We start from the raw sequence: 51,769 nt of genomic DNA on the forward strand, positions 1-51,769 counted from the left end.
CCGCCCCCGGCGGCACCCCGCGGCCCTTCGTGACCCTCGGGGAACCCGAGGGATACGACGACGAGCGCGCCCGGCCCCGTCCGCTCGGGCGGCGGCCGCGTTCCCAGGTCGTCGCCGCGGCCGTCTGTCTCGTACTCGGCGTGGGCCTGCTCACCGGTGCCGTCACCGGCAGCTGGCTCGCGGACGACTCCGGGGACGGTGCCCACCAGAACACCTACGACGCCGCCGGCGACCTGTGGCACAACGCGCCGGTCGACGACCTCTTCCCGCCCACCGTGCGGGGCCAGGGCGCCGGCCCCGGCGGTGCCGACCGCACCTGGACCCGCGTCGCCGTCGCCCCCGACAGCGGCTGCGGGCACGCCTTCGACCCCCTCCTGCGCAAGGCGCTCGCCCCGGTCGGCTGCGCGCGCCTGCTGCGCGCCACCTACACCGACGCCACCCGCAGCCACGTCACCACCGTCGGACTCCTGTTCACCAAGGGCGACGCCGCCGCGATGACCTCGCTGGCCGCCCGGTTCGAGGAAGAGGGCCTGGACCGCCGTACCGACCTGATGCCGCTGCCGTACGCCGCGAAGAACACCGCCGCCGCCGGCTTCGGCGCGGCCCAGCGGGCCTCCTGGACGGTCTCCGTCCTCACCGACGCCCCGGTCGTCGTCTACGCCGTCTCCGGCTGGGCCGACGGCCGCGCGGTCGACGACCCGCAGCCCGCCGAGGTGGCCATGGAGACCGGCGCCACCAGCGCCCCGGCGCAGGCGGGCCTCGGCCACGAGGCGCGGGGCCTCGCCGACCGCGTCGAACGCCGCCTGCGCAAGAACGTCGGACCGGCCACGGAGCAGCCCTCGTGACGCACGCCGTGATGAACGCCCGCCGCCGCACCGCCGCCCTCGGCGTCCTCCTCGCGGCCTCCCTGGCCCTGGTGCCCTCCACCGCCGCCCACGCCGACGGCATACGGGCCAAGCAGTGGTCCCTGGACGCCCTGCACCTGGACGAGGTGTGGCGGACCACCAAGGGCGCCGGCGTCACCGTCGCCGTCCTGGACACCGGCGTCGAGGCCGACCACCCCGACCTGGCCGGCAACGTCCTGACCGGCGCGGACCTCGTCGGCTTCGGGGCCGAGGACGGCGACCGGGCCTGGGCCCGGCACGGCACCGCCATGGCCGGGATCATCGCCGGGCACGGACACGGCACCGGCAACGGGGACGGCGTCATGGGCGTCGCCCCCGAGGCCAAGGTGCTGCCCGTCCGCGTCATCCTGGAGGACGGCGACCCGGCCCGCGCCAAGGCCCGCAAGTCCCGCGGCGGCGCCCTCGCCGAGGGCATCCGCTGGGCCGCCGACCACGGCGCCGACGTCATCAACCTCTCCCTCGGCGACGACTCCTCCTCCGCCCACCCGGAACCCGCCGAGGACGAGGCCATCCAGTACGCCCTGAAGAAGAACGTCGTCGTCGTCGCCTCGGCCGGCAACGGCGGCGAGAAGGGCGACCACATCTCCTACCCGGCCGCCTACCCCGGCGTGATCGCCGCGACCGCCGTCGACCGCTACGGCACCCGCGCCTCCTTCTCCACCCGCCGCTGGTACGCCACGGTCGCCGCCCCCGGCGTCGACGTGATCATCGCCGACCCCGACCACCAGTACTACGAGGGCTGGGGCACCAGCGCCGCCGCCGCCTTCGTCTCCGGCTCCGTCGCCCTGATCCGGGCCGCCCACCCCGGCCTGAGTCCGGCACAGATCAAGAGCCTCCTGGAGGACACCGCCGACAACGCCCCCGCCGACGGCCGCGACGACTCCCGCGGCTACGGCTTCATCGACCCGGCCGCCGCGATCGAGGCCGCCGGCCGGCTGAAGGCCCAGAGCCTGGAACCGGCGGCGTACGGCGAGAAGTACTTCGGCGACGGTCCCGACGACGAGACCTCACCCGGCTCCACCTCCGCCTGGGTGGCTCCGCTCGCGGGCGGCGCCGGCGGGGTGCTGCTGGTCGCGGCGGTGGTGCTGTGGCGGGGCCGCCGCACCCGCTACGACGAATTCTGAGCGAGCTCCGGTTCGGCGGAGGCGGTCGCGCCGTCCGCACCGCACACCGACACCGCCGCCTTCGCCGCCGCCTCGACCAGCGAGATCCCCGCCGCCTTGGTGGTGTTGCCCTGCGACAGCGCGGCCACCAGGAGGTCACGGCCGTCGACCGTCACCCGCCCGATGCTGTTGATCACCCACAGCCCCGTCGTACTCCGTGGCAGCCAGCCGTTCTTCAGCGCCGACGACGAGCCCGCCGCCGACACCCCCCAGTCCTGGTCGTCCGCTATCTGTTCCATCAGCCCCTGGAGATACGTCCGGGACGCCGGCGTCAGTACCGAGTCGCTCCCGAACACCTGCTGGAGCAGGACCAGTTGGTCCGCCGCCGTGGTCGTGGTCAGCCCCCACAGGTCGCCGTCCCCGCCCTCGGTCCCGGTGAGCCCGAAGCGCTCGTTCGCGGCGTCCAGCCCGTCGGCCCCGCCGATCGTGCGCCACAGTGCCGTCGCGGAGGCGTTGTCGCTGTTCTCGATCATGGCGGTGGCGTACGTACGCTCCGCCGAGGTCAGCGAACGCCCCGCGTCCTGGGCCTGGAGCAGCAGCGTCGCCAGGATGTCGACCTTGACGATGCTCGCGGTGGCGAAGGTGCCGTCGCCGTACGCGGCGCTCTCGCCGGTCTCCGGGTCCAGCACCGCCACCGACATGAGTGTGCCGTCCGCCACGGACACCGCCGTCATGGCCTTCGCCAGCAGCGCGTCCCGGTCCACGGCGGGTTCCGCCGAAGGTTCCACCGATGCCTCCCCGTCCCCGTCCGTCGGTGCCGAGGCCGACGCCGCCCCCGACGCGGGCGACGATACGGCGGCCGTGCTCGCGTGCGCGCGCAGGTACACCGTCCCCGCCGTCGTACCGCCGCCGACGACGGCACAGGCGAGGGCCGCGTACAGCAGCCTGGATCTGAAGGAGGCCATGACCGCGATGGTCGCGGCGGCACCTGAGCGCCCCGTATGACGCGCGTTAAATGTGGGTCAGGGATTCCTGAGAAGTCCGTGAGGGGTGTGACGAGCGCGTTTCACGGCCCCCGATAGGGTCGGGGACCGTGGCGAACAAGAACATTCCCGACCCCGGCTACTCCGACGACGACGGCTCCGCCGACCCCCGGCTGAGCGCGGCGCTCGCCGCCTGGGCCGAGGACCGCACCGCCCTCGCACCGGTCCTGGCGGCGCTCAAGGGCGCCCGGCTGCTGGTCCCCGTCGTGGCCGTCCTCGGGGAGGTCGAGGAGGACGGTCAAGAAGGGGGCGAAGCTCCCTGGAAGGGCGGTGGTGGGCGACGGGAGGGCGGGCTGCGCCGCGAGAAGACCAGCGACATGGCCGTACCGACGCTGAAGGCCGGCGGCCGGACCGCGCTGCCCGCGTTCACCTCCACCGACTCGCTCGCCCGCTGGGACCCGGCGGCCCGCCCCGTCGCCGTACCCCTGCACCAGGCGCTCCAGGCCGCCGCGCACGAGAAGGCGGACACCGTCGTGCTGGACCTGGCCGGACCGGTGCCGTTCGAGCTGACCGGCCCGGCGCTGCTGGCCCTCGCGGAGGGACGTACGACCACGGACCCGCTGGCCGACCCCGCGGTCGTGGAAGCGGTGCGTGGCGCCGTGGCCGCCGTGGGCGCGGTGGAACGGGCCTACCTCGGACCCGGGCAGGGCGACGGCACGCTCGCTCTGGTCCTCCACCCCGGCATGCCGAACGACGTCAGTGTCCACGCGGTCGCCCGGCGGCTGGCCGCCGACGAGACACTGCGGGCCCGCCTGGTGCGCGGCCTCGACCTGGCACTGCTGCCGGCCGGGGCGACGCCGCCGGGCGAGCCCTTGTACGTCCGTACGGCGGCGGGTCAGCCGTAGACCGCTCCCGTGTACTTCTCGCCCGGGCCCTGGCCCGGGTCGTCGGGCACGAGCGACGCCTCGCGGAACGCCAGCTGCAGCGACTTCAGGCCGTCGCGCAGCGGGGCGGCGTGGAAGGAACTGATCTCCGTCGCGCTCGCGTCCAGCAGACCGGCCAGCGCGTGCACCAGCTTGCGGGCCTCGTCCAGGTCCTTGTGCGCGTCGCCGTCCTCCGTCAGCCCCAGCTTCACGGCCGCGGCGCTCATCAGGTTGACGGCGACCGTGACGATCACCTCGACCGCCGGGACCTCGGCGATGTCGCGGGTCATGGCGTCGAAGTCGGGATTCACGGAAGAACCGGCAGGCGTGTCACTCATGCCGCACACGATAGGCGCAGGACGGCAGGGGTCCCCACCCGGTCTCGGTTGGCACGTTTCGAGCGAAAGCTGCTAACCTTGTGTAACGACCGGTCGGACACGTATGCCTCACGGCGACGCGACCGACCTCAAGTGGAGGCCATTCGAACTCCCACCTGACCGTCCCCCGGGACGGCGGGTCACCGGTCAGGCGGTCCCGTCCACGACGGGGACCAGCCCGAAAGCGCGCCCCGCGATCATCGCGACGGTGCTCCGGTAGCAGTTCGAGGAGCCCCGCCTGTGATCGTCCGGGGCATTTTTCATGTCTCGGCGCGGTTAGGTCTATCGAAACAGACGTAACGCGGCTGTCCGCCAGACGGTCGCGTGGTGCTACCGAGGAGGATCCATCAGCGCCGAGCCCCGCATCAACGACCGGATTCGCGTTCCCGAGGTGCGACTTGTCGGTCCCAGCGGCGAGCAGGTCGGGATTGTCCCGCTTGCCAAGGCCCTGGAGCTTGCGCAGGAGTACGACCTCGATCTCGTCGAGGTCGCGGCGAACGCCCGTCCGCCCGTGTGCAAGCTCATGGACTACGGGAAGTTCAAGTACGAGTCGGCCATGAAGGCCCGTGAGGCGCGCAAGAACCAGGCGCACACGGTCATCAAGGAGATGAAGCTCCGGCCGAAGATCGACCCGCACGACTATGACACCAAGAAGGGTCACGTCGTCCGGTTCCTCAAGCAGGGCGACAAGGTCAAGATCACGATCATGTTCCGCGGTCGCGAGCAGTCCCGGCCCGAGCTGGGCTACCGGCTGCTGCAGCGCCTCGCGGAGGACGTGGCCGACCTCGGGTTCGTGGAGTCGAACCCGAAGCAGGACGGCCGCAACATGATCATGGTCCTCGGTCCGCACAAGAAGAAGACCGAGGCGATGGCCGAGGCCCGCCAGGCGCAGGAAGCCCGCAAGGCCGAGGCGAAGGCCAACCCCGGCCGTTCGATGAACGCCGCGGACCCCGACGCCGCCAACGCCGAGGCCCAGGCCGAGGCATCCGCCGAGGCGTGACCTCCCGGGACGCGAGTCCCAGGACGTAACCGATACACGAGCGACGCTCCACCGTGCCCGGTTTCCACGACCGGGCATCGGAGCGCCACCCACGAGGAGATAACGGCGCTATGCCGAAGAACAAGTCGCACAGCGGTGCCAGCAAGCGCTTCAAGATCACCGGCTCCGGCAAGGTGCTCCGCGAGCGTGCCGGCAAGCGCCACCTGCTCGAGCACAAGTCGTCCCGTGTGACGCGTCGCCTCACCGGCAACGCCGAGATGGCCCCGGGCGACGCCGCGAAGATCAAGAAGCTTCTCGGCAAGTGACGTACGGGCGCCACTGAGCGCCGTACGGCAGGACCGGGACCCAATCGATACCGGGCCGTGTGCGGACCACCGCGGCCCCGCTACAAGGAGTTAAAAAGTGGCACGCGTCAAGCGGGCAGTCAACGCCCACAAGAAGCGCCGGGCGATCCTCGAGCAGGCCTCCGGCTACCGCGGTCAGCGTTCGCGCCTGTACCGCAAGGCCAAGGAGCAGGTCACCCACTCGCTGGTCTACAACTACAACGACCGCAAGAAGCGCAAGGGTGACTTCCGCCAGCTGTGGATCCAGCGCATCAACGCCGCTGCCCGCGCCAACGGCATCACGTACAACCGCTTCATCCAGGGTCTGAAGGCCGCCAACGTCGAGGTGGACCGCAAGATCCTCGCCGAGCTGGCCGTCAACGACGCGAACGCGTTCGCCGCGCTCGTCGAGGTCGCCCAGAAGGCGCTGCCGAGCGACGTCAACGCGCCGAAGGCCGCGTGACGCTGCGCCGGCTTTAGGCCGACGTGACCGCAGGGGCCCGCAGGCTACGGCTTGCGGGTCCTGTGCTTTGTAATCCGCGGGCCGTCGGGGGCTGGTCGCGCCCACGCGGCGGAGCCGCACATCGATACCGCCCCGCGCCCCTAGGTGTCTCTCCCTGAAGGTCGTTGCATGGTTGCCGCTCCTGAGCTGATCTCTCCTCGTTCGCCCCGCGTCTCGGCTGCCCGGCGGCTGGCCAAGCGGAACTTCCGGAGCAAGGAGCGGCTGTTCCTCGCCGAGGGGCCGCAGGCCGTGCGGGAGGCGGCGGGGTTCGGGGAGACGCTCACGGAGCTGTTCGCCACCGTCGAGGCCGCCGAGCGGTACGCCGACATCGTCGGGGAGGCCCGCGCCGCCGGGGCCCGCGTCCACCTCGCCGACGAGCAGGTGATCGCCGACATCTCCACCACCGTCACCCCGCAGGGCCTGGTCGGGGTCTGCCGGTTCGTGGACACCCCCTTCGACGACATACTCGCCGCCCGCCCCAAGCTGGTCGCCGTCCTCGCCCACGTCCGCGACCCCGGCAACGCCGGCACCGTGCTGCGGTGCGCCGACGCCGCCGGCGCCGAGGCCGTCGTCCTCACCGACGCCTCCGTCGACCTGTACAACCCCAAGGCCGTGCGGGCCTCCGTCGGCTCCCTGTTCCACCTGCCGGTCGCCGTCGGCGTCCCCGTCGAGCGCGCCGTCGCCGGGCTGCGCGAGACCGGCGTGCGGGTGCTCGCCGCCGACGGGGCGGGGGAGGACGACCTCGACGCCGAGCTGGACGCCGGCACCATGGGCGGGCCCACCGCCTGGGTGTTCGGCAACGAGGCGTGGGGACTTCCGGAGGAGACCCGCGCCCTCACGGACGCCGTCGTGCGCGTCCCCATCCACGGAAAGGCCGAGAGCCTGAACCTCGCCACCGCCGCCGCCGTATGTCTCTACGCGTCGGCGCGTGCACAGCGCGCCGCCGGAGGGTGCCGTTCCGTCACCGAGAGCTAGTAGGGTGACCAACTCGGGACCCCGGCGTGGCGGAGAGGTGGGGTACGGAGATGGTCGGCACGAGCAGCGCACCGGAAGCATGTCGGGCCGGGCGCCCGCCCGCGCCCCGGCCCGGTGAACCCGCCGGCACCGGCCTCGATACCGGCCTCGACCCCGACGAACTGCCCGACGGCCTCGTCGTCGCCGACGAGCACGGACGGGTGATCCGCTTCAACGCCGCCGCCGAGCGCGTCACCGCCCGCCGCGCCGCCGAGGCACTCGGCGAGAGCCTGGAGAAGGCCCTCCCCTTAGAGGACCTCGAAGGCCGCCGCTGGTGGCAGCTGACCGACCCCTACGGCGGCCTCGCCATCCGCAACCGCCAGCCCGAGCGCAACCTGCTGCTGCCCGGCGGCCGGGAGGTCCTGGTCTCCGCCCGGTACGTGCGCACCCGCCCCACCGGCCCCGTCCGCCGTGTCGTCGTCACCCTGCGCGACACGGAGGCCCGCCGCCGCACCGAGCGCAGCCACGCCGAGCTGATCGCCACCGTCGCCCACGAACTGCGCTCCCCGCTCACCTCGGTGAAGGGCTTCACGGCCACGCTGCTCGCCAAATGGGAACGGTTCACCGACGACCAGAAACGGCTGATGCTGGAGACCGTCGACGCCGACGCCGACCGCGTCACCCGGCTCATCGCCGAACTGCTCGACATCTCCCGCATCGACTCCGGCCGCCTGGAGCTGCGCCGCCAGCCCGTCGACATCGGCGCCGCCGTCGGCCGCCACATCCAGGCGTACGTCGCCGCCGGGCAGAGCGCCGACCGGTTCCTGCTCCGGCTCGCGCAGCCGCTGCCCGACCTGTGGGCCGACCCCGACAAGGTCGACCAGGTGCTCAGCAACCTCATCGAAAATGCCGTGCGCCACGGCGACGGAACCGTCACCATCGACATCACGCCCGCGCCGTCCCCCCGCGAAGGGGAGGGCACCGGCACGTCGGTCACGGTGAGCGACGAGGGGCCCGGCATCCCGGAGGAGTCCATGAACCGCGTCTTCACCCGCTTCTGGCGGGGCAGCAAGCGCGGCGGCACCGGCCTCGGGCTCTACATCGTCAAGGGCATCGTGGAGGCCCACGGCGGCACCATCACCGTCGGCCGGGGTCCGCGGGGCGGCGCCGAGTTCCGATTTACGCTGCCCGTGAGCGCTCCGGCCTATCTGGCCTGAGCCGCCCGCGGGCGCCATCGCGTTCCTCCACCCCGTTAGACTCGGCCTTTGGCACCTTTGTGTCCCCGTTCCAGGGACGACACGTCCCCCGAGTCGGGACGGGGACCATCCGCCTGGGGGCACCTCCCAGCGTTAGCTGGGGGACAATCGGAAGCACGGGAAGAGATGTCGGCACCGAATAAGTCGTACGACCCTGTCGAGGTCGAGGCGTTGAAACCGGAAGAGATCGAGCGCATGCGGGACGAGGCGCTCGCCGCCTTCGCAGCCGCGGACTCCCTCGACGCGCTCCAGGAGGCGAAGGTCGCGCACACCGGCGGCACCTCGCCGCTGGCGCTCGCCAACCGCGAGATCGGCGCCCTGCCCCCGCACGCCAAGGCCGCCGCCGGAAAGCTGGTCGGCCAGGCCCGCGGTGCCGTGAACAAGGGCCTCGCCGCCCGCCAGGCCGAACTGGAGGCCGAGCGCGACGCCCGGGTGCTGGTCGAGGAGGCGGTCGACGTCACGCTGCCGTACGACCGCGTACCGGCCGGCGCCCGCCACCCGCTCACCACGCTCTCGGAGCGCATCGAGGACATCTTCGTCGCCATGGGCTACGAGGTCGCCGAGGGCCCCGAGGCCGAGGCCGAGTGGTTCAACTTCGACGCCCTCAACATCGGCCCGGACCACCCGGCCCGCGGCGAGGCCGACACCTTCTTCGTGCGGGGTCCCCAGGGCGGCACCGAGTCCGGCGTCGTGCTGCGCACCCACACCTCGCCCGTGCAGGTCCGCTCCCTGCTCGGCCGCGGCACCCCGGTCTACGTGATCTGCCCCGGCCGCGTGTACCGCACCGACGAGCTGGACGCCACCCACACCCCGGTCTTCCACCAGGTCGAGCTGCTCGCCGTCGACGAGGGCCTGACCATGGCGGACCTCAAGGGCACCCTCGACCACATGGTGCAGTCGCTGTTCGGCGCGGAGATGAAGACCCGGCTGCGGCCCAACTTCTTCCCCTTCACCGAGCCGTCCGCCGAGATGGACATGGTCTGCTACGTCTGCAAGGGCGAGTCCGTCGGCAACCCCGACCGCCCCTGCCGCACCTGCTCCAGCGAGGGCTGGATCGAGCTGGGCGGCTGCGGCATGGTCAACCCCCGGGTGCTGACCGCCTGCGGCGTGGACCCGGAGAAGTACAGCGGCTTCGCCTTCGGGTTCGGTATCGAGCGCCTGGCGATGTTCCGCCACAACGTCGAAGACATGCGAGACATGGTCGAGGGTGACGTCCGGTTCACCCGGCCGTTCGGGATGGAGATCTGATGCGGGTCCCGCTTTCCTGGCTGCGGGAGTACGTCGACCTGCCGGCCACCGAGACCGGCCGCGACGTGCAGGCCAAGCTGATTTCGGTCGGCCTGGAGGTCGAGACCGTCGAGCACCTCGGCGCCGACCTCAAGGGCCCGCTGGTGGTCGGCCAGGTGCTGACCATCGAGGAGCTGGAGGGCTTCAAGAAGCCGATCCGCTTCTGCACCGTCGACGTGGGGCAGGCCAACGGCACCGGTGAGCCCCAGGAGATCGTCTGCGGCGCCCGGAACTTCACCGTCGGCGACAAGGTCGTCGTGGTCCTCCCCGGCGCCACCCTGCCCGGCGGCTTCTCGATCGCCGCCCGCAAGACCTACGGCAAGGTCTCGCACGGCATGATCTGCTCCGGCGACGAGCTGGGCATGGGCGACGACGGCAGCCACGGCATCATCGTGCTGCCCCCGGAGACCGAGGTCGGCCGCGACGCCATCGAGCTGCTGGAACTGGTCGACGAGGTCCTCGACATCGCCGTCACCGCCAACCGCGGCGACTGCCTGTCCATCCGCGGCGTCGCCCGCGAGGCCGCCATCGCCTACGGCCTGCCGCTGCGCGACCCGGCCCTGCTCGACGTACCCGGGCCGAACGCCTACGGCTACCCGGTGAAGATCGCCGACCCCGCCGGCTGCGACCGCTTCACCGCCCGCACGGTCACCGGCCTCAGCCCCGAGGCGCGCTCCCCGATCTGGCTCCAGCGCCGGCTCCAGAAGGTCGGCATGCGCCCGATCTCGCTCGCCGTCGACGTCACCAACTACGTGATGATGGAGCTGGGCCAGCCCCTGCACGCCTACGACCGTTCCCTGATCCAGGGCACCATCGGCGTGCGCCGGGCCGCGGAGGGTGAGAAGATCGTCACCCTCGACGGCACCGAGCGCGTCCTGCACGCCGAGGACCTGGTCATCACCGACGACCGCGGCCCGATCGGCCTCGCCGGTGTCATGGGCGGCGCCAACACCGAGATCGCCGACCACGGCGCCGACTCGAACGCGACGAGTGACGTGGTCATCGAGGCCGCCCACTTCGACGCGGTGGCCATCGCGCGCACCGCCCGCCGCCACAAGCTCTCCTCCGAGGCGTCCCGCCGCTTCGAGCGCGGCGTCGACCCACAGGCCGCCGCCGCTGCCGCGCAGCGCACCGTCGACCTGCTAGTGCTGCTCGCGGGCGGCACCGCCGAGGCCGGCGTCACCGAGATCAGCGCCCCGCACGCGCCGCGCACCATCACCCTCCCGGCCGACCACCCCGACAAGGTCGCGGGCGTCACCTACGGCCGCGAGACCGTCGTACGCCGCCTCCAGGAGGTCGGCTGCGACGTGTACGGACAGGACGAGCTGCTGGTCACGGTGCCGTCCTGGCGGCCCGACCTCACCGACCCCAACGACCTGGCCGAAGAGGTCATCCGCCTGGAGGGCTACGAGAACCTGCCCTCCACGCTGCCCAAGCCGCCCGCCGGGCGCGGTCTGACCCCCCGGCAGCGGCTGCACCGCCGCGTCGGCCGGGCGCTGGCCGGCGCCGGCTACGTCGAGGCGCTCAGCTACCCGTTCGTCAGCGAGAAGGTCTTCGACCAGCTCGCCCTGGACGCCGACGACCCGGCCCGCCGGGTCGTGAAGCTGGTCAACCCGCTCAGCGACGAGGAGCCCGCGCTGCGGACCACGCTGCTGCCGGGCCTGCTCGGCGCGCTGCGCCGCAACGACGGCCGGGGCACGCACGACCTCGCGCTGTACGAGACCGGCCTGGTCTTCCAGCCGCGCCAGGAGCAGCGCACCGCCGCCGCCCTGCCCGTCGACCGGCGGCCCTCCGACGAGGACCTCGCCGCGCTGAACGCCGCGCTGCCCGACCAGCCGCGGCACGTCGCCGTCGTGCTCGCCGGCGCCCGTGAGCAGGCCGGCTGGTGGGGCGCGGGCCGCCCGGCCGAGTGGGCCGACGCCGTCGAGGCCGCCCGGACCGTCGCCCGGGAGGCGGGCGCCGAGCTGATCGTCCGCAAGGGGCAGTACGGGCCGTGGCACCCGGGCCGCTGCGCCGAACTGGCGGTGAGCCTGGACGGCACCGAGCGGGTCATCGGCCACGCGGGCGAGCTGCACCCGCGGGTGGTGAAGGCGCTCGGGCTGCCCGCGCGCACCTGCGCGATGGAGCTGGACCTCGACGTCCTGCAGCGGGCCGGGGACGACACACCGCAGGCGCCGGGCATCTCCACGTTCCCGGTGGCCACGCAGGACGTCGCCCTCGTCGTCGACACGGCGGTCCCGGCGGCCGACGTCGAGGCGGCGCTGCGCGAGGGCGCGGGCGAACTGCTGGAGTCCATCCGGCTGTTCGACGTTTACGACAACGCGGAGCAGCTCGGCGAGGGACGGCGGTCGCTGGCGTACGCGCTGCGCTTCCGGGCGGCGGACCGGACGCTGACGGTCGACGAGGCGTCGGCGGCCAGGGACGCGGCGGTCGCCCTCGCCGGGGAGCGGACCGGGGCGGTGCTGCGCGGCTAGTCGCCGTGGCGGGACCGGCAGCCGGACAGGACAGCCGGGCCGGGCCGGGCACGCGCCCGGTCCGGCTTGTCGCGCGTTTCCCGCGTTGTTCTCCGCGTTGTTCCCCGCCCTCTGACCGGGGCAATTTCAGCCCCGTCACTCATATGGGTGATGAACCCGGATGATATGGCCCTTCTCGGCCATGTCGTCGACAGAATCGGACCGGTCCTTCGGGGCCGGTCCGCGCTGTCTGGGCCTGACTGGGGGACCCACGGCATGATCTGCATCCGGACCTTGACCGGTCCGTCCGTCCGCCCGCGCCGAAGCCCGTTACGCCGGGTGCTCGCGCTGGGGCTGCCCACCGCGTGGGGCGCCACCGCCATCACGTACAAGCTGGCCTGCCCGCTCGCCCAACAGGACGGGCTCGGCGCCCGGCTCGTCTCCAGCGCCGTCTTCTTCGCCGTCGGCACCGGGCTCGTCCTGCACGTCCGGCGGACCCTGCTGCGCGAGCTGCGGCAGGCCCGCCGGATCGCGGGCGTCGCACAGAGCGCGCTGCTGCGCCCGCTGCCTCCGAGGGTCGGCGGGCTGAACGTGGCCGCCGCCCAGCTCTCCGCCGAACGCGGCGCCGCGATCGGCGGCGACCTGTACGAGGTGGTCGGCACCGAGCACGGGGTGCGGGTGGTGATGGGAGACGCCCGGGGGCACGGCCTCGCCGCCGTCGGGACGGCCGCCGCCGTTCTCGGCAGCTTCCGCGAGGCGGTGCACGACGAGGACGACCTCGGCGACGTCCTGCGCCGCCTGGACCGCGCCCTCGCCCGGCACGTGCGCGAGCGGTCCCGCGACGGCACGGCGGGCGAGGAGTTCGTCACCGTCCTGCTGCTGGAGATCGGGCCCGACGGCGAGGTGCGGACGCTGAACTGCGGGCATCCCTGGCCCTGCCTGATCACCGGCACCGAGATCGAGCCGCTCGCCCGGACCGCCCCCCTGCCGCCGCTCGGCCTCTTCCCGCTCCCCGACGAGCTGCCGGCCGAGCGGCACGGGCGGCTGCTGCCGGGCCAGGCGCTGCTGCTCCACACGGACGGTGCCGAGGACGCCCGGGACGGCCGCGGCCGGTTCTTCCCCCTGCGGCAGACCCTGACCGACGCGGTGCGCGAACAGCCGCTGTGCCCCCGGGCCGTACTGCACCGGGTCCTCACCGCGCTGCTGCGCCACACCCACAACAGCCCGTCCGACGACGTCGCCCTGCTGATGCTGCACCACGACGGCACTCGCGCCCTCGACGACATGTCCCTGGCCGGTCATGGCGCCGACTCGCTCCCCTGAGCCGGCGCCCGCCGCCCGCCCCGCCACGGAATGTCGGGCAGACGGCCGGGCGGGCGGCGCGGCAACGGGCCACCGCACTGTACGAGGGGGAGCCGGCGGCCCGACCGGCCTCTGTTACGAGGTGTTCCAGTCAAGCGGGCGAGAACTCTCCGCGACAGCGCGCACACGGTGCGGATTCGCGTACTCGGTTCACACCCCGTGTGAAGACAGACCCACTACTCTCTACGGCACCGAGCCACCGGGGGCCCGACATGCAGCCCAACACTCTGCTCGACGCGATCCTGGACGAGGCGGGCATCTCGCACGCCGGTCTGGCCGCGCACGTCAACCAGGCGGGACGAAGCCGCGGACTCGCCCTGCGGTACGAACACACCGCCGTGGCGCGGTGGCTGAAGGGACAGCGCCCGCGTGGCCAGGTGCCCGACCTGATCTGCGAGGTGCTCGCGGCCCGGCTGCGGCGCCCCGTCACCCTCGACGACATCGGCCTCGGCGTGCCCGGCGAGCCGGCCGCCCCGCACACCGGCTCGCTGTCCGGGTTCGTCGAGCGCGCCACCGCGCTGTGGCGCTCGGACCAGCAGCAGCGCCCGCACATCCTCGGCGCGCCCGCGCTCACCGGCACCCCCGCCGTGATGCCCGTGTGGGAGTGGGAGAACCCGCCCGAGGACGTGGACGTCTCCCGCGGCGGCCGGCACCCGGTCACCTCGGCCGACCTGGACATGCTGCGCTCGGCCCGGGCCCACTACGAGCAGCTGTACCGCAAGGCCGGCGGCGTGGCGACCCGCGCGCGGATCGTCGGTTTCCTGAACGCCGAGGCCGCCCCGCTGCTGCGCGGCAGCTACACCGACGCCACCGGCCGGCAGCTGCACCGCGCCACCGGCGGCCTGGTCGCGGTGGCCGGCATCTGCGCCTACGACTCCGACGCGCACGGCCTGGCCCAGCGCTACTTCCACCAGGCCCTCAGGCTCGCCAAGGCCAGCGGCGACCGGGGCCTGGGCGCGTACATCATCGCGCTCCTCGTCAACCAGGCGCTCTACCTGCGGGAGTACCGCCAGGCCGTCGCCTTCGCCGAGGCCGCGCTGCGCACCGCGGGGCGGCACATCACCCCGGCGCTCGCCTCCGACCTCTACGCGATGCAGGCCAAGGCGTACGCCCACCTCGGCGACGGCACCAGCGCCCTGTCCTGCATCCGGCGGGCCGAGCAGGCAGCCGACCGCATCCGGCGCGGGCGCGAGCCCGACGAGACCGGCTATGTGCAGCCGGGGCTGGTCAACGTGCAGGTGGCCGAGGCACTCCTCAGCCTCGGCGAGGTCGCCGCGGCCGCCGAGCACGCCACGGCGGCCGTCGACACCCCGGCGCACGACCGGGGCCGGGTGCACCGGCTGGCGATGCTCAGCACGATCGAGCTGCGGCAGGGCAACGCCGACAAGGCGGTGGTGACGGCCGTGCAGATGACCGAACAGGCCCGGGGGATGGAGTCCCAGCGGCTGCGCGACAGACTCCGCGCGGTGCGCGAGCACCTGGTGCGCAGCGGCGGCGCGGGCACCGCCGAGGCCGCCGAACTCATCGACGGGGCACTGCGCGTACCGCTGTGATCCCGGTGCCCCGAGTGCACCCCGGAACGGCACCGAGTGCCCGCCGTCGCCCCGCGCACGGCGGGCGTGCGCCTCCTGCAGCACAGAGTCGGCTGCCATATTGCCACCTACTCAATGAAAGGTGGCATAACCGTGCAGTGGACGAAACGGAACGAGCAGGTTGTGTACTCAAATCGCTGGTTCAGCGTCAATCTCGCGGACGTCGAGCTGCCGGACGGCCGGCATCTCGACCACTTCCTCATACGGATGCGCCCGGTGGCCGTGGCCACGGTGGTCAACGAGGCCAACGAGGTGCTGCTGCTGTGGCGGCACCGCTTCATCACCGACAGCTGGGGCTGGGAGCTGGCGGCCGGTGTCGTCGAGGACGGCGAGGACCTCGCCGCCGCGGCGGCCCGGGAGCTGGAGGAGGAGACGGGCTGGCGGCCGGGACCCCTGCGCCACCTGATGAGCGTGGAGCCGTCCAACGGCCTCACCGACGCCCGGCACCACATCTACTGGGCCGACGAGGGCGAGTACGTCGGGCACCCCGTGGACGACTTCGAGTCCGACCGCCGGGAGTGGGTGCCCCTCAAGCTGGTTCCCGACATGGTCGCGCGCGGGGAGGTGCCGGCCGCCAACATGGCGGCCGCGTTACTGCTGCTGCACCACCTCAGGCTCGGGCAGGACGCGATGCCCTGACCCGCCCGGCGGCACCGGTCCCGCGGGACCGTCAGCGGCCGAACGCCTGCCAGACGGCCACGATGAGCGCGCCCACGGCCGTGATCGCCGCGATCGAGGGCAGTGGCCAGCGGGCGTGTTCCAGGGTGGTGAGGCGGGTGCTCAGTTCGTCCACCGTCTTGGCGGTCTCCTCGGTGCGGTGGTTGAGCAGCGTCAGTCCGCCCTCGACGCGGGCGTAGGCGACGTCGAGCCGGCGCCGTAGGTCGGCCAGTTCTCCGTTCACGACGGGCTGCTCGGAATCGGCGGTCACGAAACCGCTCCTTTCCGTGATCGGACGAGCGCGCACGCATCCCTTGCGTGCGCGTGAAGAGTCAACCGTCCGGCGGAGCGCGCGGGGAGAGTGTGCGCGGGGCATATGCGAGCCCGGCGTACACACGGTGTGTGAAAGCGATGGGCCCGGCACCCCTGCCGGGTGCCGGGCCCACTCGGAGCGAGTGCTCCGTCAGCCGTACGAGGTCAGCTGTACGAGTAGAACCCCGAGCCGCTCTTGCGGCCCAGCCGCCCCGCGTCGACCATCCGCTGGAGCAGCGGCGGAGCGGCGTACAGCGGCTCCTTGTACTCGTCGTACATCGACGAGGCCACCGAGGCGACGGTGTCCAGGCCGATCAGGTCGGACAGCTTCAGCGGGCCCATCGGGTGGGCGCAGCCCAGCTCCATGCCGTTGTCGATGTCCTCGCGGCTGGCGATGCCCGACTCGAACATCCGGATCGCGGAGAGCAGGTACGGGATCAGCAGCGCGTTGACCACGAAGCCGGAGCGGTCCTGGGCCCGGATCGCGTGCTTGCCGAGCACCTTCTCGGTGAACAGCTGGGCCCGGCTGAGCGTGCCCTCGGAGGTGGTCAGCGCCGGGATCAGCTCGACGAGCTGCTGCACCGGGGCCGGGTTGAAGAAGTGGATGCCGATCACGTGGTCGGGCCGCGAGGTGGCGACCGCGAGGCGGACCAGCGGGATCGAGGAGGTGTTGGAGGCGAGGATCGCGTCCGGGCGGGTGACGACCTGGTCGAGGACCTGGAAGATCTCCGTCTTGACCTGCTCGTTCTCGACGACCGCCTCGATCACCAGATCACGGTCGGCGAACTCGCCGAGGTCGGTGGTGAAGCCGAGCCGGGCCTGCGTGGCCTCCCGCTCCTCCTCGGTGATCTTCCCGCGCTCGGCGGCCTTGGCCAGCGAGTTGAACAGCCGGGTGCGGCCTATCTCCAGGGCCTCTCCGGTGGTCTCGGCGACCATCACCTCCAGACCGGCACGGGCGCACACCTCGGCGATGCCCGCACCCATCTGACCGCAGCCGACCACGCCGACGCGCGCGATATCTCCCGAGAAGACGGTCACATCGTCCCTTTCGCTGTCCTACGGCACCGGCAGCGCGCCGGGGGTCCCGGCGTCTGCTCCGATCGTGCACGTTACCCTCGCCGTGACGTCGATCGGTCCTCCGGGTCGGGCATGCTGTGCCCCTGGGACGATCCGTGACCGAGCGGATCCGGAGCGTTTTGGGGTCTTTCATGAGTCTTCCCGTGCGCCGGCTGTCACGCCGGGCGTTCGCGGTGGCGGCGGTGTCCGCACTCACGATGGCGCCGCGTGCCTCGTCGGCACCGGGCAGCCGGGGCACCGGCACGGCGGAGGGGACCGCCGGGGCCGGCGGCGGGGCCGCCGGCACGACCGGGATGCGGGGCATGTGGCTGGCCACCGTCGCCAACCGGGACTGGCCCTCCCGGCCGGGGCTGTCCGGCGCCGAGCAGCGCGAGGACCTGGTCGAGTACCTCGACACCGCGGTGAAGTACGGCCTGAACACGGTCTTCTTCCAGGTACGCCCCGCCGCCGACGCGCTGTGGCCCTCCGTGTACGAGCCGTGGTCGGAGTGCCTGACCGGCGTCCAGGGCCGCGACCCCGGCTGGGACCCGCTGGGCACGGCCGTGGCCGAGGCGCACGCGCGCGGCCTGGAACTGCACGCCTGGTTCAACCCCTACCGGGTCGCCAACCACACCGACCGGTCCAGGCTGGCCGCCTCCCACCCCGCCCGCAAGCACCCCGGCTGGGTGGTGCCGTACGGCGGGAAGCTGTACTACAACCCCGGGCTGCCCGAGGTCCGGGCCTTCGTGCAGGACGCGATGTTCGACGCGGTGGGAAAGTACGACGTGGACGGCGTCCACTTCGACGACTACTTCTACCCGTACCCGGTGGCCGGGCAGAGCTTCGGTGACGCGAAGACCTACGCCGCCTTCGGCGGGGGCTTCGGGTCCAAGGCCGCGTGGCGGCGGGACAACATCGACCGGCTGGTGCGGGAGACGGCGGCCCGGGTCAAGAAGGTCCGCCCCGCCGCGCGGTTCGGCATCAGCCCCTTCGGCGTGTGGCGCAACTCCACCACCGACCCCCGCGGCTCGCGCACCCAGGGCGGCGTCCAGACCTACGACGACCTGTACGCGGACACCCGCACATGGGTCCGGGAGGGCTGGATCGACTACATCGTGCCGCAGCTGTACTGGCACATCGGCATGGCCGCCGCCGACTACGCCGAGTTGCTGTCCTGGTGGTCCGCGACCGCCGCGGGCAGCCGGACCGAGTTGTACATCGGCGAGGCGCTCTACAAGGCCGGCGACAAGGCGCAGCCCGCGGCCTGGCAGAAGCCGGGCGAACTCTCCCGCCACCTGACGCTGGCCAAGGACCACCCGCAGGTGCGCGGGCACGTCTTCTTCGGCGCGCGGGACGTGGCCGCCGACCCCATCGGGGCGATGACGCGGGTGGCCGCCGACCACTACGGGCAGCCGGCGCGCACCACCCGCTGATCGCTCCTACAGCTGGGTCTCCCGGTGCCGGATCTCGGTGTCCGGGCCGGGTGAGCACACGGCCTCGTGCCCGTCCTCGAAACGGACGCGGTACGGGGGAGTGCCCGCCCGGCCCAGCACCTCGACGATCTCGGCCTTCTTGTCCTGCTGTCCGACCACCCTGCCGTGCTGGACAAGCTGGTCACCGACGTTCGCACGCATGGGCGCGGCCTCCTCACCGTCGCGGGGCAGCGGTCCGTGCTGTCGAGTCTACGGCGATGCGCTCCGGGTGGAGACCCGGTCAGCCCCGCGCCCGCTGGGTGACGGCGATGCACACCAGTACCGCCACGGCCGTGACCGGCGCGGCCACCGGCAGGTGCTCGCCCAGCAGCACCGACCACACCAGGGTCAGCAGCGGCTGCGCCAGCTGCAACTGGCTGGCCTTGGGGATGCCGATGGCGGCCATGCCCCGGTACCAGACGACCAGACCGAGGAACTGGGAGCCGACCGCGACCCACAGCAGCCCGGTCACACTGTGCGCGGTCAGCTCCACGGGCTCCAGGGACAGCGCCACCGCCGTCGCGGGCACCGTCAGCGGCAGACACAGCACCAGCGCCCAGCCGATCACCTGCCAGCCCGGCATGACCCGGGCCAGCCGGCCGCCCTCGGTGTACCCGGCCGCGCAGACCAGCAGGGCCGCGAACAGATACGCGTCGGCCGCCGTCAGCGCCCCGCCGCTCTGCTGCACGGTGAAGGCGACCACGGCCGCCGCGCCCACCAGCGCCGCGACCCAGAACGTGCGCGAGGGGCGGGTCCCCATGCGCAGGGCGGACAGCAGGGCGGTGGTCAGCGGCAGCAGGCCGACCACGACGGCGGCGTGCGCGGTGGTCGAGGTCCGCAGCGCGAGCGTGGTCAGGAGCGGGAAGCCGAGGACGACGCCCGCGCCGACGACCGCCAGCCCCGCCCAGTGCCGCCGGTCCGGCAGCGGTACGCGCAGCCCCAGCAGACAGCTCCCCGCGATCGCGGCCGCGAGGACGCTGCGCACGGCGACCAGGGTCCAGGTACCGAACCCTTCCAGGCCCCAGGCGGTGGCGGGGAAGGTGAGGGAGAAGGCGACGACGCCGAGCGCGGCCTGAAGGGTGCCCGCCGCCGCGGAGACCTTGGCCGGGTCCCCGACCGCTATCGCCGCTGTACCGGTAGCGCTACTCTGTGCTCTCATGCAAGAGCGTAGCAGCGTGGACGAACTGGCGAAACTGCTGCGGCAGGAGCTGAACCGCTACTCGCCTGGTGGAAAGCTGCCGTCGAGCCGGGCCCTCGTCGAACGGTTCCGGGTGAGCCCGGTGACCGTCTCGCGGGCCCTGGCGCGGCTGGCCGCCGAGGGGCTGGTGATCACCCGGCCGGGCGCCGGCGCCTTCCGCGCCGAGCGGCACGCACCGGCCCCGTCCGCCGGGGACACCTCCTGGCAGGAGGTCGCGCTCAGCGCGGACGGCGCCACCGACCTCGTACCGCGCTCGGTGGACGCCTCGGGGGTCCTGGCGTCGCTGGCCGCCCCGCCGCCCGGTGTCATCGAGTTCAACGGCGGCTATCTGCACCCCTCGCTCCAGCCGGAACGGGCGCTGGCCGCCGCCCTGTCCCGGGCCGGCCGGCGGCCCGGTGCGTGGGGCCGGCCGCCGATGGAGGGGCTGTGGGAACTGCGCGAGTGGTTCGCGCGTGCCATCGGAGGACCCGGCGGCACCGTCACGGCCGCCGAGGTCCTGGTCACCGCCGGCGGCCAGTCCGGGCTGACCACGGCGTTGCGCGCGCTCGCCCCGCCCGGGGCGCCGGTCCTCGTCGAGTCGCCGACCTACCCCGGCATGCTGGCCATCGCCCGCTCCTCGGGACTGCGCCCGGTCCCGGTCCCGGTGGACGCCGACGGGGTCCGCCCGGCCCTGCTCGCCGACGCCTTCCGGGCCAGCGGCGCCCGCGTCTTCGTCTGCCAGCCCCTGTTCCAGAACCCGACCGGCGCGGTGCTCTCCGCCGACCGGCGCGGCGAGGTGCTGCGCATCGCCCGCGAGGCGGGCGCGTTCGTGATCGAGGACGACTTCGTACGGCGGCTGGTGCACGAGGACGCCGGGCCGCTGCCGCCGCCGCTGGCCGCCGACGACCCGGACGGCGTGGTCGTCCACGTCTGCTCGCTGACCAAGGCGGCCTCGCCCAGCTTCCGGGTGAGCGCGCTGGCCGCGCGCGGCCCGGTGCTCCAGCGGCTGCTGGCCATCCAGGTCGTCGACAGCTTCTTCGTGCCGCGCCCGCTCCAGGAGGCCGCCCTCGAACTCGTCGGCTCACCCGCCTGGCCACGCCATCTGCGGGCGGTCTCGGCGCAGTTGCGCACCCGCCGGGACACCATGACCTCCGCGCTGCGGCTGCGCCTGCCCGAACTCGCCCTCCCGCACGTCCCGTCCGGCGGCTACCACCTCTGGCTGCGGCTGCCCGACGGCACCTCGGAGGCCGCGCTGACCGCCGCCGCCCTGCGCGCGGGCGTCGCGCTCACCCCCGGCCGCCCGTACTTCAGCGCCGAGCCGCCCGCCGGACACCTGCGGCTGAGCTTCGCGGCGGTGGCGGGCGCGGGGGAGATCACCGAGGGGGTACGGCGGCTGCGGGCGGCTCTGGACGAGGTGCCCGGCGGATCACCGGACGCCGTGCCCGGCCGATAACCCCTCGACGTCCGGGCCCCTGACCTGCGAGCCTCCCCGCATGACCGGCACCCCGCCCCTCCCCGAGGGCTACGAGATCTCCACCGACCCCGCCCGTCTGGACGCCGATCGCGTGCACCGCTGGCTGTCCACCGACGCGTACTGGGCGACCGGACGCCCCCGCGACAAGCACGACCGGGCGGTCGCCGGATCGCTCAACTTCGGCGTCTACGACGCGATGTCCGGCGAGCAGGTGGCCTACGCCCGGGTGGTCACCGACCGGGCGACCTTCGCGTACCTGTGCGACGTGTACGTCGACCCGTCGGTACGCGGCAAGGGGATCGGTACGGCGATGGCGGCGGCCGTGCGCGAGTACCTGCGGCCGTACGGGCTGCGGCGGATCGTCCTCGCCACGCGGGACGCGCACGGCGTGTACGCGCGGCTCGGGTTCAGGCCGCTTGACAAGCCCGAGGAGTGGATGCTGTTCGCCTTCGGTCGGTGAGCGCCGGTCACCTTCGGTGACCCCAGGTGACACCTCTTGACCCGGGTACGGCCCGGGCCGACGATCGGCGCATGTCGCTTCGCGTCACGTTCGTCGCGGCCGCCCGCGGCTCACCCCTGCGCGCGGAGCGGTTCGAGGACGACCGGCCGCTGGACCGGGAGGGCTGGGAGCAGGTCCAGCGCGCCGCCCCCGGTCTGCTGCCGCTCGCGGCGGCCGACCTGCGCTACTGCTCCCCGACGCCCCGCAGCCGGGCCACCGGCGACGGACTCGGCTACACCCCGCTCGTCCAACTCGCCCTGCGGGACTGTGACATGGGCCGCTGGCGCGGGCTGACGCCGGGCGAGGCGATGGCCCGGGAACCGCAGGCGGTGGACGCCTGGCTCACCGACGCCCGGGCCACCCCGCACGGCGGGGAGTCGCTGCTCGGCTTCATCGGCCGCGTCGGCGGCTGGCTCGACACCCGGCCCGCCCAGGACGGCGACCGCGTCGTCGCCGTGGCCGAACCCTCCGTGATCCGCGCCGCCCTGGTGTACGCCCTGGGCGCACCGCCCGCGGTGTACTGGAACATCGACGTCCACCCGCTGGCGACGGCCACGCTCACCGGGGGCGCGGGGCGGTGGGTGGTGCGGTTCGAGGCCGGGCCCTAAGGGGGTGTCCGCAAAGTCGCGTCGTCCGCCCGGAGGGCGGCCTCGCGGCGTCTGGTGCGTGCCCTGGGGTCCCCGGCCGCAGGCTGGGGGAGTGCAGGGCGGACGCCCGCGTACTGGTTGCACTCGGGTGTTCGCCCGGTGCGGCGAGAGTGCGTGCCAGGCGTCGCGGGGCAGGCGTGACTCCGCGGACACCCCCTAGAGAACTTCGCGGACGTACTCCGTCGTCAGCAGCAGGTCCTTCGCCGGGCCGGCCACCCGCCACACCGTCCGCCAGTGGTCCCGGTCCCGGACGGTGAACTCGCCGCGGTACAGGTCGGCCGCGCAGGGATGGTCGGCCACGTACCGGCCCGTGGTCAGGTCCAGGTCGTGGAAGGGGCGGCCGTCGGCGAAGCGCACGTCCGCCGTGCCGGGCGCGGAGCCGGGCAGGAAGCGCAGCGTCCGCTCGGCCGGCCGGGTCACGCCCTGCCAGGTGAACGCCCCCGACTCCAGGTGCAGCAGGCCACCGCCGTCCTCCAGCGGCCGGAACGCCGTCGTGCCCTCGAACCGCCCCTCGTCGCCGCCCGTGAGATCCCGCACCGACCGCTCCACCCGCCAGCCCCCGGCCAGGTGGGCCAGTACATCGGGTACCGGCCAGAACTCGTCCACCGAAATCGTCCTCCGTCCCGCCCGTCGTTGCGCGACCCATTGACGCTGCCCGGTCACCTCCCTATCTTGCCGTTCGAAGTGCTGATCAACATCCGATATTTCGAACAAAGCTGGATCCGGTCCAGCCAGAGCCGCGGAGTATCCATGTCACGCAGGCACCGCAGCCGTCTCAGACTCGGTCTGACCACGACGGCCCTCCTGACCGCCACCGCCTTGATCCCCGTCCCCGCGCACGCCGAGGCGGTCACCGACTACGCGATCACCGTCGACCCGGCCGCCGCGGGCGCGGCCATCGACGACACGATGTACGGCGTCTTCTTCGAGGACATCAACCGCGCGGCCGACGGCGGCCTCTACGCCGAGCTGGTGCAGAACCGATCCTTCGAGTACTCCACCGCCGACAACACCGCGTACACCCCGCTCACCTCCTGGACGGCCGACGGCACCGCCGAGGTCGTGGACGACGCCGGGCGGCTCAATGAGCGCAACCGCAACTACCTGAAGCTGGGCGCCGGTTCGTCCGTCGGCAACGCCGGTTACAACACCGGCATCCGTGTCGAGCGGGGCAAGAAGTACGACTTCTCGGTGTGGGCCCGCGCCGAGTCCGGCACCACCCTCACCGTCGGCCTCAAGGACGCGGCGGGCACCCTCGCCGGCGCCCGCCAGGTCGCCGCGCGGGGCGGCTGGCGCAAGTACACCGCGACCTTCACCGCGACCCGCACCAGCAACCGGGGCCGGCTGACCGTCGCGACCACCTCCGCCGCCGCCCTCGACATGGTGTCCCTCTTCCCCCGCGACACCTACAAGCGGCAGGACAACGGCCTGCGCGAGGACCTCGCCGAGAAGATCGAGGACCTGAACCCCGGCTTCGTGCGCTTCCCCGGCGGCTGCCTGGTCAACACCGGCTCGATGGAGGACTACAGCGAGGCGAGCGGCTACCAGCGCAAGCGCGCCTACCAGTGGAAGGACACCGTCGGCCCGGTCGAGGAGCGCGCCACCAACGCCAACTTCTGGGGTTACAACCAGAGTTACGGCCTCGGCTACTACGAGTACTTCCGCTTCGCCGAGGACATCGGCGCCATGCCGCTGCCCGTCGTCCCCGCGCTGGTGACCGGCTGCGGCCAGAACAAGGCCACCGACGACGAGGCGCTGCTGAAGCGGCACATCCAGGACACCCTGGACCTCATCGAGTTCGCCAACGGCCCGGCGACCTCGGAATGGGGCAAGGTCCGTGCCGAGATGGGCCACCCCAGGCCCTTCGGCCTCACCCACCTCGCGGTCGGCAACGAGGAGAACCTGCCCGAACGGTTCTTCGCCAACTTCCAGCGGTTCCGCGCCGCCATCGAGGCGGAGTACCCGGACATCACCGTCATCTCCAACTCCGGCCCGGACGACTCCGGCACCACCTTCGACACCGCCTGGAAACTCAACCGCGAGGCCGGCGTCGACATGGTCGACGAGCACTACTACAACAGCCCGCGGTGGTTCCTCCAGAACAACGACCGCTACGACAGCTACGACAGGAACGGCCCCGCCGTCTTCCTCGGCGAGTACGCCTCCCAGGGCAACGCCTGGAAGAACGCCCTGTCCGAGGCGGCCTACATGACCGGCCTGGAGCGCAACGCGGACATCGTGAAACTCGCCTCCTACGCCCCGCTGCTCGCCAACGAGGACTACGTGCAGTGGAGCCCGGACATGATCTGGTTCAACAACCGGGCCTCCTGGAACTCGGCCAACTACGAGGTCCAGAAGCTCTTCATGAACAACACCGGCGACCGCGTCGTCCCCTCGACGGCCACCACGACCCCGGACGTCAGCGGCCCGATCACCGGCGCCGTCGGCCTGTCGACGTGGGCGACCAGCGCCGCCTACGACGACGTGCGGGTGACGTCGGCCGACGGGACGGAGCTGCTGAGCGACGACTTCTCGGGTGACGCGTCGCGGTGGACCCAGGGCGGCACCGGCAGCTGGAGCGTCCAGGACGGGCAGTACGTGCAGACGGACGAGGCCGCCGAGAACACCCTGGTCACGGCGGGCGACCCGGCCTGGCAGAACTACGACCTGCATGTGAAGGCCACCAAGAAGTCCGGCAAGGAGGGCTTCCTCGTCGCCTTCGGTGTCAAGGACACCGGCAACTACTACTGGTGGAACCTGGGCGGCTGGAACAACACCCAGTCCGCCGTCGAGCAGGCCGTCGACGGCGGCAAGTCCACGCTGCTGTCCAAGGCGGGATCGGTCGAGACGGGCCGTGCGTACGACATCGACATCAAGGTCCGGGGCCGTCAGGTCACCCTCTACCTCGACGGCCAGGAGTGGGGTTCCTTCACCGACGACAAGCCGGCCGAGCCGTTCCGGCAGCTCGTCACCGAGGACGAGCGGACCGGCGACCTGATCGTCAAGGTCGTCAACGCCCAGGACACGGCGGCCCGCACGGCGGTCGACCTCGGCGGCGCGAAGGTCGCCTCCCGGGCCCGGGTCACCACCCTGGCCGCCGACCAGGACGCGGTGAACACCGAGACGGACACTCCGGTCACGCCGGTGACGTCGACCTTCTCGGGGGTGGCGGCGGAGTTCACGTACACCTTCCCGGCGAACTCGGTCACCTTCCTGAGGATCAGGCAGCGGTGATCAGGCAGCGGTCATGATCATGCCGGGCTAGGCTCCCTGGCCCATGAGCGTCATACGGCTGTGGAGACGGGTGCGACGGGCCGACCGGCCGGTCGCACCCGTCGTCGGTGCGGCGAACGTCCTGCTGAGCTCCCTGCTCTTCCTGCTGGCCATCGGCGTGCTCACCGAGCCCGTCACCGGCGAGCAGGAGAACGCCGCCGAAGGGCTCGCACTGCGGATCTTCTGCTGCTGGCTGCTGGGCGGGCTGGTGCTGTTCGCGGTGCTGGGCATGGCCCGGACCCTGCTCGGGCACCTCGTCACCCTCCTCCTCCCGCCCCTGCTGATGACCGTGGCCCTGCTGGCCCTGTGATTCCAGGGGCACATTGCATAAACGTGCATGGAAACGTATAGTCATGCCATCAGGAGGAGGGTAATCCATGGTGGTACGTGCGGCGGTGGCCGGAGCGAGCGGATACGCGGGCGGAGAGCTGCTGCGTCTGCTCCTGGCCCATCCCGAGATCGAGATCGGTGCCCTGACCGGCAACTCCAACGCCGGGCAGCGCCTCGGCGCGCTCCAGCCGCACCTGCTGCCGCTGGCCGACCGGGTCCTGGAGCCGACCGCCCCCGAGATCCTCGCCGGGCACGACGTCGTCTTCCTCGCGCTGCCGCACGGCCAGTCCGCCGCCGTCGCCGAGCAGCTCGGCCCCGACGTGCTCGTCGTGGACATGGGCGCCGACTTCCGGCTGGCGGACGCCGGTGACTGGGAGGCCTACTACGGGTCCCCGCACGCCGGGACCTGGCCCTACGGCCTGCCCGAGCTGCCGGGTGCCCGTGCCCGGCTCACCGGGTCCCGCCGTGTCGCGGTCCCCGGCTGCTACCCGACCGCCGTCTCCCTGGCGCTGTTCCCGGCGTACACGGCCCAGCTCGCCGAGCCCGAGGCCGTGATCGTCGCCTCCTCCGGCACCTCCGGCGCGGGCAAGGCGCCCAAGCCGCACCTGCTGGGCAGCGAGGTCATGGGGTCGATGTCCCCCTACGGCGTCGGCGGCGTCCACCGCCACACGCCCGAGATGATCCAGAACCTCTCCGCCGCGGCCGGCGAGCGGATCTCGGTCTCCTTCACACCGACCCTCGCGCCGATGCCCCGCGGCATCCTCGCCACGTGCAGCGCGAAGGCGAAGCCCGGAGTGAGCGCGGAGTCGCTGCGCGCCGCCTACCAGAAGGCGTACGCCGACGAGCCCTTCGTCCACCTGCTGCCCGAGGGCCAGTGGCCCGCGACCGCGTCCGTCTACGGTTCCAACGCCGTTCAGGTCCAGGTCGCGTACGACGCCGCCGCGGGCCGCATCATCGCCATCAGCGCCATCGACAACCTGGCCAAGGGCACCGCGGGCGGTGCCGTCCAGAGCATGAACCTCGCCCTGGGTCTCGACGAGACCACGGGACTGACGACGATCGGAGTCGCGCCGTGAGTGTGACGGCAGCCAAGGGATTCACGGCGGCGGGCATCGCCGCCGGGATCAAGGAGAACGGCAACCCCGACCTGGCCCTCGTGGTCAACACCGGCCCCCGCCGCGCCGCCGCGGGCGTCTTCACCTCCAACCGCGTCAAGGCCGCGCCGGTCCTCTGGTCCGAGCAGGTGCTCAAGGGCGGGCAGGTGAGCGCCGTCGTCCTCAACTCCGGCGGCGCCAACGCCTGCACCGGCCCCAAGGGCTTCCAGGACACCCACGCCACCGCCGAGAAGGTGGCCGAGGTGCTCGGGGACACCGGCGCGGGCGAGGTGGCCGTCTGCTCGACCGGCCTCATCGGCGTCCTGCTCCCGATGGACAAGCTGCTCCCCGGCGTCGAGGCCGCGGCGGCCAAGCTGTCCGAGCACGGTGGTGAGAAGGCCGCCATCGCCATCAAGACCACCGACACCGTCCACAAGACGTCGGTCGTGACGCGCGACGGCTGGACCGTCGGCGGCATGGCCAAGGGCGCCGGCATGCTCGCCCCGGGCCTGGCCACCATGCTCGTCGTCCTCACCACCGACGCCGACCTGGACGCCGAGGCCCTGGACAAGGCGCTGCGCGCCGCCACCAAGGTCACCTTCGACCGGGTCGACTCCGACGGCTGCATGTCCACCAACGACACCGTGCTGCTGCTCGCCTCGGGTGCCAGCGGGGTCACCCCCGAGTACGCCGCGTTCGCCGAGGCCGTGCGCGCCGTCTGCGACGACCTCGGGCAGCAGCTCATCCGCGACGCCGAGGGCGCCAGCAAGGACATCAAGGTCGAGGTCGTGAACGCCGCGACCGAGGACGACGCCGTCGAGGTGGGCCGCTCCATCGCCCGCAACAACCTCCTCAAGTGCGCCATCCACGGCGAGGACCCCAACTGGGGCCGCGTCCTGTCCGCCATCGGCACCACCAAGGCCGCCTTCGAGCCCGACGCGCTGAACGTCGCCATCAACGGCGTGTGGGTGTGCAAGAACGGAGGTGTCGGCGAGGACCGCGACAAGGTCGACATGCGCTACCGCGAGGTCCACATCGTCGCCGACCTGGCGGCCGGTGACGCCACGGCCACCATCTGGACCAACGACCTCACCGCCGACTACGTCCACGAGAACAGCGCGTACTCCTCATGAGCAGCCCCACGCGGAAGCACACCGCGCTCCCCAAGGCCCGGATCCTCGTCGAGGCGCTGCCCTGGCTGGTGCGGCACGCCGGCAAGACGGTCGTCATCAAGTTCGGCGGCAACGCCATGGTGAACGAGGAGCTGAAGTCCGCCTTCGCGCAGGACGTCGTCTTCCTGCGGCACGCCGGCCTCAAGCCCGTCGTCGTGCACGGCGGCGGCCCGCAGATCAGCGCCGCCCTCGACCGGCACGGCATCGTCAGCGAGTTCAAGGCGGGGCTCAGGGTCACCACCGAGGACGCCATGGACGTCGTACGGATGGTGCTGGCCGGGCAGGTGCAGCGCGAACTGGTCGGGCTGCTCAACCGGCACGGCCCGCTCGCCGTCGGCATCACCGGCGAGGACGCGCACACCATGACCGCCACCAAGCACCAGCCCCGGATCGACGGCGAGCTGATCGACATCGGGCGGGTCGGTGAGATCACCGAGATCGACACCGGCGCGATCGAGGCGCTGCTCGCCGACGGCCGCATCCCGGTCGTCTCGTCGATCGCCCGCTCCCAGGACGATCACCATGTCTACAACGTCAATGCTGATACGGCGGCTGCGGCACTCGCTGCGGCGCTGGGTGCCGAGACCCTCATGGTCCTCACCGACGTCGAGGGCCTCTACGAGGACTGGCCGAACAGCGACGAGGTGATCAGCCGCCTCACCGCCGGCCAGCTGGAGAAGCTGCTGCCCGAGCTGTCCAGCGGCATGGTGCCGAAGATGGAGGGCTGTCTGCACGCCGTCCGCAATGGCGTCACCACCGCCCGGGTCATCGACGGCCGGGTCCAGCACTCGATCCTGCTGGAGATCTTCACCGACGAGGGCATCGGCACGATGGTCGTGCCGGACGAGACCGAGGGGGACCAGTCGTGACCGCCAACCAGGAGCTGACCGCGCGGTGGCAGGGCGCGCTCATGAACAACTACGGCACCCCGCGGCTGCCCCTGGTGCGCGGCGCCGGCGAGCGGGTGTGGGACGCCGACGGCAAGGAGTACCTGGACTTCGTCGGCGGCATCGCGGTCAACGCGCTCGGCCACGCCCACCCGGCGGTCGTCGAGGCCGTCAGCACGCAGATCGCGTCGCTGGGCCACGTCTCCAACCTGTTCATGGCCGAGCCGCCCGTCGCGCTCGCCGAGCGGCTGCTCCAGCGCTTCGGCCGGGACGGCAAGGTCTTCTTCTGCAACTCCGGCGCGGAGGCCAACGAGGGCGCCTTCAAGATCGGCCGGCTGACCGGGCGGCCGCACATGGTCGCCACCGAGGGCGGCTTCCACGGCCGCACCATGGGCGCGCTGGCCCTCACCGGCCAGCCCGGCAAGCAGGAGCCGTTCCTGCCGCTGCCGGGTGACGTCACGCACGTCCCGTACGGTGACGCGCAGGCGCTGGCCGCGGCGGTCACCGAGGACACCGCCCTGGTGGTCATCGAGCCGGTCCAGGGCGAGAACGGCGTGGTCGTGCCGCCCGCCGGCTATCTGAAGGCGGCCCGCGCGATCACCGCCGCCACGGGCGCGCTGCTGGTCCTGGACGAGGTGCAGACCGGCGTCGGCCGCACCGGGCACTGGTTCGAGTACCAGGCCCACGAGGGCGTCCTGCCCGACGTCGTCACCCTCGCCAAGGGCCTCGGCGGCGGGCTGCCGCTGGGTGCGACGGTCGCCTTCGGCCGTGCGGCCGACCTCCTCCAGCCCGGCCAGCACGGCACCACCTTCGGCGGCAACCCGGTCGCCTGCGCCGCCGGACTCGCCGTCCTGGACACCATCGCGGACGAAGGGCTGCTGGAGAACGTCAAGCGGCAGAGCGAGCGGCTGCGCGAAGGCATCGAGGCGCTCGGCCACCCGCTGGTCGACCGCGTCCGGGGCGCGGGCCTGCTCCTGGGTATCGTGCTCACCGAGCCGCTCGCGCCGCAGGCGCAGCAGACGGCTCAGGACGCCGGAATCCTGGTGAACGCGCCCGCCCCCGATGTCGTACGGCTGATGCCGCCGCTGAACCTCGGCGACGACGCGGTGGACGCGTTCCTCGGGGCGCTGCCCGGCATCCTGGACGCGGCAGGCGGGGACACACGATCCGGAGAATGAGACGACGATGAGCCAGGCGCAGGACCACGAGAGCGCGGGGGCCGCGGGGCCCGCCGTGCCGCAGACCCGCACCGCCCGCCACCGCCGGATCGTGGACATCCTCAACCGGCAGCCGGTGCGGTCGCAGAGCCAGCTCGCGAAGCTGCTCGCCGACGACGGGCTGACCGTCACCCAGGCGACGCTCTCCCGGGACCTGGACGAGCTGAACGCGGTCAAGATCCGCAACACCGACGGCGACCTGATCTACGCGGTGCCCAGCGAGGGCGGGTTCCGCACGCCCCGGGCGCCGCTGGGCGGGTCGGCGAAGGAGGAGCGGATGCGGCGGCTCTCCGCGGAGCTGCTGATCTCCGCGGAGGCGTCCGCCAACCTCGTGGTCCTGCGCACCCCGCCGGGGGCGGCGCAGTTCCTCGCCTCGGCCATCGACCAGGCGGAACTGCACGACATCCTCGGGACGATCGCCGGGGACGACACGGTGATGCTGATCAGCCGGAACCCTACGGGTGGGCAGGCGCTGGCGGATCATCTGCTGCGGTTGGCCCAGAACGGGCATTGAGGGTGGTTTGTCGGGTGCGGGTGCGTGGGGGTCGGTCGCGCGGTTCCCCGCGCCCCTCAGGTACCTCCGCTCACCCGAGTCGAGAGGCGAGGCCGCCTGTGCATCTCACCTCGTCGCCCGCCGTGATCAGGAGGGCCTCCACGCCCTCCAGGGACTCCAGCCATCTCAGCCCCTCCCTCGACCCCATCGCGAAGGCCGCCGTCGCCCAGCAGTCCGCCCAGGTCAGGCTGGACGCCACCACCGTGACCGAGACGAGGTCGGTGACGGCGGAGCGGCCCGTGCGCGGGTCGACGACATGGGCGCCGCGCTCGGCGGACCCGGAGGTCGCGACGGCCAGCTCCCTCGCCCCGGCGGCGGAGAGGACGGCCGCCAGCGCCCCCGGACGCAGCGGGTCCGACACGCCGACCCGCCACGGCCGGCCGGCCCCCGGCACGCCGAGCAACTGCACGTCCCCGCCCCCGTTGACGCTGACGCCGTCCGGCCCCGCCGCCGCGATCCGCCGCGCGGCCCGCTCCACCGCCCAGCCCTTCACGATCCCTGTGGGGTCGAGCCGGCCCTCGTACGACGTGCTGAACCAGCCCTCGCTCACCCGTTCCGCCTCGGCCGCCAGCTCCAGCACCCGGGCGACCTCGGGCGCGCACTCCTCGACGGTCAGCTCGCCCCGGGCCAGCCGGGAGATCTGGCTGTCGCGGCGGTAGGTGCTGAACACCTCGTCGGCCCGGTGCAGCCCGGCGACCGCCTCCCGGAGGGCCGCCCGTACGGCGGCCGGTTCCCCGCCGCGGACGTCGAAGGAGAAGACGGTGCCCATCGCCTCCTCCACATGACGCACCCCGGCGGGCTCAGCCACCGGCCTTGTCCAGGGCCGACTGCAGTGACTGCTTGTATCCGGCGCTGGTGTACGTCGCTCCTGTGACGGTGTCGATGTCGGCGGTGCCGGTGGTGAGGGTGGCTCGGTCGAGCTGGGGGATGGCGTCGGCGGTGACTTGGCTGCTGCGTCCGCCTTCGGGGGCTTGGACGGCCTCCGCCTTGGTGATCTTGCCGTCGGTGAGGGTCAGGCGGACCTGGACGGGGCCGTACTGGGTGCGGACCGCGTCGCCGAGGACCGTGTCGGCGGTGGTGTCCTGGCCGCTGCCCTGTGCCGACCCCTGTGCTGATCCCTGTGCCGACCCCTGTGCTGATCCCTGCGGTGACTGGGCGGCGGCCGGGGCGCCCGGGTCGGACGCCGGTTTCAGCGACAGCAGCAGCACGACGCCGGTCACCGTCGCGGCGCCCGCGAGCACGGCACGCCGGACGGGGTGGCTCTTCCTCATCTCGCGTGCTCTCCTTCTCCTCGTGACGTGCGCTCACATCTCGAACGACTCGTGATGGATACGGCGGGCCGGGACCCCGGCGCCGCGCAGCGCCTCGTAGACCGACCGCGCGAAACCGGGCGGCCCGCACAGGAAGACGTCGTGACGGTCCACGTCCGGGATCTTGCGGGCCAGCGACTCCGCCGAGATGTCAGGACGCGCCCCGTCCGGGCTGTTGACCGCGTACATCAGGCGGGCGCCGCGCGCGTCGGCGATCGCGGCCAGTTCGTCCCACAGCGCGAGGTCCTGGGTGCTGTTGGCCCGGTAGAGCAGCGTGATGTCACCGGCCGCGCCCGGCAGCGTCTCGAACAGCGCCCGCATCGGCGTGATCCCGACCCCGCCCGCCACCAGCAGCACCTTGCCGCGGCTGCGGCGCCGCGCGGTCAGCGCCCCGTACGGGCCCTCCGCCCACACCCGGGTGCCCGGCGTCAGCTCCCGCAGCCGTGCGCTGTGGTCGCCGATCGCCTTCACCGTGATCCGCAGCATCTCCGGGCGGGGCGCCGCCGACAGCGAGTACGGGTGGGAGCTGAACCGCATGCCGGGCGCCATGAAGCGCCACCGGAGGAACTGCCCGGCCTCCGCCCCCATCCGGTGCAGCTTCCGCCCGCCGATCAGCACCGACACGATGCCGGGCGTCTCCTCGACGACCGCCTCGACCCGCATCCGGTGCCGCAGGTTCAGCCGCAGCGGCGTGACGATCCGGTACCAGACCACCAGCGCCGTCACCGACCCGTACAGCGCGTACCAGACGGTCCGCGCGACGGGCTCCACGACGAAGTCGTTCCCGGCGGTCAGCTGGTGCCAGAAGGTCAGGAACACCGCCGTGTAGGTCAGCAGATGGACGTGGTACCAGACGTCGTAGGGGATGCGGCGGCGCACCGGGCCGGCCGAGAGCAGGCCGATCAGCAGGAGCAGACCGGTGCCGATCGTGGCCTTGCCGAGGTCCGGGAGGCCGGTCACCGACTCCACCGTCTGCGCGACCAGGCCGCCGAGGCCCCGGCCGGACTGGAGCGCGTACCCCCACATGATCAGGAAGAGGTGCGCGAGGACCAGGCAGAGCGTGTAGCGGCCGGTCATGGCGTGCCAGCGGGCCACCCGGTCCGAGCCCACCCGCCGCTCCAGGGCGGGCACCCGGGCCATCTGGAGGACGACCAGCGCCATCAGGTAGCCGGCGAGCAGCCCGGTGATGCGGCCCGCGCCCAGGATCCGGGCGGTGTCGTCGGAGATGGCGGGCGTGTTGCGCCACCACAGCCACAACACGCCCGCCGCGCCCGCCCACACGGCGAGCAGCAGGGGGACGGCCGGGGAACGGCGCGGACGGATGCGGCGCATCGTCTGGCGGCGGGCGGCACGTCCGCCGGCGAGCGTGGTGGTCACGGTTCCTCCGTGGGGGACAAGACCCTTGGCCCACAGGTACGTGCCGTGCCCGCCGAGTGTTCAGTACCGGGTGAGCGCCGTCTTCCCGCCCGAGGTGCCGATCGCGATGTGCGGCCGGGCCGCCGGGTCTGCCCAGCGGAGGATCTCCCGCATGGCACGGGCCGGCACCGACACGCACCCGGCCGTCGCCCCCTCCCCGTTCACGTGCAGGAAGATGCCCGCGCCGCGCCCCCGCACCGGACGGTGGTAGTTGAAGCCGATGACCAGGGCGTGCGCGTACTGCGTGCCGTACGTGATCAGGTGCTCGGCCTCGGTGGCGGCGCAGTCGGCGGGGCGGGGCTCGGTCCAGCGGTTGTAGGAGCGGGAGCGGTTGTCCTGGCACCACCAGGAGTCCTGGCGCACGGGACGGTAGCGGTACGCCGTCCCGGGCGGCGCCGGTTCGATGCCGAAGGCGTAGGGGAGGCCGTACAGGCCGGTCGGGGTGGTGTTCGTGCCCTGCTTCCGCGTCGTCCCCTCTGTCAGCCCGCCGGCCCCGAACCGGGCGGGCGCCGATCCGGCCCGCGCCCAGCGGCCGCGCTCGCGGTCCCACCAGGTGACGGTGCCGGTGGTGGAGGCGGTGTCCGGGGCGACGGCGGTGATCAGCTGGGTGCCGCCGCCGGTGGCCGCCATCCGCGCGGGCAGCGGCTCCGGGGGAGCGGAGAACGCCGGGAGCAGGAAGGACGCGAGGACGAGGGCGACGACACCGGGGCGCATGGCTCAGACCGTAGAGGGCGGCAACGGCAACGGCAGCCCGGGAAGTCCGTCCAGGCTGGTCGCGATGTGCTCCTTCCTGGTGAAGTAGGCGTCGAGCGAGGCGTCGTCCTCGCGGGCGAACCGCTTGGCGTGCAGATCGCGGTCCCGCTCGTACGCCATGAAGGGCACGGCGTACCCGCAGGTGTCCCGGATCAGTTCGGCCGTCACGACGATGACGGCGCGCAGGCCGTGCGCGGTGGGGTCGATGTCCGGGAAGCGGGCGAGCAGGCCGGGGAAGCGGGGGTCGTCGCGGAAGACCGGCTCGCCGCGGCCGTGCACCCGGACGATGTTCGGCGGGCCCTGGAAGGCGCACCACATCAGAGTGATCCGCCCGTTCTCGCGCAGGTGGGCGATGGTCTCGGCGTTGGAGCCGGCGAAGTCGAGGTAGGCCACGGTGTGCTCGTCCAGCACCGCGAAGGAGCCCGTGAGTCCCTTGGGGGAGAGGTTGACCGTGCCGTCGGCGCCGAGCGGAGCGGTGGCGGTGAAGAAGACGGGCTGGGACTCGATGAAGGTGCGGAGCCTGCCGTCTATGCGCTCATAAGTCTTTCCCATGTCTAACGATTATGGGCGTCCGCGCGCCCCTGTCCGGGGGTTCGCGCAGGTACCGGCGGCCGTCCCGGCCGGCGCGAAACGGGACGGCCCCGGCGCCCGGAGATACGTGAGCGCCTCTGCGTGTGTTCACGCGCCCACCGGAAATTGACGAATCATGCATTACTCTGCATACTCATGCAGAACAGCGACCGAGCAGCCCGAGGAGCGACGCAAGTGAGCAGCAACAGCGGTGACGTACGGCTCTGGGGCGGCCGTTTCGCCGACGGTCCCGCCGAGGCCCTGGCGAAGCTGTCCGCGTCCGTCCACTTCGACTGGCGGCTCGCGCCCTACGACATCGCCGGTTCGCGTGCCCACGCGCGCGTGCTGCACAAGGCGGGACTGCTCACCGAGGACGAGCTGACCCGCATGATCGCCGGGCTCGACCGGCTCGAAGCCGACGTGGCCTCCGGGGACTTCGTGGGCACCGTCGCCGACGAGGACGTGCACACCGCCCTGGAGCGGGGCCTGCTGGAGCGGCTCGGCCCCGACCTCGGCGGCAAACTGCGCGCCGGGCGGTCCCGCAACGACCAGGTGGCGACGCTCTTCCGCATGTACCTGCGGGACCACGCCCGCACCCTCGGAGGCCTGGTCGCCGACCTCCAGGACGCGCTGATCGGCCTCGCCGAGGCCCACCCGGACGTGGCGATGCCCGGCCGCACCCACCTTCAGCACGCCCAGCCGGTGCTCTTCGCCCACCACGTCCTCGCCCACGTCCAGGCGCTGTCCCGGGACGCCGAGCGGCTGCGCCAGTGGGACGAGCGCACGGCCGTGTCCCCGTACGGTTCCGGCGCGCTGGCCGGTTCGTCCCTGGGCCTGGACCCGGAGGCGGTCGCGAAGGACCTCGGCTTCGAGCACGGCAGCGCCGCCAACTCCATCGACGGCACGGCCTCCCGGGACTTCGTCGCCGAGTTCGCCTTCATCACCGCGATGATCGGGGTGAACGTCTCCCGGATCGCCGAGGAGATCATCATCTGGAACACGAAGGAGTTCTCCTTCGTGACCCTGCACGACGCGTTCTCCACCGGCTCGTCGATCATGCCGCAGAAGAAGAACCCGGACATCGCCGAGCTGGCCCGCGGCAAGTCCGGCCGCCTGATCGGCAATCTGACCGGCCTCATGGCCACCCTCAAGGCCCTCCCGCTCGCGTACAACCGCGACCTCCAGGAGGACAAGGAGCCGGTCTTCGACTCCATCGACCAGCTGGAGATCCTGCTCCCCGCCTTCACCGGCATGATGGCCACCCTCACCGTGCACCGCGAGCGGATGGAGGAGCTGGCCCCGGCCGGGTTCTCGCTCGCCACGGACATCGCCGAGTGGCTGGTCCGCCAGGGCGTGCCGTTCCGCGTCGCGCACGAGGTCGCGGGCGAGTGCGTCAAGGCCGCCGAGTCCGAGGGCAAGGAACTGGACGAGCTGACCGACGAGCAGTTCGCCAAGATCTCCGCCCACCTGACGCCCGAGGTCCGCTCCGTCCTCAACGTCCAGGGAGCGTTGGCCTCCCGCAACGGCAGGGGCGGCACGGCCCCGAGCGCGGTGGCGATCCAGCTGGCGGAAGTGAAGGCGGACGTGGAGCGGCAGCACATGTGGGCGCGGGCCAGGCGTTGAGGGGCGCGGGGCGGTATCGCTCCGCGGCCCCGCCACGTGGGCGCGAGCAGCCACACCCCACCCGCGCCCGCCGAACCACCGCCCGAACCCACCCCCTGAGGCGAAGGTCATCACGGGTTACGTTGGTCGACAGCCCTCTCAAGGCCGACCGAACGGACCCGCGATGCCCCTCACCCTCCCCCAAGGCCTCGGCTTCGGCCTGGCCGCAGTAGGCCGCCCCGGCTACATCAACCTCGGCCGGGAAACGGACCTCGGAGACGACCGCAGCGTCGCCTCGCTGCGCCGCCGCACCCACGACCTCCTCGACGCCGCGTACGCGAGCGGCGTCCGCTACTTCGACGCCGCCCGTTCCTACGGCCGCTCCGAGGAGTTCCTGGCCGGCTGGCTGACCGCCCGGCCGGAGATCGAGGACGTGACCGTCGGCAGCAAGTGGGGATACACCTACACCGCCGACTGGTCGACCGACGCCGAGAAGCACGAGGTCAAGGACCACACGCTCGCCACGTACGAACGTCAGCGCGCCGAGACCGACGCCCTGCTCGGCGACCGGCTCGACCTCTACCAGATCCACTCGGTGACCCCCGACAGCCCGGCCCTCACCGACAAGGACCTGCACGCCCGGCTCGCCGAGGCCGCCGCCGGCGGCGTCACCGTCGGCTTCTCCACCAGCGGTCCCGCCCAGGCCGACGCCATCCGCGCCGCGCTCGCCGTGACGGTCGACGGCGCCCCCCTCTTCCGTACCGTCCAGTCGACGTACAACGCGCTGGAGACCTCGGCGGGGCCGGCCCTCGCCGAGGCGCGTGACGCCGGGCTCTCCGTGATCGTCAAGGAGGGCATGGCCAACGGCAGGCTCGCCGCCCCGCACGCGCCGGACGCGCTGCGGGCCGTCGCCGAGGAGACCGGCCTCGGCTGTGACGCCGTCGCCCTCGCACTGGTCCTGCGGCAGCCCTGGGCGGACGTCGTCCTCTCCGGCGCCGCGACCGTCGCCCAGCTCGGCTCCAACCTGGACGCCGCGACGGCCGTCCTCGACGACGGTCAGGCGGCCCGCCTGGCCGCGCTCGCCGAGGACCCGCGCGCCTACTGGGAGCGACGCGGGCAGCTGCCCTGGCACTGAGGCCCCCCTACCGCGCGACGCACAGCCCGGGCGTGGGTCGCGTGCACCCGCCGTGAGACATTGATGTCTCATTCGGGTTATGGTTGTCTCATGGCTGTAGATCGTGACCATGTGCTGCGCGCCGCCGCGGCCCTGCTGACCCGGAAGTCCACCGCGACCATGGACGAGGTCGCCCGTGCGGCCGGGATCAGCCGGGCCACGCTGCACCGCCAGTTCGCCGGACGGGACGCCCTGGTGCGGGCGCTGGAAGCGCTGGGCATCGCCGAGTGCGAGGCGGCCCTGGACGCCGCGCGCCTCGACGAGGGCCCGGCCGCCGACGCCGTACGCCGCACGGTCGGCGCGCTCGAACCCTCCGCCGCCCTGCTCGCCTTCCTCTACAGCGAGAACCAGCTCTTCGAGGGCGACCAGGTCGACGAGGGCTGGACCCGGCTCGACAGGCGGCTCGCCGCCTTGTTCCGGCGGGGCCAGGAGAGCGGCGAGTTCCGTATCGACCTGCCCGCGGTCTGGCTGACCGAGGCGTTCTACGGCCTGCTGGCCTCCGGCGCCTGGGCGGTGGTGGACGGCCGCGTGGCGCGCAACGACTACACCCACCTGGTCGTCGAGCTGCTGCTCGGCGGCGCGCTCAGGAGGGAGGGAGCATGACCAGCACCCTGCGACCGGCCGACCCGGCCGCGGCGGTGACCCGCCCCGGCCGCTGGCTGGCGCTCGCCGTCCTCGTCCTGGCCGTGCTGCTGGTGGCCGTCGACGCGACCGTCCTGGGTCTCGCCACCCCCTACATCAGCGAGGATCTCGCTCCCTCCGGTACCCAGTTGCTGTGGATCGGTGACGTCTACTCGTTCGTCATCGCCGGTCTGCTCGTCACCATGGGCAGCCTGGGCGACCGCGTCGGACGCAAGCGGATCCTGCTCGCCGGCGCCACGGCGTTCGGCGCGATATCCGTGCTCAACGCCTACGCGCACACCCCCGAGGTGATGATCCTGGCGCGGGCGCTGCTCGGCGTCGCGGGCGCCACCCTCATGCCCGCCACCCTGGCCCTGATCCGCAACCTCTTCCACGACCCGCGCGAGCGCAGCCTCGCCGTCGGCATCTGGGGCGCCGCCGCCTCCGCCGGCGCGGCGGTCGGCCCGATGCTGGGCGGGTTCCTGCTCGAACACTTCTGGTGGGGCTCGGTCTTCCTGATCAACCTGCCCGTGATGGCCGTCCTGGTCGTCGTCGGTGTCAAGCTGCTGCCGGAGTCCAAGAACCCGGCCCCCGGCCCGTTCGACCCGTTCAGCGTCGTCCTGTCGCTGGTCGGCATGGTCGGTGCGGTGTACGCGGTCAAGGAGGCCGCCGCGCACGGGTTCGCGTGGGGCACGCTCGCGGCCGGCCTGCTGGGCGCCGCCGCGCTGTACGGGTTCGTCCGGCGCCAGCTCACCCTGCCGGTGCCGCTGCTCGACATGCGGCTGTTCCGCAGCCGGGGCTTCAGCGGGGCGGTGCTGGCCGACCTGCTGGCCGTCCTGGGACTGTCGGGGCTGGTGTTCTTCCTCTCCCAGTACCTGCAACTGGTGCAGGGCAGGCGGCCGTTCGAGGCGGGGCTGGCCGAACTGCCCGCCGCGCTCGGTGCGGTGGCGGCCGGTCTGGTCGCCGGCCGCGCGGCCCGGCGCTTCTCGGTACGGGCCGTGGTCGCGGGCGGCCTGGCCGCCGTCGGCCTCGCGCTGGCCGCGCTCACCGTCATCGGCCGGGACACCGGCTACCCGCTGCTCGGCGCGGCCCTGCTGGTGGTCGGCCTCGGCGCCGGGTTCGCGTTCACCGTCACCGCCGACGTGATCCTCTCCAGCGTGCCCCGCGACCAGGCGGGCACCGCCTCCGCGGTCTCCGAGACGGCGTACGAACTCGGCGCCGCCCTCGGCATCGCGCTGCTCGGCTCCATCGTGACCGGCGTCTACCGGGACTTCACCGGCCCGGCCGGCACGCCGCCCGAGGCGCACGAGTCCCTGGGCGGCGCCGTGGAGTCCGCCGCCCGCCTGCCCGCCGACACGGGCGCGGCCCTGCTGGACGCCGCCCGGCAGTCCTTCGTCGACGGACTGGCGCTCGCCGCGGGCATCGGCGCGGCCGTCCTGCTCGCCGCTGCGGTGGCGGCCTGGTTCCTGCTGCGCGGGCAGGCGCTGGAGGGCGGCGCGGGGAAGGAGCAGGAACAGGGCCTGGAGGCCGGCGCGGGGAACGAGCGGGACCCGTCACCGCCGGCCCCCGGGCGCGCGCAGGCGCCGTAGCCCGCCGGGGCGCACCGGGTACGACGACGGCGGGCCGTCCGGAGAACGGCCCGCCGTCGTCGCAGCGCTGTCGGGGCGGGGAACCGGACTCCGCCCGCGGGGCGGCCTACGCGGCCTTCCTGGCCTTCGTCGCGTACACGTCCACGTACTCCTGCCCGGACAGCCGCATGACCTCGGTCATCACCGAGTCCGTCACCGCCCGCAGCACATAACGGTCCCGGTCCATCCCCTCGTACCGCGAGAACTCCATCGGCTCGCCGAACCGGACGGTGACCCGGCCGGGACGGGGCAGGCCCCGGCCCCCCGGCTGGAGCTTGTCCGTGCCGATCATCGCGAACGGCACGACCGGCGCGCCGGTCATCAGCGTCAGCCGGGCGCAGCCGGTGCGGCCCCGGTACAGGCGGCCGTCGGGGGAGCGGGTGCCCTCCGGGTAGATGCCGAAGATCCGGCCCTCCTCCAGCACCCGGCGCCCGGTCATCAGCGCCGCCACACCGCCGCTCGCGCCGTCCCGGTCCACCGGGATCATGCCGACGCCGGTGAAGAACCAGGCCATCAGCCGGCCCTTGAGGCCCTTGCCGGTGACGTACTCGTCCTTGCCGATGAAGAAGACCTGCCGCTTGGTGACGATCGGCAGGACGATGGAGTCGATGAACGTGAGATGGTTGCCGGCCAGGATCACCGGGCCGTCGCCCGGGATGTTCTCCGCACCTTCCACCTGTGGGCGGAACATCAGGCGCATGATCGGACCGAGCACTGCCTTGATGAGCGCGAAGCGGGACAACGGACCCTCCGGTGTCGGTGTGACGTGGGACGTCGGGGCATGCGGTATCAGTCTGTGCAGGTGAGGACATTACTCGCGGCCACCAGGGTCGCGCACGTCGGGCCACCAGGGTCTTACGTGTCGGTGACACGCGTTCACCTGGTGGGGCGCGGCGTCGCCCGCCGGAAACCCGGCCGGAACGAATGTGACGTTGTTCGCACCCGCCGAGCGGGGAGCCCGTGTGCCGTCCTCACCGTGTGCCACCGGCCGAGTACCCGCGCCGCCCGCAGGGAAGCCGACGGAACGTCAACCGTCCAGCCCGTCCAGGCCCTCCTGCCCCTCTCCTCCCATACGACATCCCGTGTCGCCCCCGCGTTCGACGCGAGGTCTCCCTCCGGACACGTACGCGCCCCTACGATCGGCCCGCATCCGACCAGGCGACGGCCAGACGAACAAGGGGCGCTCATGGGAACGCGGGAGTCGAACGAGCACAGCGGCGGCACCGGACGGCGGGCCCTCCTCGGCGCCGCGGTGCTCGGCGCGGGCGGGGCGGCCCTGGGCCTGTCCGGCACGGCGAGAGCCGCCGGGTCCGGCCGGGGGAAGGGCGGCGGCGTGCGGAGCCTGCCCGTGCCGACCATCGTCGGACACCGCGGGGCCAGCGGAAACCGGCCCGAGCACACCCTGGGCTCCTACCAACTCGCCCTCGACATGGGCGCCGACATCGTCGAGGCCGGCGACCTGGTGCCCACCAAGGACGGTCACCTCGTCTGCCGGCACGAACCGGAGATCGGCGGGACCACGGACGTCGCCGACCACCCCGAGTTCGCCGGCCGCAGGACCACCAAGGTCCTCGACGGCGTCTCCACCACCGGCTGGTTCACCGAGGACTTCACCCTCGCCGAGCTGAAGACGCTGCGCGCCACCGAGCGCATCCCGGCCAACCGTCCGCACAACACCCTCTACGACGGCCGCTGGGAGATCCCCACCTTCGAGGAGGTGCTGCGCTGGCAGGACGAGCAGACCCGCAGGACGGGGAAGCAGGTCTGGATCTACCCCGAGCTGAAGCACCCCACCTACTTCCGCAAGCTCGGCCTGCCCACCGAGGAACGCCTCGCGCAGCTGCTGCGCAGGTACGGCAAGGACAAGAAGAACTCCCCGGTCATCGTCCAGTCCTTCGAGCCCACCAGCATCCAGCGGATGAACAAGCTGGTCGGCAACCCGCTCGCCGTGCTGCTCTCCGGCGCCGGCTCGCGCCCCTGGGACTTCGTCGAGACCGGAGACCCCCGCACCACGGACGACCTGATCACGCCCGAGGGGCTCAAGGAGATCGCCTCCTACGCCCAGGGCATCGGCCCCACCCTGGACCTGATCATCCCGCGCGACTCGGCCGGCCGGCTCACCGCACCGACCACCCTCGTCCGCGACGCACACCGGGCGGGCCTGATCCTGCACCCGTACACGATGCGCAACGAGAACCCCTTCCTCCCCGCCGACTTCCGCAAGGGCACCGACGCCGACGCCTACGGCGACGCCTTCGGCGCCTTCCAGGCGTACTTCGCCACCGGCATCGACGGCGTCTTCACCGACAACCCGGACACCGGCCTGCTGGCCCGCGAGGACTTCCTCAACAGCTGACGCGTCAACACATATGGCGAACACCCCGGTTGGGGTGACATCCGGCCGCCCGGGCAACCACCGCCCGGGCGGCAGTCGTATCTCCGCATATGACGCACGACCTGCTCACCCTCCTGGGCCCGCTGCTCACCGCCGAGGCCACCGCCGAGGCATATGCGTCCGGAGTCGAGCCCGGGGACCTGGAGCAGGCGGTCTGGCTGCGCCTCCTGGAGCGCCTGGACGCCGACGACCCGCCCGCGGACCCGCACCGCTGGCTGCGCAGTGCCGTGCGCACCGAGGCCCGCCGCACCCGTCGTACCGCCCGTGCCGAGCGCCCGTACGGCACCGAGCCGACCGACGTCGCCGACCGCGGCCCGGAGCAGCTCGCCCTCGTCGCCGCCCGCCACCGGGCGCTGCGCGACGCGGTGCACCGGCTGCCCGGCCGCTGCCCCCGGCTGATGATGGCGCTGCTGTCGCCGGACGACCTGACCTACCGCGAGATCGCGGGGGAGTTGGGTATCTCACAGGGCAGTATTGGACCGGAACGTTCCCGATGTCTGGGATGTCTGCGCCGATTGCTGACGCCGGAGGTTGCGGGTGACTGACGACGGGGATAGGAGTGAGGAACAACAGGCGATCAGGTGAGCGGGAGGCATGCGCACATGGGCATGAGCGTGACCATCTCGGCGGCGACCGAGCAGGATGCCGAGCAGATCTTCCGGCTGCAGTACCTCTGCTTCCAGAGCGAGGCGGCGTTGTACGGCAACTACCGCATCGACCCGCTCGTCCAGACCCTCGACTCCGTCCGCGAGGAGGTCGCCAAGGACTGCGTCTTCGTGGCGCGGCTCGGCGACGAGGTGGTCGGCTCGGTGCGCGGCCGGGAGACCGACGACGGTTCCGCGGCCATCGGCAAACTCTGTGTCCACCCCCGTCTCCAGGGACATGGCATCGGCGCCCGCCTGCTGAAGGCGGCCGAGGCGGCCCTCGCCGAGGAGCACGGCGCCACCCGCTTCCGCCTGCACACCGGCCACCGCAGCGAGAGCAACCTGCGGCTGTACCGGCGGGTCGGCTACGAGACGGTGGGCACCGCGCAGGGTGCGGACGGCGTCCCGATGATCATCCTGGAGAAGCAGTCCGGGGCGTACGCGACCACGGCGTGAGCGTCGCGCCGGGCGTCCCGCGGGGCTTACGCGGTGCGCGCCCGGCGCAGCCAGTACAGGGCGGACAGCGGCAGCAGCACCGGGATGAAGACGTACCCCATCCCGTAGTCCGACCACACGGTCGAGTCCGGGAAGGCGGACGGCTCCACCAGCGTCCAGGTGCCCACGATCAGCACCCCCGCCAACTCGGCGGCGCAGCAGATCCGCGCCGCCCTGCGGGCCGTCTCCCCGCCGCGCACCAGGGTGTAGGTGATGAAGCCGTAGACCACGCCGGCCACCGCGGACAGCGTGTACGCGAGCGGCGCCCGGTCGAACTCGGTGGCGATCTGGTAGACGGACCGCGACACCGCGCCGACGACCATCACGCCGTACAGCCACACCAGCAGGATGCCGGGCCCGCCGATCAGCCGTGTCCGCTCCGGCTCGCTCTCGGCCGTCACCATCTCAGCCTCCCCAGATGTCATAGAGCCGCACCTGAAGGACGGCGAGGACGATTCCGCCGGCGGCCACCGTCACCGAGCCCCAGCGGGTCCGCTCGGCCAGGGACATGAACCCCGCCGCCGGGACGCACGCGAAGGCGCCGACCAGATAGGCCACGAAGATCACCGTGCCCTGCTCCGGCTCCTCGCCCCGCGCCAGCTGGACGATCCCGATCACCAGCTGCGCCAGCGCCAGCACGGTCACCACGGCCATGCCGATGAAGTGCCAGTCCTTCGTCGGCTGGTCACGGTAGGCGGCCCAGCCGCACCAGGCGGCGAGCAGCAGCGCGGCGACGGCGGTCACCAGCGTCAGGACGTCAAGCATGCCAGTGACCTTATTACGGCCGAAACGGCCCGATGCGGCCGACCCCGGCGGGCACCGTAGGGTCGACGGCATGAAGATCCGCGCGCAGGCCCTGCTGTTCGACAACGACGGAACCCTCGTCTCCTCCCTGGAGTCCGTGCACCGCTGCTGGACCCGGTGGGCCCAGGAGTACGGGATCACCGCCGAGGAGTTCGGGAAGGTCGAGCTGCACGGCCGTACCGCCGCCGAGGTCGCCGCCGACCTGCTGCCCGCCGACGTCGTGCCCGGGGCCGTCGCGCGGATCGAGGACCTGGAGGTGGAGGACGTGCCCGGCGGGGGCGTGCGCCTGCTCCCCGGCACGCTCGGCCTCCTCGGCGCGCTGCCGGCCGACCGCTGGGCCGTCGTCACCTCCGCCACCCGGCGCCTCGCCGAGGCCAGGCTGGCGGCCGTCGGCATCCTGCCCAAGACCCTGATAGCCGCCGACGACATCACGCGCGGCAAGCCCGACCCCGAGCCCTATCTGCTCGGCGCCCGCGCCCTCGGCGCCGACCCGGCCGCCTGTGTCGTCTTCGAGGACGCCCCCGCCGGACTCCGCTCCGGCCGCGCCGCCGGCATGGCGACCGTGGCGTTGGCCACAACCCACCGGGCCGACGAACTGGACGCCGACCTGGTCGTCGAGGATCTGTCGGCCTTGTCCGTACTGGTCACGGACGGGGGCGTGGAGATCTCCGTACGCGACTGACGCGCGGCGTCCGCGTCCACCGCCGTATCACCACCGTCCACTATGCGGACAGTGGTCTCCTGGTCGAACGTATACGTCTGCTTTACTACTCGCATGACCACGACGAGCGACCGCACTCCTGCGACCGAGGCGACCATGACGCCCGGTGCTCGTTGTACGGGTCGAATGCGCGCCTGCTAGAGGGCCCCCGCACCACCGAGCCTCGCGCCCCGAAGCGAGAGCCGGCTCCGGTCGCCGCAGGCGGCCGAGCCCCGGCCGCGCGCACATGTCTCCTGTCGGTTCCACCGCCACCGCGAGAACCGTGCCGCGTCCTTCGAACCGCATGCACCCGTGCCCGGGCCCACCCGCGCCCGCGCACTCGACAGTGACGGAAACCCACGTGATCACCACCTCCGGCCTGACAAAGGTCTACCGCTCACGCGGTCGTGAGGTCACCGCCCTCGACGGCGTCGATCTGCATGTCCGCGAAGGCGAGGTCTACGGCGTCATCGGCCAGTCCGGCGCCGGCAAGTCCTCGCTGATCCGCTGCGTCAACCTGCTGGAGCGCCCCACCTCCGGCACGGTCACCGTCGCCGGACAGGACCTCACCGCCCTGGCCGGCCGCGGGCCCCGGGCCGGCAAGGAACTGCGGCAGGCGCGCAGCCGTATCGGCATGGTCTTCCAGCACTTCAACCTGCTCTCCACCCGGACCGTGCAGGACAACGTCGAACTGCCGCTGGAGATCCTCGGCAAGTCGGGGAAGGAACGTTCCGCCAAGGCGCTGGAACTGCTCGACCTGGTCGGCCTCGCCGACAAGGCGAAGTCCTACCCCGCCCAGCTCTCCGGCGGCCAGAAGCAGCGCGTCGGCATCGCCCGCGCCCTGGCCGGCGACCCCAAGGTGCTCCTCTCCGACGAGGCCACCAGCGCCCTCGACCCCGAGACCACCCGCTCCATCCTCCAGCTGCTGCGCGACCTGAACCGGCAGCTCGGCCTGACCGTGCTGCTCATCACGCACGAGATGGACGTCGTCAAGAGCATCTGCGACTCGGCCGCCCTGATGGAGTCGGGCCGGATCGTCGAGTCCGGCACCGTGAGCGAACTGCTCGCCACCCCGGACTCCGAGCTGGCCGCCGCGCTCTTCCCGGTGACCGGCGAGCGCACCGCCGAGGACCGCACCGTCGTCGACGTCACGTTCCACGGCGAGGCCGCCACCCAGCCGGTCATCTCCCAGCTCTCCCGCACCTACAACATCGACATATCGATCCTGGGCGCGGCCATCGACACCGTCGGCGGCCTCCAGGTCGGCCGGATGCGCATCGAACTGCCCGGCCGCTACGAGGACAACGTCGTGCCCGTCGGCTTCCTGCGCGAACAGGGCCTCCAGATCGACGTGGTGGACGGCTCCGAACCGGTGAAGGAAGGCGCGCGATGACCTGGTCCGAGATGCAGCCCCTGCTGGAGCAGGCGTGTCGGGAGACGCTGGTCATGGTCGGCTGGTCGACCCTGATCGCGGTCGTCGCCGGCCTGCCGATCGGCGTCCTGCTGGTCCTCACCGACCGGGGCGGCCTGCTCCAGAGCACCCCGGTGAACAAGGTCCTCGGGCAGATCGTGAACGTCGCCCGCTCGATGCCGTTCATCATCCTCATGGTCGCCCTGATGAGCTTCACCCGCTGGATCACCGGGACCACCATCGGCTCCACCGCCGCGATCGTGCCGCTGGCCATCGGCGGCATCCCGTTCTTCGCGCGGCTGGTCGAGACGGCGGTGCGTGAGGTCGACGGCGGACTGGTCGAGGCCGTGCAGGCGATGGGCGGCAACACCTGGACCGTCGTCCGCAAGGTCCTGGTCCCCGAGGCCCTGCCCTCCCTGATCGCCTCCACCACGACCACGGTCATCGCCCTCATCGGCTACTCCGCCATGGCCGGCACCGTCGGCGGCGGCGGCCTCGGCGACCTCGCCGTCCGCTACGGCTACCAGCGCTTCGAGACCGGCCTGATGTGGATCACCGTGGCGGTCCTCGCCGTCGCCATCTCCGTCATCCAGTTCGCCGGCGACTACGCCGCCCGAGCCCTGCACCGGCGCGGCGCCCGTTCCGGCCCCGGCCCGAAGCTGAGGCTGCTGAAGGCGAAGGAGCCCGCGGCGGCCGACATCAGCAAGGTCGCCTGACCCGGGCGCCCGTCCCCCAGAACGCCCCTCATCCGGGGCAGCTCCACCCTGAAGGAAAGGCACTTTTCGTGCGTAACACCGCCAAGTTCACCACCGCCGTCCTCGCCGCCGGAGCCCTCACCCTCGGGCTCACCGCCTGCGGCTCGGGCAGCGACTCCGCCTCCGACACCTCCGGCCCGCTGGTCGTCGCCGCGACGCCCGTGCCGCACGCCGAGATCCTGAACTACGTCAAGGACAACCTGGCGAAGAAGGCCGGCCTCGACCTGGAGGTCAAGGAGTTCACCGACTACGTCACGCCGAACACGGCGACCGAGGACGGCTCGGTGGGCGCCAACTACTTCCAGACCGAGCCGTACCTGGAGGACTTCAACAAGAAGAACGGCACCCATCTGAAGTCCGTCGCCTCCGTCCACCTGGAGCCGCTCGGCCTGTACTCGAACAAGGCCGACAAGGCGAGCGACCTCAAGAACGGCGCCACCATCGCCGTCCCCAACGACACCGTCACCGAGGCCCGCGCCCTCCAGCTGATGGCCGACAACGGGCTGCTCACCCTCAAGGACGGCGTCGGCACCTCGGCCACCACCGCCGACATCACCGAGAACCCCAAGAACCTCAAGTTCAAGGAGCTGGAGGCGGCCCAGACCCCGCGCTCCCTGAACGACGTGGACGCCGCCGTCATCAACGGCAACTACGCGCTGGAGGCCGACCTCAAGCCGTCCGAGGACGCGCTGGTCCTGGAGTCGGCCGAGAACAACCCGAACGTCAACCTCCTGGTGGTCAAGGAGGGCAACGAGGACGACCCGCGGGTCGAGAAGCTCGCCAAGCTCCTCACCTCCGACGAGGTCAAGAAGTTCATCGACGAGAACTACTCCGGTTCCGTCATCGCCTCCTTCTGATCCCGCCGGCACCCGCACCACGGGGTCCGCTCCCGCCCGGAGCCGACCCCGTGGTGCGGTTCCGTGGCCGCATGCTGCATGCTGGGCAGTTCAGTGAGGCCCCTGACGGTGAGGCCCTGACGGTTTCGACGGTTCGAAGGTTACGGAGCGGCGCATGACGAGCAGCACCTTCCCCAACATCTCCATCAGCACGGAGCGGTTGGTGCTGCGTCCCCTCGACGAGGACGACGTCCCCGCCCTCGCCGCCATGATGAACGACGAACAGGTCGGCGCCTGGACCGACGTCCCGCAGCCCTTCAGCGAGGCGGGTGCCCGCACCTGGATCACCGAGCACGCCCCCGCCGAACGCGCGGCCGGCCGCGGACTCGACCTCGCCGTCACCGAGTTCCTCACCCAGCGCCTGGTCGGCATCGTCCAGCTCACCAAGACCAACTGGCACGTACGCTCCACCGAGCTGTCGTACATCGTCGCCCCCTGGGCGCGCGGCGAGGGCTACGCCTCCGAGGCCGCGCTCGCCACCGCCCAGTGGCTCTTCGGCGACCAGAAACTCGAGCGCATCGAACTGCGCACCGCCGCCGACAACACCGCCTCCCAGCAGGTCGCCCAGAAGATCGGCTGCATCAGCGAGGGCGTCCTGCGCAACGCCTGCATAGCCCACGTCCGGGCCGAGGACGGCACCTGGTCCGACGTACGCACCGACTTCATCGTGTGGAGCCTGCTGCCCGAGGACCTCGAAGGCGCGGCCGAGCACCTGGCCGACACCGGCTTCACCACCTTCACCGACTGGAGCTGACCCGCTCCGTCGGCGGGTACGCTCACTGAGCTCCGTCAGGGGCCAGCCCTCTACCACGACCTGCGAAAACCTGGAGACTGACGACGATGGCCGACCGCGTCACGGTGATCGGCTGGGACGGCTCGCCGCTGACCGCCGCGGCACGCTCCGCCCTCGGCGCCGCCACCCTGGTGGCCGGTGCCGGACACCATCTGGCGCTGCCCGAAGTACCCCCCGCCGCCGAGCGCGTCCGCCTCGGCAGCGTCGCCCTCGCCGCCCGCCGCATCGCCGCCCACCGGGGCACGGCGGTCGTGCTCGCCGACGGCGACCCCGGCTTCTTCGGCGTCGTACGCACCCTGCGGGCACCCGAGTTCGGCCTGGAGGTCGAGGTCGTCCCCGCGGTCTCCTCCGTCGCCGCCGCCTTCGCCCGCGCCGGGATGCCCTGGGACGACGCCCAGGTGGTCGTCGCCCACCCCCGCACCCTGCGGCGCGCGGTCAACGTCTGCCGGGCCCACACCAAGGTCGCCGTCCTCACCTCCCCGGGCGCCGGACCCGCCGAACTCGGCCTGCTGCTGGAGGGCGTGCACCGCACCTTCGTCATCTGCGAGGAACTCGGCACCACCCGCGAACGGGTCGCCGTCGTCACCTCCGACAAGGCCGCCGACCACACCTGGCGGGACCCCAACGTCGTCATCGTCATCGGCGGTTCGCCCGGCACGGCGGACGGCACCGGCTGGATCGCCGGACGCGACCCGGCCACCGGTCCGCGCGGCTGGTCCCTGCCCGCCGAGGCGTACGGCGGCGGACTCGGCGAGGGCGAGACGGACCTGCTGCGCGCCGCCCAGCTCGCCCGCCTCGGCCCCCGGCCCGGCGACCTCGTGTGGGACATCGGCTGCGGCAGCGGCGCCTTCGCCACCGAGGCCGCCCGCGGCGGCGCCGCCGTCATCGCCGTCGACCGCGACCTGGCCGCCTGCGCCCGCACCGACGCCACCGCCCGCCGCTTCGGCGTCCAGCTCCAGATCATCCAGGGCACCGCCCCGCACGTACTGGAGAACCTGCCCGAACCGGACGTCGTCCGCGTCGGCGGCGGGGGAGCGGCCGTGGTCTCCGCGGTCGCCGACCGCCGCCCGCAGCGCATCGTCGCCCACGCCGCCACCCGCGACGAGGCCGAACTCGTCGGCCGGGACCTCACCGAGCACGGTTTCCGCGTCGAGTGCGCCCTGCTCCAGTCCGTCGGACTCGACACCCGCGCCTGGACGGAGACCGAGCGGAGCGTCGCGTTCCTGCTCAGCGGAGAACTGCCGCGGCGCGAAGCGCCTCGTTGAGGGGTGGTGGCCGGGTGACGGGCGGGACTGCCGGAGCGGGAGGACCGCGCCCCGTGATCCGGTTGTCGTACCGCGCGCGGTAGGCTGGCCGATCGTTGTACCGCTCTCGGGCACCCGACGCTTCGTCGGTCAATGTCCGGAAAACCTGACCCTTTTGGGCGGGTGTGGTACGGCGAAACCTGAGGGCGCGCAACGTGGCGCAGTCCACAGCGGCCCGTCGCGGATCAAGCTGTCGTGGCGGGCGAACGACCGCGAGAATGCCACTCAATGGCTTTGTCGCCTTTTCCGGCGGGTCGTTCGTGCCGCTGGGCACGCACGCTCGTTCTTCACCACGGAGCGGTCGGTGCGCCGTTCCGGGTGAGCTGGTCGTAGGAGCACTAACCGATGGGCGAGGGGTACGCATGACCGACACCGGCCAGATCCCGGGCGAGGGGCTGCCGGAGAACGCAGGCATGGTGGAGCAGCCGGGCGTTGCCGCGCCGGGTGCGTACACCTACCTCTCCGAGACCACCGCCGAGGACGAGGACCTGTTGCTGCTGCCCGGTGCCCAGAGCGCCTGGGGCAACGAGGTCGCGCCGCCCGCCCCGGAGCCCGTCGTCGAGGCCGTCCACGAGCCGGAGCCGCACGAGACGTCCGGCCGCGACAGCGGTGCGTTCGATCTCGGCGCGGTCCGCTCGCCGGGCCCGGCCCCGGCCGCCCCGCGCCGGCCCCTGCACCTCGGCCCGCCGATCCCCGACGCCTCGGCGAGCCCGGTCCGTTCCCTCGCCGACCGCGGCCCGGCCACCGCGCCGAACAGACCCGCCGTTCCCCCGGCCACCGGCCCCGAGCACCTCGACCCGTCGCAGACGGCGGCGCCCCAGCCCCGAGTGGGCGCCGTCGCGGGGGCCGCCGAAACGGTTGCTCCGGCACCGGGTCCGGGTCCGGGTCCGGCGGGCGTGGCCCAGGCCGTCGTGGCCCGGGTGGCGACCCAGCCGGAGCGCTCGGCGGAGCAGTCGCAGGACGTGGCGCAGGCCGGCACGGAGGTCGGTGCGGAGGCCGGCGCGGTCTCCGCCGAGGCCGACGCGCAGGAGAGCGCGGGCCAGGTTGCCGAGGCGGAGGACTCGCAGGCTCCGGAGCCCGTGACCGCGCCCACGGAGACGCCCGGCGCCCCGGCTCTGGAGGCACCCGAGGCCGCCGTCGAGCCTTCGGGGGCGGGGGTGCCCGGTCCGGACGTGCCTGGTTCCGCGGAGGCGGAGGCGTCGGAGGCGTCGGAGGTGCCCGGTCCTGTCGAGGGCCAGGCGGCTGAGGCGACCGGTGCTGCCGAGGGGCAGGGGCCTGAGGCTCCTGACTCCGTGGCGGGGCAGGTGGCCGAGGCGGCCGGTTCCGTGGACGAGCAGGTGCCCGCGGTCCCCGGCCCGGCGGCGGGCGAGGGCTCTGACGTGGCTGGTCCGGTGGCGGGCGAGGGCTCTGACGTGGCTGGTCCGGTGGCGGGCCACGGCTTCGATGTGTCCGGTCCGGTGGAGACGCAGGCGCCGGAGGCCGCTGAGGCGCCGGTGGCCCAGGATGTCCGGACGCCGGACGCGCCGGAGGCAAGCGCCACCGACGCGGATCAGGTCCCCGGGGCCGAACCCGGGGCTGCCCCCGAGGCCGTAGCGGCTCCCGAGCCCGAGGCTGCCCCCGAGGCCGTAGCGGCCGCCGAGCCCGAGGCTGCCCCCGAG

Annotated in this window: 52 protein-coding genes and 1 pseudogene; 38 read left to right on the forward strand and 15 right to left on the reverse strand. The window is 72.7% G+C overall.

Features of this window, described 5'->3' with window-relative positions; all coding sequences use genetic code 11:
* The coding region (locus tag J7I94_RS23510; RefSeq protein ID WP_251075611.1) for a hypothetical protein at nt 1-845 on the forward strand (845 nt) is incomplete at its 5' end.
* Between the two features lie 11 nt (nt 846-856).
* Nucleotides 857-2,029: a type VII secretion-associated serine protease mycosin gene (gene mycP, locus J7I94_RS23515; protein WP_215169803.1), complete on the forward strand. Its 1,173-nt coding sequence runs from the start codon at nt 857-859 to the stop codon at nt 2,027-2,029.
* On the opposite strand, the gene J7I94_RS23520 is transcribed toward mycP, so the two are convergent.
* On the reverse strand, nt 2,014-2,973 hold the full coding sequence (locus tag J7I94_RS23520; protein WP_215169718.1) for a serine hydrolase: 960 nt from the start codon (nt 2,971-2,973) through the stop codon (nt 2,014-2,016). The genes mycP and J7I94_RS23520 overlap by 16 nt on opposite strands.
* A gap of 128 nt (nt 2,974-3,101) precedes the next feature.
* Between J7I94_RS23520 and J7I94_RS23525 the strand changes: the two genes are divergently transcribed.
* Nucleotides 3,102-3,896, forward strand: a complete 795-nt coding sequence (locus J7I94_RS23525; protein WP_215169720.1) for an SseB family protein — start codon at nt 3,102-3,104, stop codon at nt 3,894-3,896.
* Here the strand turns inward: J7I94_RS23525 and J7I94_RS23530 are convergent.
* Nucleotides 3,887-4,252, reverse strand: a complete 366-nt coding sequence (locus J7I94_RS23530; protein ID WP_215169722.1) for a DUF1844 domain-containing protein — start codon at nt 4,250-4,252, stop codon at nt 3,887-3,889. The two genes, J7I94_RS23525 and J7I94_RS23530, sit on opposite strands and share 10 nt — an antisense overlap.
* A 385-nt stretch (nt 4,253-4,637) precedes the next feature.
* Between J7I94_RS23530 and infC the strand changes: the two genes are divergently transcribed.
* From infC to J7I94_RS23580, 10 genes are all read left to right on the forward strand, one after another.
* Nucleotides 4,638-5,291 carry a translation initiation factor IF-3 gene (infC, locus tag J7I94_RS23535; protein WP_215169806.1) on the forward strand — a complete coding sequence of 218 codons (654 nt, stop codon included), beginning with the start codon at nt 4,638-4,640 and terminating at the stop codon, nt 5,289-5,291.
* Between the two features lie 110 nt (nt 5,292-5,401).
* Nucleotides 5,402-5,596: a 50S ribosomal protein L35 gene (gene rpmI / locus J7I94_RS23540; RefSeq protein WP_003977225.1), complete on the forward strand. Its 195-nt coding sequence runs from the start codon at nt 5,402-5,404 to the stop codon at nt 5,594-5,596.
* A 97-nt stretch (nt 5,597-5,693) separates the two neighbouring features.
* On the forward strand, nt 5,694-6,077 hold the full coding sequence (gene rplT / locus J7I94_RS23545) for a 50S ribosomal protein L20 (protein WP_006141703.1): 384 nt from the start codon (nt 5,694-5,696) through the stop codon (nt 6,075-6,077).
* Between the two features lie 168 nt (nt 6,078-6,245).
* On the forward strand, nt 6,246-7,091 hold the full coding sequence (locus tag J7I94_RS23550; protein WP_215169724.1) for an RNA methyltransferase: 846 nt from the start codon (nt 6,246-6,248) through the stop codon (nt 7,089-7,091).
* 50 nt (nt 7,092-7,141) lie between these two features.
* On the forward strand, nt 7,142-8,287 hold the full coding sequence (locus J7I94_RS23555; protein ID WP_215169726.1) for an ATP-binding protein: 1,146 nt from the start codon (nt 7,142-7,144) through the stop codon (nt 8,285-8,287).
* Nucleotides 8,288-8,452: 165 nt separating this feature from the next.
* Entirely contained in the window at nt 8,453-9,574 is a 1,122-nt protein-coding gene (pheS, locus tag J7I94_RS23560; protein ID WP_215169728.1) for a phenylalanine--tRNA ligase subunit alpha, read from the forward strand.
* Nucleotides 9,574-12,087, forward strand: coding sequence for a phenylalanine--tRNA ligase subunit beta (gene pheT / locus J7I94_RS23565; protein WP_215169730.1), 2,514 nt, complete (start codon nt 9,574-9,576; stop codon nt 12,085-12,087). Before pheS ends, pheT begins: the two co-directional genes overlap by 1 nt.
* Before the next feature lie 255 nt (nt 12,088-12,342).
* Entirely contained in the window at nt 12,343-13,389 is a 1,047-nt protein-coding gene (locus tag J7I94_RS23570) for a PP2C family protein-serine/threonine phosphatase (RefSeq protein WP_215169732.1), read from the forward strand.
* A 251-nt stretch (nt 13,390-13,640) separates the two neighbouring features.
* Nucleotides 13,641-14,981: a transcriptional regulator gene (locus J7I94_RS23575; RefSeq protein ID WP_215169734.1), complete on the forward strand. Its 1,341-nt coding sequence runs from the start codon at nt 13,641-13,643 to the stop codon at nt 14,979-14,981.
* 132 nt (nt 14,982-15,113) lie between these two features.
* Entirely contained in the window at nt 15,114-15,659 is a 546-nt protein-coding gene (locus J7I94_RS23580) for an NUDIX domain-containing protein (protein ID WP_215169736.1), read from the forward strand.
* 31 nt (nt 15,660-15,690) lie between these two features.
* Here the strand turns inward: J7I94_RS23580 and J7I94_RS23585 are convergent, their stop codons facing one another.
* Nucleotides 15,691-15,948, reverse strand: coding sequence for a hypothetical protein (locus J7I94_RS23585; protein WP_215169738.1), 258 nt, complete (start codon nt 15,946-15,948; stop codon nt 15,691-15,693).
* Between the two features lie 206 nt (nt 15,949-16,154).
* On the reverse strand, nt 16,155-17,027 hold the full coding sequence (locus tag J7I94_RS23590; RefSeq protein ID WP_215169740.1) for a 3-hydroxybutyryl-CoA dehydrogenase: 873 nt from the start codon (nt 17,025-17,027) through the stop codon (nt 16,155-16,157).
* Between the two features lie 170 nt (nt 17,028-17,197).
* On the opposite strand from J7I94_RS23590, the gene J7I94_RS23595 reads away from it, so the two are divergent.
* A complete protein-coding gene (locus J7I94_RS23595) occupies nt 17,198-18,478 on the forward strand; it encodes a glycoside hydrolase family 10 protein (RefSeq protein ID WP_251075613.1) in 1,281 nt (426 codons plus the stop codon).
* Between the two features lie 6 nt (nt 18,479-18,484).
* Here the strand turns inward: J7I94_RS23595 and J7I94_RS23600 are convergent, their stop codons facing one another.
* Together J7I94_RS23600 and J7I94_RS23605 are read right to left on the reverse strand one after the other, a co-directional pair.
* Nucleotides 18,485-18,679, reverse strand: a complete 195-nt coding sequence (locus tag J7I94_RS23600) for a DUF1918 domain-containing protein (RefSeq protein WP_215169742.1) — start codon at nt 18,677-18,679, stop codon at nt 18,485-18,487.
* Nucleotides 18,680-18,758: 79 nt separating this feature from the next.
* On the reverse strand, nt 18,759-19,676 hold the full coding sequence (locus J7I94_RS23605) for a DMT family transporter (RefSeq protein WP_215169744.1): 918 nt from the start codon (nt 19,674-19,676) through the stop codon (nt 18,759-18,761).
* On the opposite strand from J7I94_RS23605, the gene J7I94_RS23610 reads away from it, so the two are divergent.
* The 3 genes from J7I94_RS23610 to J7I94_RS23620 all read left to right on the forward strand — a co-directional run bounded on the left by J7I94_RS23610 (nt 19,675) and on the right by J7I94_RS23620 (nt 22,275).
* Nucleotides 19,675-21,147, forward strand: a complete 1,473-nt coding sequence (locus J7I94_RS23610) for a PLP-dependent aminotransferase family protein (protein ID WP_215169746.1) — start codon at nt 19,675-19,677, stop codon at nt 21,145-21,147. The two genes, J7I94_RS23605 and J7I94_RS23610, sit on opposite strands and share 2 nt — an antisense overlap.
* A 40-nt stretch (nt 21,148-21,187) precedes the next feature.
* Complete coding sequence (locus J7I94_RS23615; RefSeq protein WP_215169748.1) at nt 21,188-21,628, forward strand: GNAT family N-acetyltransferase; 441 nt, start codon at nt 21,188-21,190, stop codon at nt 21,626-21,628.
* A gap of 71 nt (nt 21,629-21,699) precedes the next feature.
* Complete coding sequence (locus tag J7I94_RS23620) at nt 21,700-22,275, forward strand: histidine phosphatase family protein (protein WP_215169750.1); 576 nt, start codon at nt 21,700-21,702, stop codon at nt 22,273-22,275.
* Nucleotides 22,276-22,470: 195 nt separating this feature from the next.
* On the opposite strand, the gene J7I94_RS23625 is transcribed toward J7I94_RS23620, so the two are convergent.
* Complete coding sequence (locus J7I94_RS23625) at nt 22,471-22,920, reverse strand: DUF6314 family protein (RefSeq protein WP_215169752.1); 450 nt, start codon at nt 22,918-22,920, stop codon at nt 22,471-22,473.
* A gap of 144 nt (nt 22,921-23,064) precedes the next feature.
* On the opposite strand from J7I94_RS23625, the gene J7I94_RS23630 reads away from it, so the two are divergent.
* The 7 genes from J7I94_RS23630 (at nt 23,065) to J7I94_RS23660 (ending at nt 30,801) form a co-directional block, all read left to right on the forward strand.
* Nucleotides 23,065-25,548 carry an alpha-L-arabinofuranosidase C-terminal domain-containing protein gene (locus tag J7I94_RS23630; RefSeq protein WP_215169754.1) on the forward strand — a complete coding sequence of 828 codons (2,484 nt, stop codon included), beginning with the start codon at nt 23,065-23,067 and terminating at the stop codon, nt 25,546-25,548.
* A gap of 43 nt (nt 25,549-25,591) precedes the next feature.
* Nucleotides 25,592-25,897 (forward strand): hypothetical protein, encoded by a 306-nt coding sequence (locus tag J7I94_RS23635; protein ID WP_215169756.1) that lies wholly within the window; start codon nt 25,592-25,594, stop codon nt 25,895-25,897.
* Nucleotides 25,898-25,964: 67 nt separating this feature from the next.
* A complete protein-coding gene (gene argC / locus J7I94_RS23640) occupies nt 25,965-26,993 on the forward strand; it encodes an N-acetyl-gamma-glutamyl-phosphate reductase (protein ID WP_215169758.1) in 1,029 nt (342 codons plus the stop codon).
* Entirely contained in the window at nt 26,990-28,144 is a 1,155-nt protein-coding gene (argJ, locus tag J7I94_RS23645; protein WP_215169759.1) for a bifunctional glutamate N-acetyltransferase/amino-acid acetyltransferase ArgJ, read from the forward strand. The genes argC and argJ overlap by 4 nt, the downstream gene beginning before the upstream one ends.
* Complete coding sequence (argB, locus tag J7I94_RS23650; RefSeq protein ID WP_215169761.1) at nt 28,141-29,052, forward strand: acetylglutamate kinase; 912 nt, start codon at nt 28,141-28,143, stop codon at nt 29,050-29,052. Before argJ ends, argB begins: the two co-directional genes overlap by 4 nt.
* Nucleotides 29,049-30,248 (forward strand): acetylornithine transaminase, encoded by a 1,200-nt coding sequence (locus J7I94_RS23655; protein ID WP_215169763.1) that lies wholly within the window; start codon nt 29,049-29,051, stop codon nt 30,246-30,248. The genes argB and J7I94_RS23655 overlap by 4 nt, the downstream gene beginning before the upstream one ends.
* Before the next feature lie 7 nt (nt 30,249-30,255).
* Complete coding sequence (locus J7I94_RS23660) at nt 30,256-30,801, forward strand: arginine repressor (protein WP_189418791.1); 546 nt, start codon at nt 30,256-30,258, stop codon at nt 30,799-30,801.
* Nucleotides 30,802-30,871: 70 nt separating this feature from the next.
* On the opposite strand, the gene J7I94_RS23665 is transcribed toward J7I94_RS23660, so the two are convergent.
* Genes J7I94_RS23665 through J7I94_RS23685 form a run of 5 tightly spaced genes read right to left on the reverse strand, consistent with a single transcriptional unit; the run spans nt 30,872 to nt 34,871 of the window.
* On the reverse strand, nt 30,872-31,609 hold the full coding sequence (locus J7I94_RS23665; RefSeq protein ID WP_215169810.1) for an FAD:protein FMN transferase: 738 nt from the start codon (nt 31,607-31,609) through the stop codon (nt 30,872-30,874).
* 31 nt (nt 31,610-31,640) lie between these two features.
* Nucleotides 31,641-32,111, reverse strand: coding sequence for an FMN-binding protein (locus tag J7I94_RS23670; RefSeq protein WP_215169765.1), 471 nt, complete (start codon nt 32,109-32,111; stop codon nt 31,641-31,643).
* Nucleotides 32,112-32,144: 33 nt separating this feature from the next.
* Nucleotides 32,145-33,527 (reverse strand): ferric reductase-like transmembrane domain-containing protein, encoded by a 1,383-nt coding sequence (locus tag J7I94_RS23675; RefSeq protein WP_215169767.1) that lies wholly within the window; start codon nt 33,525-33,527, stop codon nt 32,145-32,147.
* Between the two features lie 60 nt (nt 33,528-33,587).
* A complete protein-coding gene (locus tag J7I94_RS23680; RefSeq protein WP_215169769.1) occupies nt 33,588-34,280 on the reverse strand; it encodes a L,D-transpeptidase in 693 nt (230 codons plus the stop codon).
* A 3-nt stretch (nt 34,281-34,283) separates the two neighbouring features.
* Nucleotides 34,284-34,871: a pyridoxamine 5'-phosphate oxidase family protein gene (locus J7I94_RS23685; protein WP_215169771.1), complete on the reverse strand. Its 588-nt coding sequence runs from the start codon at nt 34,869-34,871 to the stop codon at nt 34,284-34,286.
* Between the two features lie 213 nt (nt 34,872-35,084).
* Between J7I94_RS23685 and argH the strand changes: the two genes are divergently transcribed.
* From argH to J7I94_RS23705, 4 genes are all read left to right on the forward strand, one after another.
* A complete protein-coding gene (gene argH / locus J7I94_RS23690; RefSeq protein WP_215169773.1) occupies nt 35,085-36,512 on the forward strand; it encodes an argininosuccinate lyase in 1,428 nt (475 codons plus the stop codon).
* 163 nt (nt 36,513-36,675) lie between these two features.
* A complete protein-coding gene (locus J7I94_RS23695; RefSeq protein WP_215169775.1) occupies nt 36,676-37,626 on the forward strand; it encodes an aldo/keto reductase in 951 nt (316 codons plus the stop codon).
* A gap of 90 nt (nt 37,627-37,716) precedes the next feature.
* A complete protein-coding gene (locus J7I94_RS23700) occupies nt 37,717-38,268 on the forward strand; it encodes a TetR/AcrR family transcriptional regulator (protein ID WP_251075615.1) in 552 nt (183 codons plus the stop codon).
* Nucleotides 38,265-39,875: an MFS transporter gene (locus tag J7I94_RS23705; protein WP_215169779.1), complete on the forward strand. Its 1,611-nt coding sequence runs from the start codon at nt 38,265-38,267 to the stop codon at nt 39,873-39,875. Before J7I94_RS23700 ends, J7I94_RS23705 begins: the two co-directional genes overlap by 4 nt.
* Nucleotides 39,876-39,981: 106 nt before the next feature.
* Here J7I94_RS23705 and J7I94_RS23710 read toward each other — a convergent pair whose 3' ends face one another.
* Entirely contained in the window at nt 39,982-40,614 is a 633-nt protein-coding gene (locus J7I94_RS23710) for a 1-acyl-sn-glycerol-3-phosphate acyltransferase (RefSeq protein ID WP_251075621.1), read from the reverse strand.
* A gap of 486 nt (nt 40,615-41,100) precedes the next feature.
* On the opposite strand from J7I94_RS23710, the gene J7I94_RS23715 reads away from it, so the two are divergent.
* The 3 genes from J7I94_RS23715 to J7I94_RS23725 all read left to right on the forward strand — a co-directional run bounded on the left by J7I94_RS23715 (nt 41,101) and on the right by J7I94_RS23725 (nt 43,409).
* Complete coding sequence (locus J7I94_RS23715; protein WP_215169781.1) at nt 41,101-42,270, forward strand: glycerophosphodiester phosphodiesterase; 1,170 nt, start codon at nt 41,101-41,103, stop codon at nt 42,268-42,270.
* A gap of 89 nt (nt 42,271-42,359) precedes the next feature.
* Nucleotides 42,360-42,854: a sigma-70 family RNA polymerase sigma factor gene (locus J7I94_RS23720; RefSeq protein ID WP_215169783.1), complete on the forward strand. Its 495-nt coding sequence runs from the start codon at nt 42,360-42,362 to the stop codon at nt 42,852-42,854.
* A 57-nt stretch (nt 42,855-42,911) separates the two neighbouring features.
* Nucleotides 42,912-43,409, forward strand: coding sequence for a GNAT family N-acetyltransferase (locus J7I94_RS23725; protein ID WP_215169785.1), 498 nt, complete (start codon nt 42,912-42,914; stop codon nt 43,407-43,409).
* Nucleotides 43,410-43,435: 26 nt separating this feature from the next.
* Here J7I94_RS23725 and J7I94_RS23730 read toward each other — a convergent pair whose 3' ends face one another.
* Together J7I94_RS23730 and J7I94_RS23735 are read right to left on the reverse strand one after the other, a co-directional pair.
* Nucleotides 43,436-43,852 carry a hypothetical protein gene (locus tag J7I94_RS23730; RefSeq protein WP_215169787.1) on the reverse strand — a complete coding sequence of 139 codons (417 nt, stop codon included), beginning with the start codon at nt 43,850-43,852 and terminating at the stop codon, nt 43,436-43,438.
* Nucleotide 43,853: 1 nt separating this feature from the next.
* On the reverse strand, nt 43,854-44,213 hold the full coding sequence (locus tag J7I94_RS23735; protein ID WP_215169789.1) for a hypothetical protein: 360 nt from the start codon (nt 44,211-44,213) through the stop codon (nt 43,854-43,856).
* Between the two features lie 70 nt (nt 44,214-44,283).
* On the opposite strand from J7I94_RS23735, the gene J7I94_RS23740 reads away from it, so the two are divergent.
* The 7 genes and pseudogenes from J7I94_RS23740 to J7I94_RS38525 all read left to right on the forward strand — a co-directional run.
* Entirely contained in the window at nt 44,284-44,934 is a 651-nt protein-coding gene (locus J7I94_RS23740) for an HAD-IA family hydrolase (RefSeq protein ID WP_215169791.1), read from the forward strand.
* 322 nt (nt 44,935-45,256) lie between these two features.
* Nucleotides 45,257-46,345 carry a methionine ABC transporter ATP-binding protein gene (locus J7I94_RS23745; RefSeq protein ID WP_215169814.1) on the forward strand — a complete coding sequence of 363 codons (1,089 nt, stop codon included), beginning with the start codon at nt 45,257-45,259 and terminating at the stop codon, nt 46,343-46,345.
* A complete protein-coding gene (locus J7I94_RS23750; protein WP_215169793.1) occupies nt 46,342-47,079 on the forward strand; it encodes a methionine ABC transporter permease in 738 nt (245 codons plus the stop codon). The genes J7I94_RS23745 and J7I94_RS23750 overlap by 4 nt, the downstream gene beginning before the upstream one ends.
* Before the next feature lie 68 nt (nt 47,080-47,147).
* The gene (locus tag J7I94_RS23755; RefSeq protein ID WP_215169795.1) at nt 47,148-47,975 is read left to right on the forward strand and encodes a MetQ/NlpA family ABC transporter substrate-binding protein; all 828 of its coding nucleotides are present in this window, start codon (nt 47,148-47,150) and stop codon (nt 47,973-47,975) included.
* A 154-nt stretch (nt 47,976-48,129) separates the two neighbouring features.
* Complete coding sequence (locus J7I94_RS23760; protein WP_215169797.1) at nt 48,130-48,768, forward strand: GNAT family N-acetyltransferase; 639 nt, start codon at nt 48,130-48,132, stop codon at nt 48,766-48,768.
* A gap of 86 nt (nt 48,769-48,854) precedes the next feature.
* The gene (gene cbiE, locus J7I94_RS23765) at nt 48,855-50,072 is read left to right on the forward strand and encodes a precorrin-6y C5,15-methyltransferase (decarboxylating) subunit CbiE (RefSeq protein ID WP_215169799.1); all 1,218 of its coding nucleotides are present in this window, start codon (nt 48,855-48,857) and stop codon (nt 50,070-50,072) included.
* A gap of 401 nt (nt 50,073-50,473) precedes the next feature.
* Nucleotides 50,474-51,769 (forward strand): annotated as a pseudogene (locus J7I94_RS38525) (5,6-dimethylbenzimidazole synthase); the annotation flags it as partial.

Source organism: Streptomyces sp. ISL-12, assembly GCF_018614415.1.
Classification (GTDB): Bacteria; Actinomycetota; Actinomycetes; order Streptomycetales; family Streptomycetaceae; genus Streptomyces.

What these genes read in the sequence shown, in the direction of transcription:
- mycP (WP_215169803.1), top strand. Translation starts at nt 857, where the DNA reads ATGAACGCCCGCCGCCGCACCGCCGCCCTCGGCGTCCTCCTCGCGGCC.
- J7I94_RS23520 (WP_215169718.1), bottom strand. Translation starts at nt 2,973, where the DNA reads ATGGCCTCCTTCAGATCCAGGCTGCTGTACGCGGCCCTCGCCTGTGCC.
- J7I94_RS23530 (WP_215169722.1), bottom strand. Translation starts at nt 4,252, where the DNA reads ATGAGTGACACGCCTGCCGGTTCTTCCGTGAATCCCGACTTCGACGCC.
- rpmI (WP_003977225.1), top strand. Translation starts at nt 5,402, where the DNA reads ATGCCGAAGAACAAGTCGCACAGCGGTGCCAGCAAGCGCTTCAAGATC.
- J7I94_RS23550 (WP_215169724.1), top strand. Translation starts at nt 6,246, where the DNA reads ATGGTTGCCGCTCCTGAGCTGATCTCTCCTCGTTCGCCCCGCGTCTCG.
- J7I94_RS23555 (WP_215169726.1), top strand. Translation starts at nt 7,142, where the DNA reads ATGGTCGGCACGAGCAGCGCACCGGAAGCATGTCGGGCCGGGCGCCCG.
- pheS (WP_215169728.1), top strand. Translation starts at nt 8,453, where the DNA reads ATGTCGGCACCGAATAAGTCGTACGACCCTGTCGAGGTCGAGGCGTTG.
- pheT (WP_215169730.1), top strand. Translation starts at nt 9,574, where the DNA reads ATGCGGGTCCCGCTTTCCTGGCTGCGGGAGTACGTCGACCTGCCGGCC.
- J7I94_RS23570 (WP_215169732.1), top strand. Translation starts at nt 12,343, where the DNA reads ATGATCTGCATCCGGACCTTGACCGGTCCGTCCGTCCGCCCGCGCCGA.
- J7I94_RS23575 (WP_215169734.1), top strand. Translation starts at nt 13,641, where the DNA reads ATGCAGCCCAACACTCTGCTCGACGCGATCCTGGACGAGGCGGGCATC.
- J7I94_RS23595 (WP_251075613.1), top strand. Translation starts at nt 17,198, where the DNA reads ATGAGTCTTCCCGTGCGCCGGCTGTCACGCCGGGCGTTCGCGGTGGCG.
- J7I94_RS23600 (WP_215169742.1), bottom strand. Translation starts at nt 18,679, where the DNA reads ATGCGTGCGAACGTCGGTGACCAGCTTGTCCAGCACGGCAGGGTGGTC.
- J7I94_RS23610 (WP_215169746.1), top strand. Translation starts at nt 19,675, where the DNA reads ATGCAAGAGCGTAGCAGCGTGGACGAACTGGCGAAACTGCTGCGGCAG.
- J7I94_RS23605 (WP_215169744.1), bottom strand. Translation starts at nt 19,676, where the DNA reads ATGAGAGCACAGAGTAGCGCTACCGGTACAGCGGCGATAGCGGTCGGG.
- J7I94_RS23615 (WP_215169748.1), top strand. Translation starts at nt 21,188, where the DNA reads ATGACCGGCACCCCGCCCCTCCCCGAGGGCTACGAGATCTCCACCGAC.
- J7I94_RS23620 (WP_215169750.1), top strand. Translation starts at nt 21,700, where the DNA reads ATGTCGCTTCGCGTCACGTTCGTCGCGGCCGCCCGCGGCTCACCCCTG.
- J7I94_RS23630 (WP_215169754.1), top strand. Translation starts at nt 23,065, where the DNA reads ATGTCACGCAGGCACCGCAGCCGTCTCAGACTCGGTCTGACCACGACG.
- J7I94_RS23635 (WP_215169756.1), top strand. Translation starts at nt 25,592, where the DNA reads ATGAGCGTCATACGGCTGTGGAGACGGGTGCGACGGGCCGACCGGCCG.
- argC (WP_215169758.1), top strand. Translation starts at nt 25,965, where the DNA reads ATGGTGGTACGTGCGGCGGTGGCCGGAGCGAGCGGATACGCGGGCGGA.
- argB (WP_215169761.1), top strand. Translation starts at nt 28,141, where the DNA reads ATGAGCAGCCCCACGCGGAAGCACACCGCGCTCCCCAAGGCCCGGATC.
- J7I94_RS23660 (WP_189418791.1), top strand. Translation starts at nt 30,256, where the DNA reads ATGAGCCAGGCGCAGGACCACGAGAGCGCGGGGGCCGCGGGGCCCGCC.
- J7I94_RS23665 (WP_215169810.1), bottom strand. Translation starts at nt 31,609, where the DNA reads ATGGGCACCGTCTTCTCCTTCGACGTCCGCGGCGGGGAACCGGCCGCC.
- J7I94_RS23670 (WP_215169765.1), bottom strand. Translation starts at nt 32,111, where the DNA reads ATGAGGAAGAGCCACCCCGTCCGGCGTGCCGTGCTCGCGGGCGCCGCG.
- J7I94_RS23680 (WP_215169769.1), bottom strand. Translation starts at nt 34,280, where the DNA reads ATGCGCCCCGGTGTCGTCGCCCTCGTCCTCGCGTCCTTCCTGCTCCCG.
- J7I94_RS23685 (WP_215169771.1), bottom strand. Translation starts at nt 34,871, where the DNA reads ATGGGAAAGACTTATGAGCGCATAGACGGCAGGCTCCGCACCTTCATC.
- J7I94_RS23695 (WP_215169775.1), top strand. Translation starts at nt 36,676, where the DNA reads ATGCCCCTCACCCTCCCCCAAGGCCTCGGCTTCGGCCTGGCCGCAGTA.
- J7I94_RS23700 (WP_251075615.1), top strand. Translation starts at nt 37,717, where the DNA reads ATGGCTGTAGATCGTGACCATGTGCTGCGCGCCGCCGCGGCCCTGCTG.
- J7I94_RS23705 (WP_215169779.1), top strand. Translation starts at nt 38,265, where the DNA reads ATGACCAGCACCCTGCGACCGGCCGACCCGGCCGCGGCGGTGACCCGC.
- J7I94_RS23710 (WP_251075621.1), bottom strand. Translation starts at nt 40,614, where the DNA reads ATGCGCCTGATGTTCCGCCCACAGGTGGAAGGTGCGGAGAACATCCCG.
- J7I94_RS23715 (WP_215169781.1), top strand. Translation starts at nt 41,101, where the DNA reads ATGGGAACGCGGGAGTCGAACGAGCACAGCGGCGGCACCGGACGGCGG.
- J7I94_RS23720 (WP_215169783.1), top strand. Translation starts at nt 42,360, where the DNA reads ATGACGCACGACCTGCTCACCCTCCTGGGCCCGCTGCTCACCGCCGAG.
- J7I94_RS23725 (WP_215169785.1), top strand. Translation starts at nt 42,912, where the DNA reads ATGGGCATGAGCGTGACCATCTCGGCGGCGACCGAGCAGGATGCCGAG.
- J7I94_RS23730 (WP_215169787.1), bottom strand. Translation starts at nt 43,852, where the DNA reads ATGGTGACGGCCGAGAGCGAGCCGGAGCGGACACGGCTGATCGGCGGG.
- J7I94_RS23735 (WP_215169789.1), bottom strand. Translation starts at nt 44,213, where the DNA reads ATGCTTGACGTCCTGACGCTGGTGACCGCCGTCGCCGCGCTGCTGCTC.
- J7I94_RS23740 (WP_215169791.1), top strand. Translation starts at nt 44,284, where the DNA reads ATGAAGATCCGCGCGCAGGCCCTGCTGTTCGACAACGACGGAACCCTC.
- J7I94_RS23745 (WP_215169814.1), top strand. Translation starts at nt 45,257, where the DNA reads ATGCACCCGTGCCCGGGCCCACCCGCGCCCGCGCACTCGACAGTGACG.
- J7I94_RS23750 (WP_215169793.1), top strand. Translation starts at nt 46,342, where the DNA reads ATGACCTGGTCCGAGATGCAGCCCCTGCTGGAGCAGGCGTGTCGGGAG.
- J7I94_RS23760 (WP_215169797.1), top strand. Translation starts at nt 48,130, where the DNA reads ATGACGAGCAGCACCTTCCCCAACATCTCCATCAGCACGGAGCGGTTG.
- cbiE (WP_215169799.1), top strand. Translation starts at nt 48,855, where the DNA reads ATGGCCGACCGCGTCACGGTGATCGGCTGGGACGGCTCGCCGCTGACC.